Source organism: Lysinibacillus sp. ZYM-1 (assembly GCF_001308875.1).
Lineage (GTDB): Bacteria > Bacillota > Bacilli > Bacillales_A > Planococcaceae > Lysinibacillus.
Map to the genome: position 1 here is coordinate 1 of NZ_KQ465124.1, position 45,182 is coordinate 45,182.

Annotated in this window: 44 protein-coding genes and 2 riboswitches; of the genes, 11 read left to right on the forward strand and 33 right to left on the reverse strand. The window is 37.1% G+C overall.

What is annotated here, in order from left to right; genetic code table 11:
* Nucleotides 1-136: 136 nt before the first annotated feature.
* Together AO843_RS15125 and AO843_RS15130 are read right to left on the reverse strand one after the other, a co-directional pair.
* Nucleotides 137-724, reverse strand: coding sequence for a GNAT family N-acetyltransferase (locus AO843_RS15125; protein WP_054611926.1), 588 nt, complete (start codon nt 722-724; stop codon nt 137-139).
* Nucleotides 725-892: 168 nt separating this feature from the next.
* Nucleotides 893-1,711, reverse strand: a complete 819-nt coding sequence (locus AO843_RS15130; RefSeq protein WP_054611927.1) for a polyphosphate kinase 2 family protein — start codon at nt 1,709-1,711, stop codon at nt 893-895.
* A 200-nt stretch (nt 1,712-1,911) separates the two neighbouring features.
* On the opposite strand from AO843_RS15130, the gene AO843_RS15135 reads away from it, so the two are divergent.
* Nucleotides 1,912-2,625 carry a hypothetical protein gene (locus tag AO843_RS15135; RefSeq protein WP_054611928.1) on the forward strand — a complete coding sequence of 238 codons (714 nt, stop codon included), beginning with the start codon at nt 1,912-1,914 and terminating at the stop codon, nt 2,623-2,625.
* 28 nt (nt 2,626-2,653) lie between these two features.
* Here AO843_RS15135 and map read toward each other — a convergent pair whose 3' ends face one another.
* Together map and thiT are read right to left on the reverse strand one after the other, a co-directional pair.
* Complete coding sequence (gene map, locus AO843_RS15140) at nt 2,654-3,409, reverse strand: type I methionyl aminopeptidase (protein WP_054611993.1); 756 nt, start codon at nt 3,407-3,409, stop codon at nt 2,654-2,656.
* A 172-nt stretch (nt 3,410-3,581) separates the two neighbouring features.
* Nucleotides 3,582-4,142: an energy-coupled thiamine transporter ThiT gene (thiT, locus tag AO843_RS15145; RefSeq protein ID WP_054611929.1), complete on the reverse strand. Its 561-nt coding sequence runs from the start codon at nt 4,140-4,142 to the stop codon at nt 3,582-3,584.
* Nucleotides 4,143-4,277: 135 nt separating this feature from the next.
* Nucleotides 4,278-4,385, reverse strand: a riboswitch (TPP riboswitch).
* A gap of 127 nt (nt 4,386-4,512) precedes the next feature.
* Between thiT and AO843_RS15150 the strand changes: the two genes are divergently transcribed.
* Both AO843_RS15150 and AO843_RS25395 read left to right on the forward strand, forming a co-directional pair.
* On the forward strand, nt 4,513-4,836 hold the full coding sequence (locus tag AO843_RS15150) for a magnetosome magnetite crystal formation protein family (RefSeq protein WP_054611930.1): 324 nt from the start codon (nt 4,513-4,515) through the stop codon (nt 4,834-4,836).
* 52 nt (nt 4,837-4,888) lie between these two features.
* Entirely contained in the window at nt 4,889-5,014 is a 126-nt protein-coding gene (locus AO843_RS25395; RefSeq protein ID WP_255350380.1) for a hypothetical protein, read from the forward strand.
* A 40-nt stretch (nt 5,015-5,054) separates the two neighbouring features.
* Here AO843_RS25395 and AO843_RS15155 read toward each other — a convergent pair whose 3' ends face one another.
* The 9 genes from AO843_RS15155 to AO843_RS15195 form a co-directional block, all read right to left on the reverse strand.
* A complete protein-coding gene (locus AO843_RS15155; RefSeq protein ID WP_054611931.1) occupies nt 5,055-8,135 on the reverse strand; it encodes an SbcC/MukB-like Walker B domain-containing protein in 3,081 nt (1,026 codons plus the stop codon).
* On the reverse strand, nt 8,132-9,289 hold the full coding sequence (locus AO843_RS15160) for an exonuclease SbcCD subunit D (RefSeq protein ID WP_054611932.1): 1,158 nt from the start codon (nt 9,287-9,289) through the stop codon (nt 8,132-8,134). The genes AO843_RS15155 and AO843_RS15160 overlap by 4 nt, the downstream gene beginning before the upstream one ends.
* A gap of 120 nt (nt 9,290-9,409) precedes the next feature.
* Nucleotides 9,410-10,318: an SGNH/GDSL hydrolase family protein gene (locus AO843_RS15165; RefSeq protein ID WP_054611933.1), complete on the reverse strand. Its 909-nt coding sequence runs from the start codon at nt 10,316-10,318 to the stop codon at nt 9,410-9,412.
* Between the two features lie 32 nt (nt 10,319-10,350).
* Nucleotides 10,351-11,580 carry an aminopeptidase gene (locus tag AO843_RS15170; protein WP_054611934.1) on the reverse strand — a complete coding sequence of 410 codons (1,230 nt, stop codon included), beginning with the start codon at nt 11,578-11,580 and terminating at the stop codon, nt 10,351-10,353.
* Between the two features lies 1 nt (nt 11,581).
* Nucleotides 11,582-12,730, reverse strand: a complete 1,149-nt coding sequence (locus tag AO843_RS15175) for a DEAD/DEAH box helicase (RefSeq protein ID WP_054611935.1) — start codon at nt 12,728-12,730, stop codon at nt 11,582-11,584.
* 222 nt (nt 12,731-12,952) lie between these two features.
* Nucleotides 12,953-13,654, reverse strand: coding sequence for a cysteate racemase (locus AO843_RS15180; RefSeq protein WP_054611936.1), 702 nt, complete (start codon nt 13,652-13,654; stop codon nt 12,953-12,955).
* Nucleotides 13,651-14,883 carry a carboxylate--amine ligase gene (locus tag AO843_RS15185; RefSeq protein WP_054611937.1) on the reverse strand — a complete coding sequence of 411 codons (1,233 nt, stop codon included), beginning with the start codon at nt 14,881-14,883 and terminating at the stop codon, nt 13,651-13,653. Before AO843_RS15185 ends, AO843_RS15180 begins: the two co-directional genes overlap by 4 nt.
* Before the next feature lie 68 nt (nt 14,884-14,951).
* Nucleotides 14,952-15,941, reverse strand: a complete 990-nt coding sequence (locus AO843_RS15190) for a C39 family peptidase (RefSeq protein ID WP_054611938.1) — start codon at nt 15,939-15,941, stop codon at nt 14,952-14,954.
* 183 nt (nt 15,942-16,124) lie between these two features.
* The gene (locus AO843_RS15195; protein WP_082389490.1) at nt 16,125-17,621 is read right to left on the reverse strand and encodes a class I adenylate-forming enzyme family protein; all 1,497 of its coding nucleotides are present in this window, start codon (nt 17,619-17,621) and stop codon (nt 16,125-16,127) included.
* Between the two features lie 248 nt (nt 17,622-17,869).
* Between AO843_RS15195 and AO843_RS15200 the strand changes: the two genes are divergently transcribed.
* Nucleotides 17,870-18,475 (forward strand): metallophosphoesterase family protein, encoded by a 606-nt coding sequence (locus AO843_RS15200; protein WP_054611939.1) that lies wholly within the window; start codon nt 17,870-17,872, stop codon nt 18,473-18,475.
* A gap of 46 nt (nt 18,476-18,521) precedes the next feature.
* Here AO843_RS15200 and AO843_RS15205 read toward each other — a convergent pair whose 3' ends face one another.
* The 6 genes from AO843_RS15205 to AO843_RS15230 form a co-directional block, all read right to left on the reverse strand.
* Complete coding sequence (locus AO843_RS15205) at nt 18,522-20,273, reverse strand: methyl-accepting chemotaxis protein (protein WP_054611940.1); 1,752 nt, start codon at nt 20,271-20,273, stop codon at nt 18,522-18,524.
* A 282-nt stretch (nt 20,274-20,555) separates the two neighbouring features.
* A complete protein-coding gene (locus AO843_RS15210; RefSeq protein WP_054611941.1) occupies nt 20,556-21,140 on the reverse strand; it encodes a DUF305 domain-containing protein in 585 nt (194 codons plus the stop codon).
* Nucleotides 21,141-21,242: 102 nt separating this feature from the next.
* Nucleotides 21,243-21,419 (reverse strand): cysteine-rich CWC family protein, encoded by a 177-nt coding sequence (locus AO843_RS15215; protein WP_231630166.1) that lies wholly within the window; start codon nt 21,417-21,419, stop codon nt 21,243-21,245.
* Nucleotides 21,420-21,499: 80 nt separating this feature from the next.
* Nucleotides 21,500-21,700 (reverse strand): gamma-type small acid-soluble spore protein, encoded by a 201-nt coding sequence (locus AO843_RS15220; protein WP_054611942.1) that lies wholly within the window; start codon nt 21,698-21,700, stop codon nt 21,500-21,502.
* A gap of 14 nt (nt 21,701-21,714) precedes the next feature.
* Nucleotides 21,715-21,927 (reverse strand): hypothetical protein, encoded by a 213-nt coding sequence (locus AO843_RS15225; protein WP_197278936.1) that lies wholly within the window; start codon nt 21,925-21,927, stop codon nt 21,715-21,717.
* A 43-nt stretch (nt 21,928-21,970) separates the two neighbouring features.
* Nucleotides 21,971-22,204: a hypothetical protein gene (locus AO843_RS15230; protein ID WP_054611943.1), complete on the reverse strand. Its 234-nt coding sequence runs from the start codon at nt 22,202-22,204 to the stop codon at nt 21,971-21,973.
* Nucleotides 22,205-22,325: 121 nt separating this feature from the next.
* Between AO843_RS15230 and AO843_RS15235 the strand changes: the two genes are divergently transcribed.
* Nucleotides 22,326-22,820, forward strand: coding sequence for a L,D-transpeptidase family protein (locus AO843_RS15235; protein WP_054611944.1), 495 nt, complete (start codon nt 22,326-22,328; stop codon nt 22,818-22,820).
* Between the two features lie 41 nt (nt 22,821-22,861).
* Here the strand turns inward: AO843_RS15235 and AO843_RS15240 are convergent, their stop codons facing one another.
* Nucleotides 22,862-23,626 (reverse strand): DUF2935 domain-containing protein, encoded by a 765-nt coding sequence (locus AO843_RS15240; RefSeq protein ID WP_054611945.1) that lies wholly within the window; start codon nt 23,624-23,626, stop codon nt 22,862-22,864.
* 210 nt (nt 23,627-23,836) lie between these two features.
* Between AO843_RS15240 and AO843_RS15245 the strand changes: the two genes are divergently transcribed.
* Nucleotides 23,837-25,507, forward strand: a complete 1,671-nt coding sequence (locus AO843_RS15245; protein ID WP_054611946.1) for a ribonuclease J — start codon at nt 23,837-23,839, stop codon at nt 25,505-25,507.
* Between the two features lie 49 nt (nt 25,508-25,556).
* Here the strand turns inward: AO843_RS15245 and AO843_RS15250 are convergent, their stop codons facing one another.
* Complete coding sequence (locus tag AO843_RS15250) at nt 25,557-26,225, reverse strand: restriction endonuclease subunit S (protein ID WP_231630167.1); 669 nt, start codon at nt 26,223-26,225, stop codon at nt 25,557-25,559.
* A gap of 217 nt (nt 26,226-26,442) precedes the next feature.
* On the opposite strand from AO843_RS15250, the gene AO843_RS15255 reads away from it, so the two are divergent.
* Nucleotides 26,443-26,832 carry a helix-turn-helix domain-containing protein gene (locus AO843_RS15255; protein WP_054611947.1) on the forward strand — a complete coding sequence of 130 codons (390 nt, stop codon included), beginning with the start codon at nt 26,443-26,445 and terminating at the stop codon, nt 26,830-26,832.
* A gap of 25 nt (nt 26,833-26,857) precedes the next feature.
* Here the strand turns inward: AO843_RS15255 and AO843_RS15260 are convergent, their stop codons facing one another.
* Nucleotides 26,858-27,733 carry a radical SAM/SPASM domain-containing protein gene (locus AO843_RS15260; protein ID WP_054611948.1) on the reverse strand — a complete coding sequence of 292 codons (876 nt, stop codon included), beginning with the start codon at nt 27,731-27,733 and terminating at the stop codon, nt 26,858-26,860.
* Between the two features lie 196 nt (nt 27,734-27,929).
* Between AO843_RS15260 and AO843_RS15265 the strand changes: the two genes are divergently transcribed.
* A complete protein-coding gene (locus AO843_RS15265; RefSeq protein WP_054611949.1) occupies nt 27,930-28,346 on the forward strand; it encodes a hypothetical protein in 417 nt (138 codons plus the stop codon).
* Between the two features lie 56 nt (nt 28,347-28,402).
* Here AO843_RS15265 and AO843_RS15270 read toward each other — a convergent pair whose 3' ends face one another.
* The 3 genes from AO843_RS15270 to AO843_RS15280 form a co-directional block, all read right to left on the reverse strand.
* Nucleotides 28,403-29,803, reverse strand: a complete 1,401-nt coding sequence (locus AO843_RS15270; RefSeq protein ID WP_054611950.1) for a SpoVR family protein — start codon at nt 29,801-29,803, stop codon at nt 28,403-28,405.
* 46 nt (nt 29,804-29,849) lie between these two features.
* Complete coding sequence (gene yhbH / locus AO843_RS15275) at nt 29,850-31,007, reverse strand: sporulation protein YhbH (RefSeq protein WP_054611951.1); 1,158 nt, start codon at nt 31,005-31,007, stop codon at nt 29,850-29,852.
* A gap of 176 nt (nt 31,008-31,183) precedes the next feature.
* Complete coding sequence (locus tag AO843_RS15280; protein WP_054611998.1) at nt 31,184-33,079, reverse strand: PrkA family serine protein kinase; 1,896 nt, start codon at nt 33,077-33,079, stop codon at nt 31,184-31,186.
* 215 nt (nt 33,080-33,294) lie between these two features.
* On the opposite strand from AO843_RS15280, the gene AO843_RS15285 reads away from it, so the two are divergent.
* Both AO843_RS15285 and AO843_RS15290 read left to right on the forward strand, forming a co-directional pair.
* Nucleotides 33,295-34,290, forward strand: a complete 996-nt coding sequence (locus AO843_RS15285) for a M23 family metallopeptidase (protein ID WP_054611952.1) — start codon at nt 33,295-33,297, stop codon at nt 34,288-34,290.
* Nucleotides 34,291-34,554: 264 nt separating this feature from the next.
* On the forward strand, nt 34,555-36,249 hold the full coding sequence (locus AO843_RS15290; protein WP_054611953.1) for a methyl-accepting chemotaxis protein: 1,695 nt from the start codon (nt 34,555-34,557) through the stop codon (nt 36,247-36,249).
* Between the two features lie 62 nt (nt 36,250-36,311).
* Here AO843_RS15290 and AO843_RS15295 read toward each other — a convergent pair whose 3' ends face one another.
* The 6 genes from AO843_RS15295 to AO843_RS15320 all read right to left on the reverse strand — a co-directional run bounded on the left by AO843_RS15295 (nt 36,312) and on the right by AO843_RS15320 (nt 42,347).
* Nucleotides 36,312-36,986 carry a hypothetical protein gene (locus AO843_RS15295; protein WP_054611954.1) on the reverse strand — a complete coding sequence of 225 codons (675 nt, stop codon included), beginning with the start codon at nt 36,984-36,986 and terminating at the stop codon, nt 36,312-36,314.
* Nucleotides 36,987-37,130: 144 nt separating this feature from the next.
* Complete coding sequence (locus tag AO843_RS15300; RefSeq protein ID WP_054611955.1) at nt 37,131-38,621, reverse strand: sodium:solute symporter family protein; 1,491 nt, start codon at nt 38,619-38,621, stop codon at nt 37,131-37,133.
* 22 nt (nt 38,622-38,643) lie between these two features.
* Entirely contained in the window at nt 38,644-39,396 is a 753-nt protein-coding gene (locus tag AO843_RS15305; protein WP_054611956.1) for an SDR family NAD(P)-dependent oxidoreductase, read from the reverse strand.
* On the reverse strand, nt 39,386-41,137 hold the full coding sequence (locus AO843_RS15310; protein WP_054611957.1) for a methyl-accepting chemotaxis protein: 1,752 nt from the start codon (nt 41,135-41,137) through the stop codon (nt 39,386-39,388). Before AO843_RS15310 ends, AO843_RS15305 begins: the two co-directional genes overlap by 11 nt.
* A 104-nt stretch (nt 41,138-41,241) precedes the next feature.
* Nucleotides 41,242-41,327, reverse strand: a riboswitch (cyclic di-GMP riboswitch).
* Between the two features lie 183 nt (nt 41,328-41,510).
* Nucleotides 41,511-41,705, reverse strand: coding sequence for a hypothetical protein (locus AO843_RS15315; RefSeq protein WP_054611958.1), 195 nt, complete (start codon nt 41,703-41,705; stop codon nt 41,511-41,513).
* 147 nt (nt 41,706-41,852) lie between these two features.
* Complete coding sequence (locus tag AO843_RS15320; protein ID WP_054611959.1) at nt 41,853-42,347, reverse strand: YehS family protein; 495 nt, start codon at nt 42,345-42,347, stop codon at nt 41,853-41,855.
* 187 nt (nt 42,348-42,534) lie between these two features.
* On the opposite strand from AO843_RS15320, the gene AO843_RS15325 reads away from it, so the two are divergent.
* Nucleotides 42,535-42,738, forward strand: a complete 204-nt coding sequence (locus AO843_RS15325; RefSeq protein WP_008173624.1) for an alpha/beta-type small acid-soluble spore protein — start codon at nt 42,535-42,537, stop codon at nt 42,736-42,738.
* 75 nt (nt 42,739-42,813) lie between these two features.
* Here AO843_RS15325 and AO843_RS15330 read toward each other — a convergent pair whose 3' ends face one another.
* Both AO843_RS15330 and AO843_RS15335 read right to left on the reverse strand, forming a co-directional pair.
* Nucleotides 42,814-44,010 carry an MFS transporter gene (locus tag AO843_RS15330; RefSeq protein ID WP_054611960.1) on the reverse strand — a complete coding sequence of 399 codons (1,197 nt, stop codon included), beginning with the start codon at nt 44,008-44,010 and terminating at the stop codon, nt 42,814-42,816.
* 313 nt (nt 44,011-44,323) lie between these two features.
* Nucleotides 44,324-45,182, reverse strand: an 859-nt coding sequence (locus AO843_RS15335) for a S1C family serine protease (protein ID WP_231630168.1), incomplete at its 5' end; no start/stop codon positions are given.

The window sequence follows — 45,182 nt, forward strand, 5'->3', positions numbered from 1 at the left end:
CCGCCCGTAGTGGAAATCAACGGCTTTACTTTATTTCATTGTAAAAGAAAAAAGACTGTAGGCAAACTCTCAAATTTTTTGAGTTTGTCTACAGTCTGGAACAAGTGCCTTTCTGTGAAAGAAAGGCACTTGTTTTTTATTCATCTTCTAATCGTGCATACATATAATGATCAACCCATTGACCATTAATATACAAAAGCTTTCTTAAAAGACCTTCTTGTTGAAAGCCTGCTTTCTCTAAGACACGCATTGAGGCATTATTTTGGGTTGATACATATGCCTCTACCCGATGTAGCCCAATTTGATCGAATGCAAACCGGACTACCATATTCACCGCCTCAGTGACGATTCCTTTACCTACATAAATTTCATCCATAGCATATCCCACAAATGCACTTGAGTAGGGTAAACGTTTTATAGCATATAGTGCAATATGTCCTATTAGATTATTAGTACCATGTTCAAAAATGCCAAAAGTAAATTCTCGCTTTGAATCCATTAAATATAGACTCTCTTGAATTTTTTTATATTGCGCGTCAATTGTATAGTATTCAGGTCTTTGTAAAGGCTCATAGGTTGACCAAAAGTATTTATTGCGGCTTACGAGACCTGTTAAACTTCGTGCATCTTTTTCTTGGAATGTGCGGATGTAGCATTTATCCCCCTTTATTGTTACCACATTCCCACCCTTTTTTCTTAATAAATTCCAAATTTTTAGCACCATTTCTCCACACTAGCCTTCCAATCAATGTCTGTACAAATCTTTACTACTTTCTCTGCCACCGAAAATCAAGTGGTTTAGCCCTAGTTTTACCTTATTGTATGTAAAAAAAGATGCTGCTACAACTAAAACAGCTCATGTCTTAATGTCATAGCACCATCACTTTATTTCTTATTTTTTTTGCTTCTTTTTCTCATTTAATATTTCTAGACTGGATGATTCAGCATCTTCTAAATGAGCATTGTCTAATACATTTGTTAGATGAAGTCCACGTTTCAGCGCCTCTCGTTCAATATGTGCAAGCGTTTCTTGTAGCACCTGTACACGCGCGTATTTTTTATCGTCTCCAGCTACTAAAATCCATGGCGCATTTTTCTTATCGGTCTTCTCAAACATTTCATTGGCAGCCTCGATATATAGTGGTGACTTTTCTCGATTGCGCCAATCTTCATCTGTTAACTTCCAAGATTTATAGGGGTTTTGTTCTCGTTCTTTAAAACGCTTTAATTGCTCTTCATCTGAAACATGAAGCCAAAACTTAATAATTATGTAGTCTCCTGCAGTTAAAATCTTCTCAAAATTATTAATTTCTTCATAAGCACGAGACCATTCGTCCTTCGTTGCGAACCCTTCGATTCGTTCTACTAACACACGACCATACCATGAACGATCGAAAACAGCGATTTGTCCATGCTGCGGTAGCTTTCTCCAGAATCGTTGTAAATAGTTATAGCGCAATTCATGTGGTTGAGGAGCCGAAATTGGATGTACCACATAACCCCGTGGATCGACACGTTCAATTAAACGTTTTATAGCTCCCCCTTTACCGGCTGCATCCATACCTTCAAATACTAAGACTAAACCTATTTTGTTTTTTAATAAAAATTGTTGTGCATTTAACATTTCATATTGGAGTACTTTTAATTTCTTTTTATACATCTTTTTATCTAGTTCAATGGATAGGTCTAGATTTTTTAAATTTAGTGTCATAAAGCTTCACTCCTTTAATCTGGATATATTCTTATTGTACTAAAGAATTATATGGATGCCTATTAGGATGGTAAATTGTAGATATTATTAGCAAAACAACACGATACATTGTTGGAAATTTCCGTTATAATAAAATGAGTGACAGTACTATACTTATTTGTCTTTTCCCTATACAATCTAACACGAAGGGAGAGGAAAACATGCCTCGGTTTTTATTGATGACAATTTCTTATATTGTCTCACTCATCCTAACCTTTTCATCCTTTTTCATGAAACTAAACGGTCAGTCTTCTTTAGAAATTTCTAATCGTTTTCCTGTGGTTTTTGCACCTGTTGATGGAAGTCATGTAATTTGGATTGTCATTTATTTATTCATCGGTTATTGGTTAGTGATGAACATCAAAAAGACATCTATGAAACAGTCTGCGCTCTTTAGCTGCATAAATATTTTGCAAGCATTAACGATATACGTATGGCATCATGAATTATTTATTGTTTCTCTCGGCATTACCTTACTCTTAGTCTTGTATTTATTTATGTTGTATAATACGTATCCATTTCATGACAAATCACTGTCGGGTCGTATTCCTTTCGCCATTTATTTTGCATGGATGACATTTATTTTTATCACGAATATTAGCTTTACGTTAACAGCTTATGGTTGGAACGGTTTTGGTCTTAGCACTCCTCTTTGGGCAGTTATTTTACTGACGTTAGGTGGAGCAATCGCGCTACATATCCGCTTTCATCACTTTGATATCATGTATCCAAGTGTTTTTATTTGGGCATATTTAGGAATCACTTTACATAATGGTTTTGATGAGCTACTCGTAACAACAGCTGCCTTATTTTTATGTGGTGTTCTCTTAGTCGGTATATTATTTATTAAAAAAAATCCTGCTAACCAAAAATAAATTGGTTTGCAGGATTTTTTATGTGATCCTAGTCTTCGTCTAATGAAGTTAGGATAATTGGTTTATCTTTTGTAACAATTACTGAATGCTCAATCTGAGCAACAAGGGATTTATCAGGTGTAATGAATGTCCAACCATCACCAGCTTCTACAATATGCTCTGCTTTTGCGGAGATAAACGGCTCAACTGCAAGGACCATACCTTCTTTCATAATTGTAGAATCCCATGCATCATAATAATTTAAAATGTGATTTGGTTCATCATGTAAGGAACGACCTAAACCATGGCCTGTTAAATTCATGATGACTGTTAAGCCATTTGCATTCGCCTCACGCTCAACAGCTTTTCCGATTTGATTTAATTTAGAGCCAGCCTTTACTTTTGTCATTGCTCGATCAAAAGCACTTTTAGCTACACGACATAGTTTTTCTTTGTCTTCATAGCCATCACCAACTACAAATGAAATACCAGTGTCGGCAAAGTAGCCATTTAAAGAGCCTGAAACATCAATATTGACAATATCCCCCGCTTGAATAATACGTTTACCTGGGATACCATGTGCCACTTCTTCGTTGACACTAATACAAGTATATCCTGGGAAGTCATATTCTCCTTTTGGTCCAGAAATAGCACCCGCCTCGGCAAACATGCGACCAGCAATTTCATCAAGCTCAAGTGTTGTGACACCTGGTTTTGTAGCAGTCTTCATCGCTTCACGAATCTCAGCACAAATGCGTCCGATTTTTTTAAAAGCTTCAATCTCTTCTTGCGTTTTTACAATCATGTATAACGTCCCTTTCATCTAATATCTACTCTTTAATATAACATAACTTTTTATGTGTATAACGATAAACGCTTTAAATATTGTATGCCTGCTTACTTGGCAAAGTGCTAAAAGCGCTATTCACTTATTGCTACAATAAAAAACCCCCTTCACAAATATGAAGGGGATCGGTTTATGCTTTATGTTTCATTAATTGTGGAGCCGCTGTGAATAATAGCACGCCAACAATGGCTGTTAAAATTGTTGCTGGTAGCATATAAGTACCATTATAAATAATCGAGTAAATCCACGCATTTTGATCGCCAGCATACTCTGCAAAAAATACAGATCCAGCAATAGTATGGGCCGCATATCGCAAGAAGCCTGCAAACACCGTACCTAGAATAATATAAAGTGCCATTTTTGTTTTGTTTCGTTGATTAGCTGCCTCAAGCAATGGTCCACGGACAATAGCTGCTAATCCCACGACTGTGAAAGCAACACCATAATCTAGTAATCCTTGGAGCCAGTGTACTATATATGCCCCAAACATTGTTTGCATAACACCTACAAGTAAGCCCGTTGTTAGTCCAGCTACTAAACCCCAGCGAAATGCGATTAACATTATTGGTACCATGACGAGACTAACAGAGCCCCCTTGTGCCCATACTTTAAATGAAACTTGATCCAGCACAAGGCCAATCGCTGCAAATATGGCAATCTCCACCAGCATTAATAGTCTTTTTTTGTCCATACATATTCTCTCCTTTGTTCCGATGTAGGATACAAGAGCAGGAATAGAAATGCGCTGATTGATTCTCTCTGACATCTTTTTATTCCTTTAAGAATGAAAAAACGATGTCAGGACAGAGCCTCACATCGTACAAGTGTCGGTTTCTATCCACATCCCTACGCAAGTGTTAACTTACAGGTTCAAAGAGTCAAGGCATTACGTGCCAAGTCTCAGCTGACATCATCAGCTCCCCTTGTGGTCGTTACATCTGAATTTAATTTGAACACTTTCATTGTACGCAAAGGATAGGATGATTACAACCTCTTCCAAACTATATTTTTTGAAACTTTGCCGTTTTCCATGCGTAAATATTAAAAAAGGAGGTACAACTATGGAGAACCAAAAAATTTTATCTGCCTTTAGTTATCTCAGTATTTTCTTTGCCCCTTTCATTGTACCATTAATTGTTTACTTCGTTACGAAAGATTCTGACATCAAAAGACATTCAATACGCGCACTTGTGTCTCATCTAGTCCCTTTTGTTTTTGGAATCTTGTTCTTCATTGTCTTTGTTTTTTCTACATTTAGTTTAGATCCAACTTCAAGTAATAGTACAGTGATGATTGTTTGGTTCATTTCGTTCGCCATTTATGTAATAGTCTCACTCGGCATCGTTATTTGGAATATTATTCAAGCTGTTCGAGTTATCCGTTAATGTTTCATTTTTAGGATAAACAGGTAGAAGAATTATAAAAGGAGCTGTGTTTTTGATGAAAGTATCAAAAGTTGTGAAAACTGCTGTAAAATTAGCGCCTATTGTTATACCTATCGTAAAAAAAGTATTGGCAGCAAAAAAAGGAACAACTTCTACAGTTAGTCCTCGAAAAAAATAAAAGGAAGGCGTATTTCCTTATGTCGGAAATACACCTTCTTTTATTTTATTTCAAAGTGTGTTTGGCTATGCCCATTCAACGTTTTTTCTACATGTAAAACGGCTGGCATCGCAGATTTTAATTCAGGCACATGAGAGATTACGCCAATCATTCGGCCAGAATCCTGTAAATCAATTAATGTGTCTATCGCTTTATTTAAAGATTCCTCATCGAGCGAACCAAAGCCCTCATCAATAAACATTGTTTCAATATGAATATTGCCCTGGAAGCTTTGAATAACATCAGCCATTCCTAGAGCAAGACTTAATGATGCATTAAACTTTTCACCGCCAGATAAAGTTTTGACATCACGTAATTGATCTGTGTAAGCATCATATACATCAAGTCCAAGTCCGCTTTGCTTCGCATGCTTTTCTAGCCGGTCTGAACGTCTAAGCTCAAATTGACCATTTGATAAATGATAAAGGCGAATATTGGCTGCCTCTGTAATTTGATCTAAGTAATTAATTTGAATATAACGCTCAAAGGACAGTTTTTTCGAATTTTGCCCATTTAATAAGCCGTAGAGCTCCTTCACTCTTCCAGCTTCATTCTCAAGTAAACGAAGCTCTCTCGCTGTTTCTTCCACCTTATTGATAAAACTTTGACATGATTTCGCAAAACCATCTATTTGTTGAAGTTGTTTAAAGGCATCCTCATAGGCGATTCGGAGACTTTCCACTGTTGCCTCCATAGAAGCTAAATCTTGTTCCTCTTTCCCTTGGAGATGCTTCTCTCCTTCGGTAATTTGAATTTGTAATGTGTGAACCTGTAACATATAGTCACTGCATGCCTTCCGAAGGCCCTCTAATTGGGCCGCACTTCTTTTGGCAGCTGCGTATTCCTCATAGCTAACAAAGCCTGCTTTCTGCATATTTATTGAAAACTGCTCACGTTTGTCATTCAACTTGCACTTCAATTCTTCAAAATTCTGTTGGGCGATTTCCACAGCCAATTTTGCATTACTTGCAGCTTCCTTTGCGGCATGTAAATTATGTTGACTTTCTTGCCATAATTTTTGTAAATCTATTTTCTGTTTGCTAACATCGGTAAGCGCTTGTTTTAATTGCAGTAAAGTTTGAATAGCTGTTGGCATTTGCTTATATTGTTCCTCTACAATTGCTTGTAGTCTTGTCCAGTTCTTCATCTGCTCAGTAAAATATTGATCAAGTTTTAGTTGTTTATTCTGCAGTTGCTCTATTTTTAAACGCTGCTCTTTTTGGTTTATTCGCGTTTGAGCTAACTGTTGATTGACAACCTTTAAGCTAGTAATCTCTTGTTCCATTTTGTCTAAGGTATCGATTAAATATGCTTGATCCTGTTGTTTAATTGGATGTGCTTCTAGTTGCTTCAGTGCCTCTTGCTGAAGCTGTTGCGTGGATGTTAAAAATGCTTCTTTTTCCAAATATAAGCGCTCGACTGATGAAGCCTTTGCTCTTAACGCTTCTACCTGAGCAAGGTCAACAACTTCCAATTGCTTAGTATGTGTTTGTTGATGAGTTATACTTCCACAAACAGGACAAGGTTCCCCGTCTTTAAGCTGCTGAGCCAAAACACTTGCTTGACTTGTCAGCCAACGTTGCTCTAATTGTTGAAGATCTTGTCTACTTTCTTGATAGTGAATTTTAGTAGTGATGGCATCCTGCTTGGCTATCTCTACGCTTTTTGTATATTTCTCCACCTGCATGAGCAAAGCCACTTGTTCACGAAGCTTTGGTAGTTGCTCTAAGTACCCTTCATATGGTTCTAGTTGGTTTTCATAGTGTTCTATTGTTTGCGAATACTGCTCTAATTGCACTTGTTCTTTTTCTACTAGTGCTAAGTTATCAGCTACCGCTTGCTTGGCCGTCTTAACATATTGCTCAGCAATTTGCAGTTGCTGTACATTGCTGTCATAAGCTTCGAATTTTGGTAGCAACCCTTGTAACTGCATTTCCTGCTGTAAAATTTGTTGCCGTTGAGACTCTTTAGCCTCTTCCACTTCATATTTATCTTGCGCTCGTTGTAGTAGTTCCTTAGTTTGTAGCTGACAGCTATTAGCTTGTTCATATGCCTGTTCTTTTAAATTTTGTTCAGCTCGTAAATCGATACATTGTTGTTCGAGCAATATTAAACGTTCTGCTTGTTCTGCTAAAGCAATCTCCTGTTCCTTTGCACGGTAGGTGTTTTGCTCATTTAACAACATTGTTAGTCGTTCCTGACGTTTGGCTTGTTCCTCAAATTGTTCATTAAGCGTTTTAGCTAAACTGTAATATTCTTGTTCTTTTTGATGATGACTATATGCTTCCTCATATTGTCCCTGTTCTTCTTCTATACATTTCGTATAGTAGGTCAATTCCTCTTCCAGCGCTTGCTTTAGCTGATGCATATTTTCCGTATTATCAGCAATTTGAGTAAAAAGAGGAGATGAACGATGTGGAAGAGCACCAACAATTTGACCTAGTAGATGTTCTTTTAATTGCTTGGCACGTTCAAGATCACTCTCTGCCTCTTTTCGTTTAGCATCAAGCATTTTTGTCATGACACCAAAGCGATCTGTTTTGAAGATTTTCCGTAAGATTACCTCTTTGTTTGTAGAGTCCGAAGTTAATAATTTGCGAAATTCACCTTGTGGCAACATCACAATTTGGCTAAATTGATCCTTTGTGAGTCCTATAATTTCCTGTATTTTTTTATCAACTTCAAGCGTTTGCTGCTTTTCAACAATGTTATAATCGAGCCTTCCCTCTTTTACTACCGCTAACTCCACTTTTTTACCAGTAGCTGTTTTATTTTTTTCCTTTATATGTCCTGGCTGGCGCAAAATCTGATAGACTCTTCCATGCATTTCAAACATAAGTTCTACCGCTGTATAAACATCATCGTCAGCAAAACCACTTCGTAGTAAAGCCGTATCTTGACGATCCTCTCCACTACCCGCCCCATAAAGTGCATAACAAATGGCGTCAAAAATCGTCGTCTTCCCCGCACCTGTTTTGCCAGAAATAGCGAACAAACGGTGTTCCCCTAACTGTTGAAAATCAATTACTTCTGTATTCTTATAAGGACCGAATGCCGTAATCGTTAACTTTAATGGCTTCATTTTACTATCTCTCGCTCCTCATCTAATAATTCTTGCAACATCTCCGTAAACAAACGCTCAGTATCTTCATCTGGCTGAATGCCGATAATATCTGTAAAGAAAGAGCGGAATAGATCGATATCTTCTAATTTTTCTGCTTCTACTACTTGAAGCTCGCTTGGCATCTCTAATCGAATAACCTTACGCTCAACATGCATCGCATGAGGAAAAACAGTACGGATACGTTCCATTGGAGAAGATACGGATGTAGCATCTGTCAATCTCACAAATACATAATCATCACTTGGTGGAAGCATTAGTAACTCCTCCAACTGTCCTTCTACTATTCGTAAATCTCTTCTTGGCACAAACTTTCTTTTGGTTACTGTACTATTTCCATGTTCATCTAGATCAATGATTAAAAAGCCTTTTTCATGTAAATGCTCAGATAATGAATATTTTAACGGTGAACCTGCATAGCGAATCGTTTCATTTAAGACATAATGTGCCTTATGTAAATGTCCGAGAGCTGTATAATGAAATGGTTTAAATAAAGCTGCATTTACACAATCTGATCCCCCTATAGAAAGCGGTCGCTCTGAATCACTAGTATTGGCTTCCTCCTCACCATACTTCGTCACAAAGGCATGTCCAATAAATATATTGCGTTTACTTGTATCCATACCTGCTGTTATGTGCTCAATAATTTTCTGCATAGCATCTTGGTGAGAACGTATCGATTCCTCTTCAAAAATACTACGAATAGAAGCAGGCTCTGCAAACGGCACAAGATGAAAATGCACTTCTCCATATTGATCATTCAAGATGATGGGTGCATGATCTTTCGTAAATTGGCCCTTAATATATAAGCCACTATCACGCATCAATCGACTACCAAAATTTAATCTGCCTGCACTATCATGATTCCCCGCAACAGCTAAAACAGGAATCTTCTTCTCTAATACTATTTTTGCTAAAACATCATTTAGTAAATTCACTGCCTCAATAGGAGGCATGGAACGATCGTATAGATCACCTGCTATAATAATTACATCTGGCTTTTCTTCATCAATTGCTTGCATAAATTGTTGTAGGATATATTGTTGATCTTCTGTCATATAGACACCTTGAACGAGCTTTCCTAAATGCCAATCTGCTGTATGAAATATTTTCATTCCTGTACCTCCTGTCCTCTTACTATTTTATCATGGCCATTAACAGATTGTTTTTCCTTTGTTTGGGGATTTCAGCACGCACAAAAAAAGCATCCTAAAAGATGCCTTCTTAATCATTATTCATCTATTCTCTATCTTTTCTATAAAAGCCGTATAGCCGTGGAATCCTTGAATAGAACGTCCCATTTTAACAGACTTTTGTGGTGCCTTCTGTTGTTTAGATTGTGCAGATGCTCGTTCCTTTAAAATTTCCTCAAATGATAAAGGATTCGGCTTCGGTAATTGTGATGAAGAAATATTCAGTGCATCACTACCACTATAGACTCTTAAAAAAGCATTGGCCATTTGGCGATATCCTTCAAAATTTGGATGAACATCAGCATGATTCGGTAAGTAGTTTGTTGCATTTAAACCAAAGTCATCGTACACATCTACATACACCGCTCCGGCTAGCTCCGCCTGTTGCTGTAAAATCTTATTTAACTTCACAAGCTGTGCATTTGTTCCTTCCTTTTGTGTTAGATGAACAGTTGGATAAGCAAAATAATAGCCTATAACATATACCTTAGCCTTTGGCGCGTGTTCAGCTAATTCATCTAAAATAGCCACCATATTTTTTCTCACCATATTTAAGGCGTAATCTGTTTGAAGCTGGGAAAAAGCTAAAGTTCCAGCCGTCGGATTCAGTTGGACAAGCCGTAATAAATCATTGGCTCCTGCTGAAACCGTAACTAGTGTAGCATGGGCTAGTAAATCCCTTGCTTCCTCAGATTGGATTTTTTCTAACACATTTGCTGTTGTAAAGCCTGGAAAAGCTAGCCTCTTTGTATAGGATTTTAATTGATCGATTGACTTTAATCTCATAGCAATTAAATCACTGTATCCAGCATCAATTTGTTGATAAGGCGTTTGACCAGCAGCTAAGGAATCCCCGATAGCTACAAAGCTTTCAGTTTGAGCAAAAGCAGATGAACCCCAGCATGTCAGTGATAATATGATTACCCCGATCACGTTACAAAAGTGCTTCATCTGCTCTCCCCCATTCTTGATTTTTAATAAGCTTAGAAAGCCCAGCTACCTTTGCGGAATATCGGCTCTACAGTACCGTCTGGTAAAATACCATCAATGTCCATCTCACCGCTGCCAATCATAAAGTCTTCATGCGTTACAGAAATATTTGCGCCTAAGGCTTCTAGTTGACCGTTTTCTAAGTCTCTACCGCCCTCTAAGCAAGTCGGGTACGCTTCACCAATCGCTAAATGGTTTGAAGCATTCTCATCGAATAACGTATTAAAGTATAAAATCTCTGATGCTGAAATTGGTGATTCATGAGGAACAAGTGCCACTTCACCTAAATAACTTGAGCCCTCATCTACTTGAATGAGTTCCTGTAATAAATCTTGACCCACTTCAGCTTCTGCCTTGATAATTTTTCCTTCTCCAAATGTTAATTTAAAGCCATCAATGATATTGCCTTGATACACTAAAGGCTTTGTATTACTAACATAACCGTCTACACCTTGCTTCATTGGAAGTGTATAGACCTCTTCTGTTGGCATATTGGCAATAAAAACATTGCCTTCAGGCGTTTTACTGCCACCAGTTAGCCATTTATGCTGTGGTGCTAAAGCAATTGTTAAATCTGTTCCTGGAGCAGTATAGTGAAGCTTCGCATACTTTTTATTATTTAAAAGTTCTGCACGAGATTCTAAATTAGTTACATGCTGATGCCAATTTTCAACTGCATTACCTTCTCCAATATGAACTGTTTTAAAGATAGCTTCCCATAAGGCAGGTACTTGCTCCTCTTCTGTTAATTGAGGGAATACCTTTGCCGCCCATTTTGATGAAGGAACTGCAATAATTGACCAAGCAATCAAATCCTTCATAACCGCATTACGATAGTTTTTCAATGCCGATCCAGATACCTTTTGATGTGTAGCTAATCGTTCGGCAGGAATTCCTGTTAATTTATCAGGATCTGCAGCATCGATCCATAATAATGCCCCTTTACGTTTAATGAGTTCATCACGCATTTTCACGACCCATTCTGGGAAACGGTTAAATTCTTCATCAGAGGCATGTTCAAAATAGGCACGATCTATTTCATCATCTGAAAAATTAACATGGACACGTCCAGCGCCAGCCTTATACGCCTCTTTAACGACCAAACGAGCAAAATCTAAAGCATCAACTGATGTGTTGACTAACAAATATTGACCTGGTTGAATGTTTACCCCAACTTTTACTGCAAGTTCTGCGTATGCCTGTAATTTTTCTTCAAATGTCATATTATTTCCCTCGCTTTTGTCCAATTGTTTTAGAATTACCTTCCATTAGCTTACCATCATGCCATATTTTCTGCACTGGCTTACCAGGAACTTCTCTTGTCCATTTTTTATAGGTTTTTTCGTCTTGATAAGATAGTAATGTTAATACTTCACCATCTGCACCCGCACGACCTGTACGACCCGAACGGTGTAAATACTGCTCAATTGTTCGTGGAACGTCAACATGAATAACATGTGTTAAACCGGCAATATCTAAACCACGTGCCGCAATATCTGTCGCGATTAAAATACGTGCGTCCCCTTTGCGGAAAGCATCTAAAGCCTTTTTGCGTTCTTCTTTTTTCATGTCAGAATGAAGAGTTACAATTGGTGCAGAGCGATACTGTAGCTTCGTTTCTTTCATTAACAATTGATCAATATTATTGACGAATGCTAGTGCTCTCAGTCCCTCTGTATGTGATAGTCGGCGAAGGAACTCTGTTTTATCGCGTTCTTCCACCTTCACAAATGAGTGGATCACTTTGCCGACCTTTAACATATCCTCTGGCTTAATTTTAAAACGAACTGGTTCAAACATCATACGACTCGCCACTAATTCAATTTCCTCTGTAATGGTTGCTGAAACAACAACAACTTGTCGCCCAAAGGCAGAACCTTCAATAAAGGATTTGATGACAACACGGTATTCACGACTAAGTAATTGATCACATTCATCTAAAATAACTGTTTCAATTTCCTTAAGTTTTAATTTTCCTGCACGTGCTAATTCATTTAAACGGCCAGGTGTTCCAACAACAATCGTTGGTTTTTTCTTTAGTTTTTCAATTTGACGGGCTGAATTGGCACCACCAATAAGCTGTTGAACAGTAATATCTGTACCTACTGTCCACTCACGGATGACTTCTACAATTTGCATAGCTAGCTCTTGTGATGGAGCTACGATGAGACCTTGTGTTTGCTTTTTCGCCCCATTTACTTTATTCAGTAATGGTAATACATACGCTAATGTTTTACCTGAGCCAGTAGGTGATTCAGCTACGATATCTTTACCTTCAAGCATAGCTGGTATCATTTCCTCTTGAATTTTCATGGTTGTTTCAAAGTTCCATTTTGCTTGTAATTCTTCTTTTAATAAACTGATTACTGACATGTTATTTCCCACCTTCTATCTGCTTGACACTAGTTTAACACACTCGGTAGCTTCCTACTTTATATGTACGCAAACCTTTATCAAATCGTTTCATTATACGAACCTTTCATCCATAAAAAATCTGCCTAACTCCACACACGGAAATGTAAGCCAGTCCACAACCCTTTGAAGACTTGTAGCCTACCCGTGTAAAGCAAGCAGATTCTTTTCTATCATTCATTCCTAATCGGCTAGCTCATAACCACAGGCTAAAATAGCACATTCCGCTAAAACGATTAATGAATCGATATATATATTACTTAATTTTAAATCTCGATTGACAATAGATAGCTCAGTACAGCCCAATACGATACGGTCGCAGTTTAGTGCTAGCATTGCCTCTTCTATTGGTTGCCAATCCTCCTGTGTGACATCCTTACCAGCTTTGACATAATCGTAAATGATGGTCATCACATGCGCTCTCATCTCATTATCTGGTACAACTGGTGTAATGCCATATTCTTCTAGCGCTTCTTGGTACATTCGTGATGTCAGTGTACCTGTTGTCGCTAAAATACCAACACGCTCCGCCCCTAATTCGGATGCACGCTTCGCCGTTTCACGAATCATATGCAAAACAGGGATTGGGGAACCTTCCTGGATCTCGTCATAAAAAGTATGGGCTGTATTACATGGGATGGCAATCATATTAGCTCCTACAGAAGCTAATTTTCTTGCATCCTCTACAATAACGGGGACAGGGTTTTCTTTTGTATTATCTAAAATAAAAGCCGTACGATCAGGAATATTTGTATCATTATCAATGATGGTATGTAAATGCTCCTGATCTTTTTGTGCTTGTGTACGTCTTACAATCATTTCGCCAATAAACATTGTTGCTAGTGGACCAACGCCACCAATTATACCTAAAGTTTGTTTTTTCATGAGTTAGACAGACCTTTGTTATTAAAATATTTCTTATATTTGCGATAAAAACTTAAATTATCGAGCGTTACATTTAACCAACGCTTGGCATTCATATCTTTATAATTAAAAATAGAATCCGTCGCCATTCCTTGTCGAATCAGACTTTTCGCTTCAATAATGAGTTGTTCATTTTGTACATATTTGAAAAGGACACCATTTGGCACGATCGTCCAAAGATGTTTGTTTTGCACGTATGTTAGTGGCTGTTTACTCCCTCGAACGTAATCGTCTGCGACATACTGCATTAGATTATAGCCACTAGCTGTCACATAATAATTTGAAAGCTCATTATGTAATTCTATACTTAACAATTTATATTGCCCATCACGATCATCATATTTCATATCGAATGTAGCAAATCCTTGGAATTGAATAGTTTCTAGGAACGATTTCACATTCTCCATTAAAGCTCCATTATAGGTTGTCATAATAGCCACATAACGACCAATACCTTCTGGAGAATGCTCTTCTAGAATAGGATTCCCTACAGCAAGAAGCTTAGCCTTCCCATCTTGTCCTATGTAAGCATTGACAACACACATATTGGCATCTTCTCCAGGAATATATTGCTGAATCATGAGATCATCTCGATAGGCAGATTCCTTATAGATGGCATGGAATATGCTATCCTTTTCGTCCTTATCATGTGCAATATATACTTTTTTCTTTCCAGGAAAAATACATGTGGCATACTTTGTCATATTCATCGGTTTAATGACAATTGGATAGTCAAATGACAGGTCGTAGTCTTCATAATCATTTACTGTGCATATATGCATAGCAGGGTATTGAAAGCCGAATTGTGCACACAGCTCATACATACTTTCGCGAGTTAGTAGCTGATGTGCAAGCTGAGCCTCCACATAAGGAACAATAAAATCCTCTGTTAATTCTTCTTTATGTTCAACAATCTTTTTGACATAAAATTCATCACAGGCTAATAGCAGTAATTTTTTGTCTACGAATTCCTGCGCTATTGCCTGTAGTGCCGTCACAAATCGTTCTTCTACATGAAGTCTTGGTACCTCACGAAAAGTCAATAAATCACTTTGTTGAATTTTTTCCATATTGGTGTGATTTAGTGCAAGTGGCTTCACACCATAGGCTTCGTAAAATGCTCTGGCCATGCCATAAGCATTCATTTCATCGCCTAGTAAAACCGGTAAAAAAGCGTGCTCAATGGCCATTCTACTCAACTCACTTTTGCTTTTTTATTAGTGTAACATACTTCCTAATGAAAGGATTTATAGCTTGTTTATTTATGAACAGCTACTGCCTGTTCACCTAATTCTCGATAGCTTTTAAAGAACTGGTCCACATTGTATGTTACATAACCCTTTAACGGGTCCATTACAACTACTTTATCGCCTAAGTGCCCTGTTAAAACAACAGCATGTAAATTCATAAAGGCATCCTTTGAAGTTGTCTCTCCTTCATAAATCCAGCCTCTATCTGCATTTGGTTTAGGTTTCGATAAATCCAGCGTCACCCATGTCACGACAGGTACTCCCTCACGAACAAGCTGTAAAATCTCATCCTGTGAGGCATTACTCATATCAGTCACACGTAAATGTGCCTGTTTATCTGCAATAACTGCCTCTGCTGCCTTGACAATTGGAGCAGCAAAAACATACATACCATGAGCTTTATCACGAGGATTACCTGCAAAGGCCTCATTTGGATTTGGTCCAAAACGTTGATTGCCTATAGTACGTATTTCTTGCTTTGGTAAATAGTTATCAGCCATTTCAAGCTTCGAAACATCCATTCCAAAGTAATTTAATACCGCTGTGAGTGAAGTTATTTCACAGCCATGTGGAAGTTCGGGATTTTGCATCACAACAGGTACATCTAATTCTTGTTCGTCTCTTGAAAAGTGTGTTTGCAATCTGTAATAAGGTTTTGTTGTATCATACGTAAAATTCTCGATTGTTGTATAGCCATCATTTGTCGTACTATTTTCCAGTGTTGTTGCCGCAATGGCATATTCTCGTCCTGCCTTTAGCTTCGAAAATATCGCTTCTCCCTCTTCAGAACCAATAGCATTCTCTACAACATCACCAGTCTGTACATCTGTGACCGTGATATAAAGATTAGCGATTGGTGCACCACTATTAAATTCTACGGTTAAAACTGTTAACTGATTTTTTTGTTCTGCATCTTGCTGTGAAAATGGCTGACAGCTAGAAAGTAACATAATGATCAAAATGCCAATAAGTAAAAGGCGTTTATACCCCGTCCACAAGACAAATTCCGCTCCTATTCTAAATCGAAGGATAACCCCTTCTCCATTCTTTTAATTTAATTTGTCGTAGACTCTATTATACGATACTTTGAAAGAGGTTCCTATTTTATCTTGTTTCAGTAAGTATTTTTGTATGGAAAACGGAACACTAAGTGCAAAAAACTTTAAGAGCATTGATATTGCTCAAATTGAACTTACTTTAGGTCTTAGCGTATGCTTTAGAACTTTACCAGAAGCATTACGTGGCAGTTCAGCTAAAAATTCAATTTCATACGGTACTTTATATTTGGCAAGTCGTGTCTGACAATAAGATAATATGATTTTTTCATCGAGAGATTTACCTTCCTTGAATACGACAAAAGCTTTGGGCACCTCTCCATAAACTTCATGCGGCAAACCAACCACTGCTGCTTCTAAAATTTCGGGCATTTGATATAACACTTCTTCCACTTCAATAGGGTAAATATTTTCACCACCTCGGATGATCATATCTTTTTTCCGATCTACAATATATAAATAGCCTTCTTCATCAAAACGTCCTAGATCTCCTGAATAAAGCCAACCATCCCTAATCGTTCTAGCTGTTTCTTCAGGATTACGCAAATAGCCCTTCATCACCTGTGGACCCTTTACGCAAATCTCGCCTACCTCACCAGCTGGAACTGACTTTCCTTCACTATCAACCACACAAACCTCTGTCTGCCCTAATGGTTTCCCAACAGAGCCAATCTTCGTCAAGGCATCAGTATCTAATAAAGATGTTGCTGCAGGCGTGTTTTCTGTTTGACCATATAGATTTTGAACTTTCACATTTGGAAACGCCTCTTTCACTTGCTTTACGAGCTCATAGGGCATTGGAGCTGCCCCGTAACATAATAAACGCAAATGATTAAAGCGATGTTCCTTGAATGCTGGTGTATTTAAAATGATCGTATACATAGATGGAACGCCAAAGAAAATTGTTGCCTCTGTTACAGCAATCTGAGCTAATGTTTTTGTTGGAGAAAAGGCTTCTTCTATCACAACTGTCCCGCCTCGATAAAACATTGGCATGGCAAAAACATGAAGTCCTGCACAATGGAATAATGGTGTACAAATAAACATCTTGTCCTTATTAGACATATTCATGGATGATGACCAAATATCTGCCGTAGCCACAATATTTTGATGTGTTAGCATCACACCTTTTGGTTTACCAGTCGTACCAGAAGTGTACATGACAACTGCAGTATCACAGGCTTTCAATTGTACTACAGTTCTTACCCGATCATTATTTTTAATGATATGATTCATATCTTGAAATCCAATAATATGCTGAAACGAATAGGATACATCCTCCAAGGCTTCTACTAATCTTTCATCATAAATTAGCCCCTTTGCTTGTGAGTGATTAAAAATAAATTCAACCTCAGGAGCTGCCAATTTAGTGTTAATAGGCATAGCAACGTAGCCCGCTAATTGCACACCTAAATAAGCAATTAAAAATAAATCCGAATTGAGCGTATATAATGCAATCACATCTTCTTTTTCATAGTCTTGCTCCTGTAAATAGGCTGCAAATCTTTCTACATGTTTGTAAAATTCACTGTAGCTTAGCTTTTTTCCTTCATACAAGGTCGCAATTGAATTTGGTTGTTGTACAGCATAGTTTTCAAGAATATCCGTCATGTACATCGTCATTATAAGCCCTCCAATAATTCATTTTTCACTAATGGGTAGAGTCATCATCAATAGCAAACTTCTAGACTATTAAAATTTCAGAAAATTATGATTATATTTTAACAAGCATTGATTTCCTTGGCAATTTTTCTACACATTCAAAATATGAAGCAGAACTAACGAAATATTCTTAGACGTTTTACTTTTCTAGCAATTTCTATTAGGTGTATGATGTTTGTACGATTATTTTTAGGAAAGGCCGGGTTTACATGCTTTATGCACTTTTAGGAGATTTACATTCTAATATAGAAGATACTAAAGCTGTTCTAACACATATTCAACAGACAGCTAAAGAAGCAAAAATCATTGGGTTAGGTGATCTATATGAATGCACAGTTAGTAAGAAAAAAGCACAAACAATGTCAGGGTTATCTTTGCAAAAAGCAGCTATTGTAGAGAGTAAATTTGAAGAACTTTTAACCTTCCCTTCTATACGGGGCAATCAAGAAGAGCGTATTACACAGGTAACTGGCATTGAACGCTTTAGGGCGTTACCTGAAACAATGGAGATTGATGGTGCCACACTTATGCATGGCCATCAATTTAAATGGAATGTAAGCTGGCAGCCAACATTCCCATCCTTTCAAAAACCACTATTATTCTTTGGTCATAGTCATGAATCAGGTCTCTATCATCAGCAGAAAAAACTACCGATTCGCATTCGCCATGGACAACCAATTGTATTACAAGATAAACAATATGGCGTGAACGTAGGTTCCGTCGTAGATCACCGTGAATGGTGTCTTTATGATAGTAAAAAACGGACCGTAACTTTCATGTGTGTTCCATCCGTTGATAAATTAACAGTGTCATAAACCATAAAAGAGCAAGCTAACCTACCTTAGCTTGCTCCACATTTTTTTAATGAATATATTGTTTTTTCCCGTCCAATAAAATATTCTTTAACACTTTGAGTTTTTCAATCACCACAAATGATTCTTCCGAAATTTCCTTCAGATATTTTTCAGCCTCTGTTTTGTGGCCTAAATTATATTCACGTACTGCTTTTTTAGCAATATCATGAACATGAATAAATGGTCGTTCTAATTCTACATAGGCACGCTCATCACCCAACAGTTTTTTACCTGTGCCATAATACCATTCACCAAGACGTGATTCTTTTGGTGATCCAACATCTTGCTCTGTCATCGTTTCAAAGCCTAACAGTAAATTATAAATTTTCCAGCGCCATAATAAATGGTCCGTAATGGCTAATTCAATGATATCCTCTTGGCTAATAATAAAATTTTTAGAAATCGTTGTAGATCGATATCCATCGATCATTTTACTTAACTTATAAATGGCCGAGCCCATATCAAAAACAATGACCTTACTTTTTTGCATACTTTCTGTAATTATGTGGTTGCGTTCAGAAATAGTTGTAGCGGATTGAGCTTGTACCTTTGTTGTTGTAGCAATTTCCTCAAAGCGAGCCCCTTGCTGCTGTAAATTTTTATTTAACTCTGCAAGAGTTTGAGAAATGTGTAAGGTATCTGTAACACCTTGATGTAAGTCTTGTGAAAATTGAGTCGTTAATGAACTAATATTATTGGTAATAAGAAGTAATTCTTGTATATCTGTATGTATGGATTTGACAGATGTACTTGTATCATCAGCAAGTTTTCGAACTTCCTCTGCGACTACAGCAAATCCTTTTCCTGCATCTCCAGCGCGGGCTGCCTCAATTGATGCATTCAAAGCTAATAAGTTCGTTTGATCCGCGATTCTTTGAATCAACTCCATCAACTTCGCTACACTATTTACACGTTCAACTAGACGATTAATATCCTCCTGCATGGATTTATGTCCTTCATCTGTTGTTTGCAAGATCGTTGAAACTTGATGTAACGATTCTAAGTCCTGATTTAATTTTTTCAAAGTATGCTTTGTTTGCTCTGAGATATCGCCTACTGATGTGGCAATGTCTTCAATGCTTTCATCTAACTCATGCATCAATTTATCTGCTGCAATGATTTCCTGTTGCTGAATATCTTGAAATTCGATGAGTTCCTTAACTGTATCTAACTGTGTATTATAGGTAATAATTTCACCTAAACCATTCACTACGGAACCTGCTTGAATTTCGATATAGGTTTCCAAAATAATTTGTTGATCGATTGTTACCAAGCTATCATAGGACAATAGTACATCCAGCATTTTCTCCTGATCACGTGATAGCTCTTTGACAATTAGCGGAATGATTAACTGGTTAATCAATGTATAAGCAGAAATCATCCAGTTCGGTAATACGCCAATTCTTGCATGTATATATGCTATTTTACGTCGTTTAAATACATACTCTAAATCTAATTCATCGTCAAACAGGCTAATAAAGTGTGAATCAAATAACCCTTTTAAACGTTCTACTGTTGAATGCGTATTAATGACTTGATTAAACTCGGGTATTTCCAGTAAACGATCATAAAAATTATCAAGTATATGCTGTCTATTATTTTCATAAATTTTACGTAAAAACCCAACAGATTCTCTTCGGATTCTAGATAGTGCTAAAAAATCTAATTTTTCTTTAAAGCGCTCATTGGCCTCAATGTCAGAATTTTTAGCGGCTGAGAAATAATCATAATTTTGATTTATCTTCTTCCTTTTGAACACAATACCCACTCCCATTTGTTTAAAGTAAATGTAAAAAACTTATATTTGAAAACGGACTATAAAACTTTCCTCATTACCTTCATCTAATAAAACATATATATTTTACCAACAATAGAAAGACAAAAATAGATTCTCAAAAAATTCTTTATACTTTCTTATTTATTTGTCCACCTTATTGACAATTTCTTATTTTTCTTAGTTAAACACTGTTTTTATGCAGAAAAAGCGCTAAAATCACGATTGATCTTAGCGCGTTCTTCCTATATAAACTTTTCGTTTGTGTTAGCATTCGCAATCGCAATTTTGTAAGCTATCCAGTAACTTTTCCATATCTTCTAGTTGCTCACAAAGCGTTTGAATCATGCACTTTAGAATTGGGATTAATTCTTGGCAAATACAGAATCTCAGCACATTTTGCGCTAGTCGTATTCCCCCCTGATGATGAACTATCATTTCCCTTAAATAGTTGATGTTAATGCTATTGGATACTGGTGGTGCACACATTGCATTAAACATAGCTTCTGTAATTTCTTTATAAGCACACATATACTCGTATAATTCATACTCTGAATTTTGTACAACACAACATCTATTTTGTATCGCTTCAAGGCTTTCAAGCATTTCTGTATGTGTTCGAATGATTTCTAATGCGAGATTTTGTACAGGAATAACTGTTGTGTAGCGTAAAACATTTTCTGACATTTGGATAGCTGCTATTTGATGAGGTATGATTTGCTTAATAAAATTTTCTGAAATGCTACAGGTAATGGTTACATAGGTCATGCCCTGCATCATCTTTTTGAGGATGCGTTGATATTCCTCTAAATATGCCTGTGTGACATTACTAAGTTCAATTGGTCTAGCCATTAGACACACTCCTTTCAGAGTAATGTATGCCTGCTAGGTTGTTGTGCGATAGACAATTGTACCAAATGCTCAACATTTACAGAACGTTATGATAGTTATAAATTATAATGACCCTTCTTTATATGTATCTAAGCATTTTTGACAAATACATGTATTAGTCTGTGCGTTATTTAACAATTGCTCTGGAAAGTTCAATGTCATACACCAGCACTCTTTTTCACCTTTTGCCACTCCACAATGATTTTCTTCTCCACATAGCGGGCAACTCTTTTCTGACATCATCTTGACCTCCCTTCTTTTACCCATCATTGTAAAGGAAAAAAGGAAGAGCACTCAAGACCCTACTCCTCCCCATGTACTCATTGTTCATGCTTGTGTATTTCTTGCTTCACTTCGGCAATATCTGTGTCACTATAAATTGCCGTCCCATATCCGCCCTGCTGAGCCAATAATGCTTTAACCTCATTGTAGGATAATCCTGCTTCTGCATTTTTTTGCTTTACTTCATTGATATTTGTGCCTGAAACCGAAAATTGAGCTGCTTCATTTTCTCTAGTCATTGTATGCTACCCACCTACAATTCATCAGGCTGTAACTCAATCAATTCATCGCCTTCTCTTTCCACTCTCTTATTGAGCTCCTTAACAGGGATGGCATCTACGGTTTGCATATCCTCATGCAAGTCGAAAAGACTTATTGTATCTGATTCAACCATGTCGGGTTTGTCTTTGCTATCTAAATTCATAAATATTTTCTTTTCATGTGGTATTTTTTCTTTGTCCATCATGCTAACACTCCTTTCTCCTTTAATGTGTGTAATGATGAACAGATTATGTGTCTTTCCTTTTTGCACTTTTATCGATGCGGTGATATTCAGATATTTGAATGACACGTACATGCTTGGTGTGTAATTCATGATAGATGCCTCTACTATCTGTAAAGGAGATATATTGATCTCGTTCACTCTTTACCAACTTCTCAGCTTCTTGCTGTGACTCGATAAAGATAAACCTTCTGACATAATGCATCTCATCAAAAAAATACGTAATTTTAAATTCCTTCATGATATACGCTCCTTAACAATACGATGTTACTGTTATTCTATCCAAAGATCTGAATAACCAATAACTTCACTGGCAAGAAGCATATAGTATAATCATAACCTGTATAAAGGAGGTATTGACGTTGATTCATACCGTTAAAGCTGGAGAAACGTTATCTCAAATTTCCCGTGATTATCGTACACCATTGGTATCCATAATCGCTGCCAACCCAGGGATTCAGCAGGATGTTCTTTTCGTTGGTCAACAAATTATAATACCTGGCCTTCCCGATCCGGCAACGAGTCCATACCGTATTGAGATTTCAACAGAAAATCGTTGGTTACGTCTATATAGAGATAATATCCTTCAAAAACAATACCCGATAGCAGTTGGTCGTATGCTACACGAAACACCTGTCGGTAGTTTTATTATTATCAATAAAGCTCCTGATCCAGGCGGTCCATTTGGAACTATGTGGATGAGTCTGTCAAAAGATCACTATGGAATTCATGGTACGAATGATCCTAGCTCTATCGGGCATGCTGTCTCACATGGATGTATTCGAATGCAAAATCCAGATGTTGAAGAGTTGGCCAGTATAGTCCCTATCGGAACTGAAGTAGTGATTCACCCATAATAAATAAGGCTATCTATTTTTTGATAGCCTCTTGCTTTCCTTTATCCTTCTTCTTTTGCCTGTGCAAGCTTCATTAAATAGTATTGCTCTTCACGCCACATATGATCCGCCATAGGTGCTGTAAATGTACCTAAAACCTCTGCACTCAATTCCATTTCTTCTAACTCTTTTAAAAACGTTTTAAATAATGTCATTTCGAGCTCAACATCTTTATTAAAGCGGCTTAAGGCAGGAAAGGAATGCATATTCGTGCGTAAATAACCTGTTAATTCCACTGCTTTTAAATAAAATTGTTCAAAGTGTTTGGCAAATTCATTACTCTTTTGCTTCAATCTTTTTTCGACACCATCTAAGTCATCATGGATGATACCTGCGTGCCCTGAGGCATCTAAAAGCCAAATTAAATGATGGTGAAGCTCATGAAATATTGGGGGCACTTCACTTTTTTTCAAATAACTAAGCACATTTTGGTACTCCTCAAGTTCATTGACCATGTGATTGACAAAAGTTGGCGTTAAATGAATCCCAATATCCCCTGACAATTGATGTCTAAGTAGGTAGAGTTTAAATTGTTTAAACTGCTCGACATTGTCATCAACTGTTATCGAAAAAGAGACCGCATTAGCACCATCAAGAGATGGAACATAGGAAAGTAGCTGGGAGAATTGATGGATAAAACTATTTGCCCTTTGGATGTCATCCTTTTCAGAGGGATATAATGCGTCATGAATAAATTGCGCATGATTTTGCATGATTTCTAGCCAAAATCTATGTTCGAAAATTGCATGTTGCACAAAATCGGACAGGGTTATACCTCCTTTTTATTTTGCCTAACTTTGAAAAAACTTGGCGCCACGGCGCTCAGTTCATGTTCCCTTCATTCTATTCCTCATGAACTACAAATAGTAGCGTTCTGATCATCACAATCCTTTTCGTATAGGATGAAACACTTAAAGCTATACTACATATGGCTAAAATAATTTTTAGATGGAGTTACAACTTTAGGAGGGAGTACTTTGTCCACAAAGAAACAGTTATTATCCATTTTCGCCTTAGGTGGCATTAATGAAATCGGCAAAAATATGTATGTAATTCAATATGCAGACGATATTATCATTATTGATTGCGGAGCTAAATTTCCAGATGAAACCTTGCTCGGTATTGATTTGATAATCCCTGATATTACCTATTTGCTTGAAAATAAAGAAAAAATTAAGGCCTTAATTGTAACGCATGGACATGAAGACCACATTGGTGGTATTCCATATCTCTTAAAAAAATTAAATGTTCCTGTTTATGCTACTCGCTTCACTTTAGGGCTTATCGAATTAAAGCTAAAAGAACATAAGCTTCTCAGAGAAACCGACTTAATTGAAATTCATGCTGATTCAGCACTCCATTTAGGACAAATTGATGTAAGTTTCTTTAGAACGAACCATAGCATACCCGATTGTTTAGGAATCGTCCTTGCCACACCTGAAGGAAATGTTGTGCATACAGGCGATTTTAAATTCGACTTAACGCCTGTGAATAACCAATTTGCGGACATTCATAAAATGGCGGAAATCGGCTCGAAAGGGGTACTCGTTCTAATATCAGAAAGTACTAATGCCGAAAGACCGGGCTTAACACCCTCTGAACAACTTGTTGGGCATCATATTGAGGAGGCCTTTTTCCATGCTGAGCGTAAAATCATTATCTCAACCTTTGCTTCAAACGTTAATCGAATTCAACAAATTGTGCATGCAACCATCGCCACTAATCGCAAACTAGCTTTATTAGGTCGTAGTATGGTAAATGTTGTGGATGTAGCAATTGAACGAGGTTATTTAAATGTTCCCGAGGAGCTGTTAATTGATGCGCGTGAAGTCAAATACCTCCCACCAGAAGAAGTAGTGGTGCTATGTACAGGTAGTCAAGGCGAACCACTAGCAGCACTCGCTCGTTTAGCAAATGGTAACCATCGAGAAGTGAAAATTTTACCTGATGATATGGTTATTCTCGCTGCCTCCCCAATCCCAGGCAACGAAAAAGGGGTTTCTCGTATTGTCGATAATTTATTTCAGCTGGGCGCAAAAGTCATATATGGTTCTTCCAATCATACTGGGATGCATGTTTCAGGTCACGGCCATCAAGAAGACTTAAAACTCATGCTGACTTTCATGAAACCACAATTTTTCATTCCTATTCATGGCGAATTCCGTATGTTGCATCAACACCGTTTATTAGCGGAGTCAGTTGGTGTCCAAAAGGGTCATACGTTTATTATGAAAAACGGAGATGTTGTGGATATTGAAAATGCGATAGCGAGACAAACACGCAAGGTCCCATCTGGCGATACGTATGTGGATGGAATCGGCATAGGTGAAGTAGAAGGTATTGTGCTGCGTGATCGCAAGCAGCTTTCCGAAGACGGCATGCTAGTTATAGTATTGACACTCAGCAAAGAAGACGGTGCCATCATTTCGGAACCTGATACCATTTCTCGTGGCTTTGTTTATGCAAAGGATTCCGAGGAGCTTTTAAATAAAGTAAATGTACTGACCAAAGAAATAGTAATGGAGTTACAGCAGGAAAGTAGACAAATACACGTCTTAAGACGAGAAATAAAAAAAGCTGTAGGTCAGTATTTATTTACGCAAACAAAACGGAAGCCTATGATTTTACCAATCATTATTGAAATTTAATCAGTCGGTGCAAGGATTATTATATCCGTTATGCACCGACTGCTTTTTATTATTCGTTACTTAACCTCTGAAAAGTATGATACTCTTGCACCACATTCAAAAAATCACCATTAAAAATGTTATCTAGCATAGCAATATAGAGATATTGCAACTGCTCAAATCCATGGTGTAAGCTTTTTGAATGCTGTTTTGCCTGTCTGGAAATATGATCAAAATGCTGTGGGAGTTCCTTCACTGCAGTTACTAATGAATCCTTATTAGTTAATAATCGTTGAACAGCATTTAATAATTGAACTACTTTAAGCTGAATAGAGATAGTAGGTAGATCAATCATTAAACGATAGACATTCCGTCTCTCTTTATTGATCTGATACCATTTCATAAAATGAAATAGATAATCACTTATAAGAATCGATTCATTCGGTATAATTGCGATGATATCATGGCCAATACATACATCTGTTTTGCATTGATAGATAGAAGTATCCTTTAAATTAATTTTATTTAGAAGGATGCTTTGAGCAGGCACCCTTGAAAAAGAAAATTGTTCCTTAAAAGTACTATCAATCTTTGGCAAATCACTAGTATCATCTTCAATCAATAATTTCTTTAGCACTTCTTCAGTTATGTAAGGAATACCATCCTTAGCAAAACATTTTTCACTCGGGACCATTTTACCGATTTTAATTTTTGCTACCTCTTCTAATAAATACTTCAACTTACTTTCATCCTCCAATCTTATGTTCTACTTGGAAACTGCAATATAAAGTTCACTTTCGATTTATTCCTAATAGCTTCAATTAGGTCATTTGACTAAGGAAAGTTACTACTCTAAGATTGTACCATTTTAATGTAACATTTTCTCTATTATACCACTATAATAGTATAGTCATTTCCACTGTTTTTCACTAGCTTTTAACATAGAGGTGAATCATATGTCAGATTTTTTAAAGCTAGTAGGTGAACAACTCCGTATTATTAGATTATCGAAGGGGCTAAGTCAGGAAGAAGTGGCCGAAAGAACAGGAAAATTAGGTTTCAGTAAAGGGAGAGTTTCCAATATTGAACACGGCCAATCTAATATAACTTTGAGTACATTAGAAACACTTATGAAGGCACTAGATATCCCCCCTGAGGAGCTTTTTAATTTTCAAAAATTAGCTGGCGTTACTGATATTGAGGAAAAAAACCTCATGCTAGACATTCATCGATCATTATTAAGAGAACGCAATTTAGACGAGGTAAAATATGTGGTTCGTATTACAAAGGATTTTTTAGATACGATTGATTCACAGTCAAAGAAAAACAGCCCCAATGGTCAATGACCCTGGAGCTGTTTTTCTTCATATATTACATACCAAACTTTTGACGATAGCCACATTTTCTGCACAGTTCTTCAACAGCCTCTCTTCTTGAAAAGCCTTCTACTATATTATTAGCACGTTCTCCCTCGACGATTTCAGAGAAGGATTTTTCATGTACATTTCCTAAATTAATGACCCCTTCGCCATCTAAGCAGCAAGGTACAACCGTACCATCTACAAGAATCGCAGCTTGACTACGAAGTGCATGACAAAAGCCTTTGCCCTCATCCTCTTTCTCTAGCAAGCTTGGCCATCTGAATTCATGATCCTGATTTAAATAAATATGAGGGCCAATTTTCACACCCTTACCAGGCTCCACTTTTTCTTCAATGCGATAATCAAGATGATACTCATTTTCTAATATTTCTAATGTTTCACGGTTACGACGTGCTGCAACTTCCGAAACATGATCTTTTTGTAAATTCCATAAACGATAGGAAATAATCGTTTTGTATTCTCTAGACTCCCGCACGAAATCTAAAATATCGCCTAAATATTTTTCACGGTTTTCAGAACCTTCATGCCCATCAAAGCTATGTAGTGAAAAGTTTATTTGACGTAATGCAGGCTTTCCTAATATTTTTTCACGATTTTTCTTTATGAGTGTACCATTCGTTGTAATATTGACCTTAAACCCTTTCGCATGAGCCGCATCCAATAGCTGATCAATCCGAGGATGTAAAAGAGGTTCTCCTTTCACATGCAAATAAATATATTTTGTATGTGGTCGGATCTCGTCCAATATTTTATTAAATTGTTCTACTTTTATAAGTCCTTTTGCTCGCGCAGTAGGTGGACAAAAACTACATGCTAAATTGCAGACACTCGTTATTTCTATATAAACCTTTTTAAATGTTTTCAACTTTCCTTCACCATTCCAGTTCCCTAGATATTCAAATCCCATTCATTTTAACAAATTTATAGGATAGATAGCAAAAATCGAGAGCTTCTAAGATAGATACCCCTCCCTTTTCTCTAGTGCATATGGCTACACGTACAAGAGGGCTCTCAAAACTCTAATATCTTATTAGTATGAAAAAATGAAAGGAGGGAAGACGATGTCTGGCTTCAATTCTAAGAAATTTAATGGCGCTGAGGAACCTACAAATGATTCCGCTGATAACCATGCTAGAAACCATATTACATTTAATTTTACATTCAATATAGGAAATACAGACTTCCATTTTGAACAACGAGCAGAAGGCGGAGGACAAATCAATAAGGATGTGGGGACAAATGCCAATCAAGGTGGTCAAAATGCTAGTCAAGGCAGTCAAACACGCAATGTAAATTCTCAATTCGCAGATGGCAATGGCCGCAGCGGTATAGCTGGTAATAATAACGACGAAGCGGGTGGACAACAAGGTATAAAAGTACGGGATAGCTTAGTCCTTGATAGCGATATTCATTCCTCATCTAATCATAGTGAAAGCCATGAAGAGGACAATGATTTATTAATGGAAGAAACTGATTAGTAGCATTAAAAACTTCTATCTGTTCATTAATACGCTCAACAGATAGAAGTTTTTTGTTAGACATTACGTTTATAGTTTTTAGTACCATCATAGGAGTATAACATCGGTTTACCATCTACATAAGTCTCTAAATGCACCGGGCGTCCCCAGAGCTGATAAATATACGGTAAAACATTTTCTAAATAATGAGGATCAAGCTCCATTCCCTCATAACCGTGCACTAAATAGAGCTCGCCATTCCGTAAATAATCTCCATTTTTCACTAGAATATAAGGGAAACCACCGTTTACGCGCATTGATACAAGCTGATCTCGAACCATCTCATGATCTTTGTCGGTAATCCGGTACTCATTCCCTTTCTTTTGAAATAAATATAAATCTTCACGCTTTGCTAAGTCTTTTGATAAATAATTTCGGATAAAGGAAATATCTGACTCGACCTCTCTTACTTCAAACATTTTTTCCCTTCCAGTGTTCGGCTGTACGCCTAACCGCTTCATCTCCTCTGTCGGGTTGTTATAGCGATTTTCAATATCCTCAAAAATTTTAATGCCAAGGTAATATGGATTAATTGATGTTTTAGATGGCTGCACAACTCCTGCATTTAATTTGGCATATTCAATTGTTTCTGGAGTTGTTAGATTCAACTCCCGCATAATTCGTTGATGCCAAAAAGAAGCCCAGCCCTCATTCATTATTTTCGTTTCTAACTGAGGCCAAAAATATAGCATTTCTTCACGCATCATTGTTAATATATCTCGTTGCCAATCTTCCAGCTCACGGCTATGTTCCTCTAAAAATAATAATAGATCCTTTTCTGGTTTCGGTGGGAATTGCTTTAATCTCCGTCTGATTGGTTTATACACTTTATCTTTTTCTTCTAAGCTCCATAAATCATCGTATGGTGATTTTGGAGTCTTTTCTTCTTCTTGCTCATCTTCCTCACTCCAAGATAACTTCGGTCTCAAAATAGAAGGATCAATATGTTCCTGAATCGCTAAAACGGCATCCAAAAACTGTTCGACTTCGTCCTTCCCATACTCTCTTTCATAGCCGGCTATTCGCTCAGCCGTAGCGGTCATGCTCTCTACCATATCTCTTCTTGTGTTGGAGAAGCGTACATTATTTTTAAAGAAGTCGCAGTGAGCTAAAACGTGAGCGATAATCAATTTATTTTGAGTTAACGTGTTGGTATCGAGTAAAAATGCATAACATGGATTAGAATTAATGACGAGCTCATAAATTTGACTGAGCCCTAAATCATATTGAAGCTTCATTTTATGAAATTGTTTTCCAAAGCTCCAATGGGAGAAACGAGTAGGCATACCATAGGCGCCAAATGTATAAATAATGTCTGCTGGACAAATTTCATAACGCATTGGATAAAAATCTAAGCCAAATCCTGAGGCAATTTCAGTAATTTCATCTATAGCTCGATGAAGCTCTTTTGTTTCCATTTTACGCCCCCTCCCTTGAACGTGCTACTAATCAAACTTCCATATATTATTCTTCACTTTTCTTAAAAAAGCTCTTTAAAGCATCATAGACATCGCCTTTTTTTCTCAAAATATGATATCTAAATTTCGGATCATCGATTTTTTTATAGGTATACATCAGTGTCGAGAAACGATTATGTTGATTGACTTCACCATATCCAAACATGCTAGAGACATCCATTAATTCCGCCACCAATTTCAAGCACTTTTCATTATCCATAGAAATATTTTCGCCATCTGAAAAATGAACGGGATAAATATTGTAGCGTGTTGGTGAGTATTTTTCCTGAATCAATTCCAGCGCTTTTTTGTAAGCCGAAGAACAAATGGTTCCTCCACTTTCCCCCTTTGTGAAAAACTCCTCTTCTGTCACTACTTTTGCCTCTGTATGATGGGCAATGAATTCAATTTCAACGGTTCCATATTTAGAACGTAAAAACTTTGTCATCCAGAAGAAGAAACTACGAGCACAATATTTTTCAAATGCTCCCATCGAGCCACTTGTATCCATCATAGCAAGCACTACAGCTTTCGATTCTGGCTTTACCACTTCATCCCATGTTTTAAATCGTAAGTCGTCATTATGAATAGGTGTAATTTCAGCTTTCCCATGCATCGCATTACGTTTTAACGCATTTAAAATCGTGCGCTTTTTATCAACATTACCCATTAACCCTTTTTTGCGAATATCATTAAACTCTATTTTTTCAGTGATAATTTCTGCTTTTTCTTTCTGCTGTAAATTGGGTAATTCAAGTTCATGGAATAAGACATTTTGAATTTCCTCAATACTGACTTCCGCTTCATAATAATCTTGGCCAGGCTTGTCACCCGCCTCTTTCCCTTTGCCTGGTGCCTGATTGGCTTTACTGCCATCTCGCGCAACTACATCACCAATATTACTATCTCCTTGCCCTTGCCCTACATGCTTAGAGTTATCATAGTTATACCGGATCTTAAATTCATCAAGTGAGCGTATAGGTATTTTAATAACCTCGCGACCATTGGACATCACAATACTTTCTTCACTAACTAAATCAGGTAAATTGCTTTTAATCGCATCTTTCACTTTTTCCATATGTCGTTGTTGGTCCTGGTGCCCTTTACGATGGAGGGACCAATTTTCCTGAGAGATAACAAAGCGTTTATTTTCGTGTTCAGTCATTTTTATCCTCACCCATCTATCAAATTCGCTTTTTCTATACTATGCTTGTGAAGCAATTTCTTGAACTTTTTTTATAAATTCAATGGTGCATTCCATAAAAATCCCTCATTTTGATAATAAAAGGAGTGCCCTAAATTGGGACACTCCTATCTGACTTAGAACAATAAAAATTGTATTTATCGATTCAACAGGCTTCCTACATATTGCAGCAACTCGTTTGCAGAAGTTGTATTATAGCCATGCTCATCAACAAGTCTTGCTACTACCTCATTAATCTTCTTGAGTTGCGATGCATCCGGCATTTTTGAAGAGGTTGTAATTTTCACTACATCTTTCAAATCAGCAAATAATTTCTTTTGAATCGCTTCTCGCAATCTATCATGAGAATTATAGTCAAAACGTTTGCCTTTTCGTGCATAGGCTGAAATACGAATGAGGATTTCCTCACGGAATGCTTTTTTAGCATTTTCCGAAATACCAATTTGCTCCTCAATAGAACGCATTAATTTTTCATCAGGGTTCATTTCCTCCCCAGTCAGCGGATCAAAAATTTTATTTTTATTACAAAATGCCTCTACATTATCAAGGTAATTGTTCATCAATGTTTTCGCTGATTCTTCATACGAGTACACAAAAGCCTTTTGTACTTCATTCTTCGCAATTTCATCGTACTCTCTTCGCGCCACTGCAATGTAGTTCATATATTTTTCACGATCCTCTTGAGAAATGGAAGCATGCTGATCCAATCCATCCTTCAGAGCTCGTAAAACATCCAATGCATTAATGGATGGTACCTCTTTACGAATAATTGCTGAAGAAATACGATTAATAATATAGCGTGGATCAATACCGTTCATGCCTTCATTAGGAAACTCTTTTTTCAGTTCCTCTAAGTCAACGGAATTAAATCCCTCCACATTTTCTCCGTCGTACAAGCGCATTTTTTTAATCAGATCCACACCTTGTTTTTTCGGCACTTCCAATCTTGTAAGAACCGAAAAGATTGCTGCGGCCTTTAAAGCATGCGGCGCAATATGAACATGGGACATATCACTCTCTTTAATCATCTTTTCATAAATGTGCTCTTCCTGACTCATCTTTAAGTTATACGGAATAGGCATAACAATAATACGAGAATGTAATGCCTCATTCTTTTTATTAGAAATAAAGGATCGATATTCTGTTTCGTTTGTATGAGCCACAATTAACTCATCCGCACTAATTAATGCAAATCTTCCTGCTTTGAAATTGCCTTCTTGTGTTAATGATAATAAATTCCACAAGAATTTTTCATCCAGCTTCAGCATCTCCTGGAACTCCATCATTCCTCGATTGGCTTTATTGAGCTCCCCATCAAAGCGATAAGCTCGTGGATCTGACTCAGAACCAAATTCACCGATTGTGGAAAAATCAATACTCCCTGTTAAATCGGCAATATCCTGTGATTTGGGATCTGATGGTGTAAATGTTCCTATACCCACACGTTTATCTTCTGAAAAACTAATTCGTTCAATCATCACGTTTTCAATACGTCCATCGTATTCCTTTTCAAGACGCATCGTATTTAAAGGCGATAAACTTCCTTCAATTCTTATGCCATACTCCTCAAAAAATTCATTACGTAAATGATGTGGAATTAAGTGTAGTGGATCCTCATGCATAGGACATCCCTTAATTGCGTAGACCGCACCCTCTTCTGTTCGCGAATATTGCTCTAATCCGCGTTTCAGTAAGGTAACAATAGTTGATTTACCACCACTAACTGGTCCCATTAATAATAAAATACGCTTTCTAACATCTAACCTGCGTGCGGCTGGATGGAAATATTCCTCCACCAGTCTTTCAATTGCTGTTTCAAGCCCAAAAATTTCTTGTCCGAAAAATTTGTACATTTTTTGCCCATCGCGTTCCTCTACACCAGCACTTTTTATCATATTGTAGACGCGTGAATGGGCTGTTTGAGCAACTTCAGGTCTTTCCTTAATGATGTTTAAATAATCTGCAAATGTCCCTTCCCACTTCAGCCTATTTTCTTCTTCGCGATAGCTTTTCACTTTATCTAAAATGTTAATAGCCTTCCCTCCATTCAGGGCTTGATTTATAACATAGTATGAAGTAAATGACATGATGATACCGATTACTTTTTCTTTAGTGAAGTTTCTTCTTATTATGGCTTTTTTTATTGACAAAAAAAGCGGAAAAATATCTTCTAATACGTGAGGAAAAAGCTTTCTGGAATGAAGATAAAAATTTCGGTTATTCTAAACTTTAGAAAGGAGGTCCATCATTGCATCGCCATTTTAAATTTCTTTTAACATTCATACTTTTAGGGTTTACGCTGTACCCTACTTCCTCCTTTGCAAAGGAAGAAGTAACGGAAGAAGAAATTATACAGCAGCGTATGTCTTATTATGTACAGTTTGATGAATTACTCATTCCTTGGCATTTTTTAGCTGCTATTGATCAGTATGAAAGAAATCTACAATCCGTTCGAAAAGATATCCCTAAACGAGATGGATTTTTGTCCATCCAATTTTCAGATGAATATTGGTCAGGCGCATTAAATCCCGCAAAGGAAGATACCAAACCCGAAACAATTAGCTATTTTGGAGGAATGGGCCTAGACGGTAATAATGATGGAATTGCTAGCCCAAAGGATGATGAAGATGTCATCTTTTCAATGGCTAGTTACTTAGCCAAATACGGAACGACTGATGAGGATTTTAAGTTAGCTTTATGGGAGTACTATGGAAGCGAAGAAGCTGTCAATCAAATTTTCACCATTTCTACTTTATATAGACATTATAAGACCATCGAACTTGATGCACATACCTTCCCACTCAATACCCGCTCTGATTACAGCTATAGAGGTACCTGGGGCGCTAATAGAGGTTGGGGTGGACGTCGTATACATGAGGGAACCGATATTTTCGCAAATTATGGAACATCTGTAGTATCTACCTCATATGGAGTCGTTGAGGTAAAAGGTTGGAATCAATTTGGCGGATGGCGTATTGGAATTCGTGATAATCATAACTCCTATCACTATTATGCCCACCTTGGAAGCTATCATAAGGATATTGAAGTAGGCACAATTGTGGAGCCTGGCACTGTTCTAGGCTATGTTGGAAGCTCTGGTTACGGTAAAGAAGGTACATCTGGAAAATTCCCACCTCATCTTCATTATGGCATATACAAATTTAATGGGAGAACTGAATGGGCATTTGATCCTTATCCTTCCTTACTACAGTGGGAGCGACAGGCAAAGAGTAAAAAACAATAAATATATGATTCAAGACACTTGAGGCATTTTGCTTCAGGTGTTTTTTCTTTGCAATTAGGAAATTTCACATAATTATTTTAATCAACCGTCTGTCAGCTGTACATATTTTACTATTCGTAAAAGAAAAATAATTATACTGTTGAACTAAAAAACTATTTTTAATTATTTTTACCAAATGGCTTATTAATCTATCTAAATAGTTATAAAATAAAAGTTGTTATTGATCAAAATACTCTATACGGAGTTGGGTAAAGGGATGGGGAAATGAAAGGCATTTATCAGTTTAAAACACTTAAAGCAAAAATTTTAAGTGCATTTATACTTTTGTTAGTTTTAGTCGTTAGCTTTACAGCCTACACTTACACTTCCAATACAGCTATGGAAAGACAAGCAAAGGCTTTAGTAAAAGAAGATTTAGTAGTACTCAATGCAAGTAATAATTTAGCACTCTCTATGAGTGTCCGATTGTCAGCAGCTTTAAACTATGTGTTAACCGGAGATGAAAAATATAAGGAAACGTTTAATGAGTATCGTCAAATAGCTGAGGATAATAATGCGATTCTAGACAAATATGATACATCTGAGGAACGCAAGAAAACTGTAGAACTTGCACGTGATTGGAGCCAAATTGTGAAGACAGAAGTATTCGATGTCTATCAAAAGGGCAATAAGGAACTAGCTTTAGAAAATTTAATGGATACCCAAGATCTCGTGTCGAACGTACGTAATGGCTATGAACAGCTTGCTAATGACCGTGAAGAAGCCATTACAGCTGTTGGTAATGATGTTGTAACAACGAGCTCTACCAATCGTACGATCGGTATTATTTTCAGCTCTATCTTAACGATAATTGGTATTTTAATAGCCATTATTACAGCTAGTACGATTTCTAAACCTATTAAGGTTGTGGCAAATCGTATGAAGGAACTAGCAGATGGTAATTTACAGCTTGACCCATTAACTGTAAAAACACGCGATGAAATTGGAACGTTAATGTCTTCAGCAAACGAGATGAATGTTCAATTAAAGCAAACCATTCAATCCATCTATACGGTTTCTGAAACCGTAGCAGCAAGTAGCGAGGAGCTAGCGCAATCTTCCAATGAAGTACAGGCAGGTACTGAACAAATTACCGTGACTATGCAGGAGCTTGCTTCAGGCACAGAAACGCAAGCCTCTACAACGGGTGATTTAGCAGAAACGATGACAGCGTTCAAACGCAGTATTCAAGAAACAACACAAGAAGGTACCGAGCTAAAAGATCATTCTAGCCAGGTTCAAGATTTAACGATTAGTGGCAAAAACTTAATGATTCAATCGACACAACAAATGGCCGCTATTAATGAAATAATGTTAGATTCTGTGAAAAAGGTTGAAAATTTGAATGATCAGTCTGCTGAAATCTCCAAACTGGTTTCTGTGATAGATGATATTTCCAACCAAACCAATTTACTCGCTTTAAATGCAGCTATTGAAGCGGCACGAGCAGGTGAACATGGTAAAGGCTTCGCCGTTGTAGCAGATGAGGTCCGCAAGCTTGCCGAACAAGTGCAATTCTCAGTCACTGATATTTCAACAATCGTCAACCGTATTCAAGGTGAGACAGGTAATGTCACTACTGCCTTACAAACAGGCTATGAGGAAGTCAAAAGAGGAACAGCACAGCTTGATCAAACAAGTGAAACATTTGAACAAATATCTAGTGCTGTCGAGGATATGATTGATAATATTACTACTATCTCCGATAATTTAAATCAACTTGCCAATGGTTCAGAATCGATCAATGCTTCTATTGATGAGATGGCTTCCATTTCACAGGAATCTGCTGCTGGAGTTGAACAAACGACAGCGACTGTGGAGGAAACGGCCGCTACTATGGATGAAATAGCTCGAAGCGCTAATCAGCTCGCTGGGTTAGCCGAGGAATTAAATGGCCAATTAAAACAGTTTAAAATTTAAAAGAACGATGTTAAAAGCTATCTCAATTTTTTCTAGATTTGAGATAGCTTTTTATCTTTTCATTATTGCCAATGTCTAATTGGAACTCTTTCCAGCTCATGGCGCTTAATAATGACACTTATCTTTTGAAACCATTTCTCACATAATTCCATTGCTTCTTCATATTCTTCCTCATCTCTCGCTATAGGATGTTCACCCTGATCCATAAAAATATACTCTAAAATAGGCTCTGATAAATGATCGACTACAAATTTTAATGATAGTTGTGAAACGGTATCATCCTCTTCCTCTTCTTCTGCTAAATCCTCCTCTTCCCCTAACAACGAGCCGCTCATTAAGTAATTTTTAGTTCTGAGGACAAACATTTCATCCTCCATCATAGCTACTTCATAGATTTTACTAAACGGAATTTCTATTATTTTAAGTTCTTCCTCTAACTCTTCCCTTTGAGCGAAGATAAGCATATTTGTATGTTCATTTAACAATAGCCCCTTTAAAGCATCCTCAGATAATAGGCATTGAGTATGAGGGATCGCCTTCATCTCCTCCTCACTAGCTTCCTTCATTTGTGCATAATTTTGTGATTCCACATAACGCTCTTTTATATACCGAATAATTCCTATACTCACTAACGCTAGCCCGATTAAAAAAAATAGCTGCTTAATAACGGCTAGTTCAATCGCATTTGCTAGAAAAAGATAGATAATCCCTAATAAAATGAAGAAAATAATTTTCATTCATATCCCGCCTTTATGAAGATAATCGCTAGAGAAATAGTTTAATGTACTAGCAATCTATTCATGAATCTATCTTTTCATACTTATTTCTCCATCATAAAAAAACATGAGATCGATGAATGTACAAGGATCTCATGTTCTCTATTAGCGACCGATTAATTCTTCTTTACTGCCTACGTCGTCTAATGTTTTATCTTTTTCTATTTTGTGCATCTCAAGGACATGCTGTGATGGTGGCACTAGAAGGCTTACTACTACAATAGTAATCCCTGTTATTACAACACCTGAAAATACTGGTGCTTGCCATAATTCATTTAATAGACCAAGGAATCCTTCTGATTGGATGGTCAAACTAGGCACAAATGTCAATGAAGTAACAATGTAATAGATTAGGCCAACGGATATACTTGCCCATACAGCAGGTGTACTCACACGTTTCCAAAATGGTCCTAACAAAATTGGCCAGAATATCGTCACAAAAATAACATCCCATGCTAAATAAGCTAAATCAATAACTTTTTGGAAGCTAACCGCTAACACTAAACCTAATAATGCACTCGCTAGAATGACAGAGCGTGAAAATCTTAATAGCTTTTTAGGATCAGGATTACGATTAATAAAATCTAAATAGATGTTCTTTGTGACAATCCCTGAAGTCGCTACATAACATGCGGCAACCGTGGACATCCCCATAGCTGCCATCGCTGTTAAAAATATAGCTGCCAATAAAGGTGGAAAATAACCTTGTGCAAAAGTAAGCATCAATGTTTCTGGGTTAGCACTATCAGGATAAATAGATTTAAAAGCTTCACCCAGCATTCCTGGAATCCAGCTAATAGCAATAACAATAGTCCCTGCAATAATCATACTACGCTGTGCTACTCTTGGACTTTTCGCTGCTGCTACCCTTTGACCAAGGTCAACTGCCGGAATGTCCCCAAGTGCTAAGACAAGATACAACGTCCAAAACTCCGCTCCAGCCTTCTCAAACAATGTACTAATATTCCACCAGTCAGGGTTAAAGGTAACATCTGGATAGTAAAATAAAATAAAGATAGTAATTCCTAAAATACCTGCTACCGCAAGCGCACCCTGTACTATCTCTGTATAAGCGACTGCCCATAAACCACCTATAACCGAATAAATAGCTGTTAAGGACACAAATAGAAGTGCTGCAGGAATGAAGTCAATTTGTAATAGTTGCTGAATAATATATGTACCACCAACCGTTAACGCAGCCGCATTAAAAACACCAAAGGCGATAGCCATTACGACACCTGTATAGGCGCCTAACTTTTTACTACCATAGCGTAGACCATAGTAATCTGCTAATGTCCAGCCCTTTAAACGACGTAAAGGCTTTGTCCAAATGAGTGCACCAAGAATCATACAAGTCCCTAAGCCACCCATTGTTGCTGATCCTTCAAAGCCTCCACTAGTATAACCCGAGCCAACAGCTGCAAAAAAGAATGGTGCAGCTAATAAGGCAGCGACTAAACTTCCTGTAACAACTGAAAGAGGCATACTCCATCCAGCAACAATTAAATCCTCTGCTGTGTTGACACGTTTGTACCCTTTATATCCAATATAATAAATAAATATTAAGTATAAGCTAAAGATGATTATATTTAACATGCTCGTACTCCTTAGTTTTCCATTATCCGTTCATTACAACGCCACCATTAGGTGTTAATATTTGACCTGTATAGAAATTAGCATGTTGAGAAGCTAAAAATAACACGCTTTTCGCGATTTCTTCTGGTTGGGCTAAACGTTTTAATGGGTATTTCGCGGATTCTTCCTCTACATAATTGTCTCCAAACTCTTTTAAAATGTCCGTAAATGTACCACTTGGAGCTACTGCATTGACAAGTACTGTTGGTGCTAATTCTCTAGCCAAAGCTTTTGTAAAAGCATTGATAGCACCCTTTGCGGCAGAATAATGTGTAAATTCTTCACATCCTAAGCTACCAATATCGGAAGAAATATTAATGATTTTCCCTGTATTGCGTTCTTTCATTCTTTTAGTAGCCTCACGGCAATTATAGAAGCAACCATATAAATGAACTTTAATCATTCTGTCCCATTGTTCATCCGTTAGATCGGTAATGCTGGATGCCTGTGCAAACCCAGCATTATTCACAAGAATATCAATTTCTCCTAAATGCTTGTCCATAAATTGATACATCTCTTGCACTTCCTGAGAATTAGAAACATCCGCATGGAATGTAAAAGCTTTAACACCAAACTTTTCTGCTTCTACACGAACAGCTTCCGCTTCATGCTCATCCCCAATATAATTGATTAAAATATTTGCCCCGTGTTGGGCAAAGCCAAGTGCAATGGCTTTGCCGATCCCTTTACTAGAGCCTGTAATTAAAACATTTTTTCCTGTAAAATTAATGTCCATTTTGATCATTCTCCAATTTGAATTTTGTAACAAGCTCTTGTAGTTCTTCTGCAGTTTTTCCAAGCGCCGAAGATGCATCTTTCACTTCTAGCATTGTTGTTAACTGCTCCTGTGTAGATTTCGATACATTGGAAGAGAAATCAGCTGATAATTCTGCAGATTGTTTAATGTTATTAACAGATGCAGCCACTTCCTCTGAGGAAGCAGAGATTTGTTGAGAGGCCGCTGATATTTCCCGAATTTGATTAGCCACTTCTTCTGAGGAAGTAAGAATTTCTTTAAAGATTTCTCCCACCTCATTTGTAAATGTCATACCTACTTTTACATCTTCTTTGCCTTTTTCCATGACAGTTAAAGAAGCATTGGAATCTGACTGAATCGAACTAATTAAATTATAAATTTCAGTTGCTGACTGTGAAGATTGCTCAGCCAATCGTCTCACCTCATCGGCTACAACAGCGAAGCCTTTACCGTGCTCGCCCGCTCGTGCTGCTTCAATGGCTGCATTCAACGCTAAAAGATTTGTTTGGTCCGCAATAGCCGTAATTAAGCTAACAATTTCACTAATTTTTTTAGTATTGACATGTAATCCGTTAATAGTTGTTCCAATTTGCTCAACTGAATCATTGATTAATTCCATTTGTGCAATCACTTGATGCACAACTTGATTGCCTCGTTCAGATGCTTGTGATGCCGAAATAGAGGATTCAGCCGCTGTGTTGGCAGAGTCAGCAATTTGCTGAATACCCGTTGCAGTCTCCTCCATAGCAGCCGCCGTTTCCTCTGTCATCGTCATAGAAGATTCTGCATTTTCGGTAATTTGTTTCACATCATTGGCAATATTAGTGGAACTGTTATAACTCTCACCAGCATTCACGGTTAATTGAGTCGCTGCAGAAGAAACATGATTCGATGTATTTCTTATGTTTAAAATAATATGTTGTAAATTCGCAACCATTGTTTGAATAGATGCTGATAAATTGCCGATTTCATCTTTGGAAATATCTAAATCAACATTTGTTAGCTCCCCATTCGCTACTTGGTTTGCCACATTTACCACTTTCTGAAGTGGCTTTAATAAACGATCTATAATTATGTAAACTAAGATTAATAGAATTAAAATTCCGATAATTGCAATGACAATTTGCTTAATAACACTTGCTTTTATAATCGTATTGATATAGTCTGCGGAGTAATCAATTCCTAATAGGGCTATCAATTGTCCATTATCATCTTTAATCGGGCTGAAAACTGTTCTCCATGAGCCAAATGGATCCTCGAAAATATCTGTTACCTCAGTACTATTATTTTGAATGGCTAATTTAGCTGTTTCCACATGTTCATCAGCTAAATCAGTGAAAATTTCACCCGCATCATAAACCTCATTTAAATTAGATGTATAGCCAATTGGATTGACTCCACCTTCATCCTGTACATCCCAAATATAACTCCAGCTCATAATGCCTTGTTGTTCTTGAATCATATCGAGTTGTTTTTGTACCTTCGTAAATTTCGCGTTCGTTTCTCCCTTTTCAGACAATAAATCTTTCACTTCATCACTGTCTAAATTCATGGCTGTTAACAAACCAACGCTTTTTAACTCTTGTTCCAAATCAACTGTCATCCGATTATTTAATTCTTTAATACTTTGAGTAGTAATGACCGCTATAAGTAGTAAAACAACAATCGAAACCGTCAGTAAAAGCTTGTTTTTTAATGAGATGTTTTTCCACAATTTCATGACTTTTCTCCTCCTTAAATGTTTTTCACAAAAAATAGCCTATTCCGAAAGAAATAGGCATAAAAAGTACTTAAACTAGAATTTAATGGATACAACTAGCACTCTTTTGCAACCCAGCCATCTTAGCAATCATTGCCTTAGACCTGCAGCTTTGCGTCTTTACTTTTCAGTAAATTTGCCTATCTTTTCCCTCCCAAAATTAACACAATGGGTAAAAGTAGTCAATGCTACCAGCTTGAAATATACATATTTCATACTATTTTTAACTTTGATGTCATTTGTTCGCGTTTAATGAACAAAATAAAAACAGCTACAACATTTATTCATGTTGTAGCTGCATATTTTCCCACTTACCCCTAAGTGTTTGAATAATTTATACGTTTTGTGTGATAAGTAATACAGATGGTATAAAAGATAGTGCAAACATAGCCATATACCATAACGAAGTACGTCGTAATGAAAAACGTATTTTTTTTCGTTCTGCATAAAAAATATCTAACATAACTGCAACTATAAAAGGCATTGTAACACATGCAATAGCTACTAATAAGATGTCAAAATAAATCATACAAGCACCCCTTTGTTTGTGAACATTTTTCATCTTTTTTGTGAACATTTTGTGATAAATTAATTGTACACAATTTCGTCACAAAATGTCAACTATTTTTAAAGAAAAAAATGGTACTTTATGATTGATTTTGGCAATATTAGTGCGTTATTCTCTATATTTATATGTCAAGCCTCTTAAAAAATTTCGAACAAATGAATCGCCACATTCTTTATAATTACGATGACTTGGATTTCTTAAAATCGCACCTAATTCACCTTTTGAAACTTTAATCCCACCATCATATAACATTTCAAGCATGTCCTCAGTTGTTAAAGCTAAGGCAATTTTCACTTTCTTTAATAGCATATTATTTGGGCTTTCTTTCCCCGACACAGGTAGTGGTCCTTCTGACTGTCCTGCCTTTGGTTTTTGCGGACCACGTTTAAAAGTAATCAATCCATTTAAAAAAGCTTCTAGCATTTTGTTATTACAGTTAATGTATTCTTCTGGTGCATCTTCCTCATCATTAACCTTAAGAAGCATGTTTAATATTTCTTCCTTCGTATAGTCCATGCCACCTAGCTTAAATATTTCCACCATATCTACATTTTTTATATCTAACGCATAGCGTAAACGAATTAGGATATCATTATTCGTCATTGATAAATTCCTCCTTATAATCAACCTTCTTTAGCAAAGAGCCAGGCTTTATTATAACAGACAGTTTGCTCATTTTAGCTTGATTTCCACAAGTTGTTGCTGTTAGCAATTAGCGTGTGCGTTTCCTTCTTTTTAAATGTATGAAAAGTTTATTTGCAACCATTCTAAATGCAAGGAGGTGAGAATAATGGCTAACAATAATCGTAGCTCAAATAAACTTCTAGTGCCTGGTGTACAAGAAGCCGTGAATCAAATGAAATATGAAATTGCACAAGAGTTTGGCGTTCAGCTTGGGCCAGAAGCATCTTCTCGCGCTAATGGTTCCGTTGGAGGAGAAATTACAAAACGCCTCGTAGAAATCGCTGAGAAACGTTCAAAAGGTTTATTATAATTAAAAACTAACAAGAAAAGAACGAATCCCTCTCCTTTTGAAGAAGTGGAATTCGTTCTTTTGTAATGGATAGGATTAAGCTGTTTGCAAGTCCTCAGTTGAGCCTTTTAGCGTTAGCATGACCATAAAGGAAATGCAATATAGTGCTGCTAAGTAAATCATTACGACTGTCATATCATAACTTTGTAAAATATAGCCGACAAAGATTGGTGAAAATCCTCCTATTGCTCGACCAAAGTTAAAAATTGTATTTGTTGCTGTACTACGGATTTGCACGGGATAGAAGCTACTAATTAATGCACCGTAACCTGCAAACATCCCATTAGAGAAGAATCCTACAATTGCACCGCCCATTAATATAGCTACAGCTCCTGTCGCAAAGGAGTACAGAAATACGGCACATGCAGAGGCCAATAAAAAGATACCAAATGCACGTTTCGCACCAAAACGATCCATAAATCTTCCAAAAGTGAGCATGCCAATAATCATGCCGACTGCAGTACTAATTGTCCACAATGCAGAGCTTGAAACAGATAAACCTTGCGATTTTTGAAGCATTGATGGTAGCCAGATCATCAGGCCATTATAGCCTGCAATTTGAACTGTTGCCATTAATATTAAGGAAAGAGTCGTCATAGTGACACGCGGTGATGCAAATAGCTGTGCCAATTTCCCTTTTTTTTGCTTGTTGCTTTGATTATTTTGTGACGCCAGCCATTCTGGTGATTCATTAAGATTTTTTCGTACGATAAAGGCAAAGATCACTGGTAATACACCAACAAAGAATAGCGCTCTCCATCCTAATGTTGGTAAAATAACAGCACTTAATAAAGCTGCTAATATTACCCCATATTGTGCACCTACACTCACATATGAAGATGCTCTTCCTTGTTTATTTTTTGGCCAAGCCTCGGCGACAAGCGCCATTCCAATACCGTACTCCCCACCAGCACCTAGTCCAGCGATAAATCTATATACATAAACTTGTTCAATACTTGTTGCTACTCCTGTCAGGGCTGTACCGATTGCAAACAAAATGATGGTATATGTGAACACTTTTACCCGACCATACTTATCTGCAAGCACACCGAAAATAATCCCACCTAAGAGCATGCCAATATTTGTGATGGATGAAATTAATCCACCCGTTGCCAGATCAATGTTAAATTCTGCAATAATCATTGTCATCGCAAAAGAAATAAACATAATGTCCATTCCTTCTAGCGTTAACCCAGCCACTGAAGCGACCACGGTTTTTTTACGATAATCCATTCTTTCTAACCTCCAGGTTTTGTTATCTTTCTCTTTTAGTGTGTCGAGTGAATGGATTATAGCTGTCTTGTCCATTCTCTTTTGAAGCCTCACGGGACTTCCTTTAAAAGAGGTGTATTTGAACAAAAATAAAAGCCCTTTAGTCCGAGAAGACAAAAGGGCATGCCAAAGCAAAGATATTATAAGCCTAAGAATATCATGTAGCCCTTTTCAGCCTCTCTGGACCGTATTAAAGGTAATTTATTTCGTTCATTTATACCGTTCTACATTCTATAAGATTATGCATAAAAAAGCAATGGTTGAATAGTGGAAACTAACTAGCTAACTCAATAAAGTTTTGAGCAAATTGATAGATGACATGAGCCGGTACAGCCAAATTAAGATTCTGACCATCATCAAAACCAGCTGTAATTAAACCGACCAACCTCCCTTGCATATCCAATAAAGCACCACCGGAACTTCCGTTTGAAATAGCAGCTGTAAATTGAACCATAGACATTTTTCGTATATCTCTAAATCCCGCAACAATTCCATCAGAGACTGAATTAAATAAACCGAGAGGACTGCCAATCGCTACAATCTTTTGTCCTCTGACTAAATGACCATCCATTTTAACAGGTAAAGGTTGGCCTGTTCTGTCCACTTTCAAAATAGCCAAATCATGTATATCATGATATTTCACAAATTGATGAGTAATATATTCGTTTGGATCATTTTCATATAGCACTGAATAATAGTCCCCACCACCTACAACATGCAAGTTCGTCAAAATATAGCCATCGCGATGGAGAACAACTCCAGAGCCAAAACATAACACCTTACCATCTGCGCCAAATGTCTTTATCATGACAACAGACGTCGCTAAAGAAGCCAACTGTTCATAACTACACTCTTCTGTAGTAACCATGCTAGAACTAGGGGTTGGGAGAATCGTCGGTTGTTGCGGTGGTATGCTTTTCATCGAGAGCATTTTAGGGATTATGAATTCTTTTTCATAGCAATCAGGACAACTCTGCAAATTAGATGATGCTGCTATGATAGGATACAAATTAGTGATATCCCCTTTAGGATTCATATAGCATATATCGCAGCCAAGTGTCGATAAGAAATATAAGAATAATGATTCATGCTGCGTAATGTCACCTATAAAAACAATTTTAGAGGATGCTTGA

Excerpts from the sequence above, each read along its gene's own strand:
- AO843_RS15290 (WP_054611953.1), top strand. The coding sequence starts at position 34,555 with ATGAAAGGCATTTATCAGTTTAAAACACTTAAAGCAAAAATTTTAAGT.
- AO843_RS15155 (WP_054611931.1), bottom strand. The coding sequence starts at position 8,135 with ATGAAGCCATTAAAGTTAACGATTACGGCATTCGGTCCTTATAAGAAT.
- AO843_RS15175 (WP_054611935.1), bottom strand. The coding sequence starts at position 12,730 with ATGTCAGTAATCAGTTTATTAAAAGAAGAATTACAAGCAAAATGGAAC.
- AO843_RS15200 (WP_054611939.1), top strand. The coding sequence starts at position 17,870 with ATGCTTTATGCACTTTTAGGAGATTTACATTCTAATATAGAAGATACT.
- AO843_RS15170 (WP_054611934.1), bottom strand. The coding sequence starts at position 11,580 with ATGACATTTGAAGAAAAATTACAGGCATACGCAGAACTTGCAGTAAAA.
- AO843_RS15315 (WP_054611958.1), bottom strand. The coding sequence starts at position 41,705 with ATGATTTATTTTGACATCTTATTAGTAGCTATTGCATGTGTTACAATG.
- map (WP_054611993.1), bottom strand. The coding sequence starts at position 3,409 with ATGATTGTAAAAACGCAAGAAGAGATTGAAGCTTTTAAAAAAATCGGA.
- AO843_RS15135 (WP_054611928.1), top strand. The coding sequence starts at position 1,912 with ATGCCTCGGTTTTTATTGATGACAATTTCTTATATTGTCTCACTCATC.
- AO843_RS15180 (WP_054611936.1), bottom strand. The coding sequence starts at position 13,654 with ATGAAAAAACAAACTTTAGGTATAATTGGTGGCGTTGGTCCACTAGCA.
- AO843_RS15320 (WP_054611959.1), bottom strand. The coding sequence starts at position 42,347 with ATGACGAATAATGATATCCTAATTCGTTTACGCTATGCGTTAGATATA.
- AO843_RS15195 (WP_082389490.1), bottom strand. The coding sequence starts at position 17,621 with ATGACGATGTACATGACGGATATTCTTGAAAACTATGCTGTACAACAA.
- AO843_RS15220 (WP_054611942.1), bottom strand. The coding sequence starts at position 21,700 with ATGACTAGAGAAAATGAAGCAGCTCAATTTTCGGTTTCAGGCACAAAT.
- AO843_RS15165 (WP_054611933.1), bottom strand. The coding sequence starts at position 10,318 with ATGAAGCACTTTTGTAACGTGATCGGGGTAATCATATTATCACTGACA.
- AO843_RS15295 (WP_054611954.1), bottom strand. The coding sequence starts at position 36,986 with ATGAAAATTATTTTCTTCATTTTATTAGGGATTATCTATCTTTTTCTA.
- AO843_RS15300 (WP_054611955.1), bottom strand. The coding sequence starts at position 38,621 with ATGTTAAATATAATCATCTTTAGCTTATACTTAATATTTATTTATTAT.
- AO843_RS15215 (WP_231630166.1), bottom strand. The coding sequence starts at position 21,419 with ATGTCAGAAAAGAGTTGCCCGCTATGTGGAGAAGAAAATCATTGTGGA.
- AO843_RS15130 (WP_054611927.1), bottom strand. The coding sequence starts at position 1,711 with ATGACACTAAATTTAAAAAATCTAGACCTATCCATTGAACTAGATAAA.
- AO843_RS15270 (WP_054611950.1), bottom strand. The coding sequence starts at position 29,803 with ATGGAAACAAAAGAGCTTCATCGAGCTATAGATGAAATTACTGAAATT.
- AO843_RS15230 (WP_054611943.1), bottom strand. The coding sequence starts at position 22,204 with ATGAAGGAATTTAAAATTACGTATTTTTTTGATGAGATGCATTATGTC.
- AO843_RS15125 (WP_054611926.1), bottom strand. The coding sequence starts at position 724 with ATGGTGCTAAAAATTTGGAATTTATTAAGAAAAAAGGGTGGGAATGTG.
- AO843_RS15330 (WP_054611960.1), bottom strand. The coding sequence starts at position 44,010 with ATGGATTATCGTAAAAAAACCGTGGTCGCTTCAGTGGCTGGGTTAACG.
- AO843_RS15310 (WP_054611957.1), bottom strand. The coding sequence starts at position 41,137 with ATGAAATTGTGGAAAAACATCTCATTAAAAAACAAGCTTTTACTGACG.
- AO843_RS15265 (WP_054611949.1), top strand. The coding sequence starts at position 27,930 with ATGTCTGGCTTCAATTCTAAGAAATTTAATGGCGCTGAGGAACCTACA.
- AO843_RS15210 (WP_054611941.1), bottom strand. The coding sequence starts at position 21,140 with ATGGCTAGACCAATTGAACTTAGTAATGTCACACAGGCATATTTAGAG.
- AO843_RS15150 (WP_054611930.1), top strand. The coding sequence starts at position 4,513 with ATGGAGAACCAAAAAATTTTATCTGCCTTTAGTTATCTCAGTATTTTC.
- thiT (WP_054611929.1), bottom strand. The coding sequence starts at position 4,142 with ATGGACAAAAAAAGACTATTAATGCTGGTGGAGATTGCCATATTTGCA.
- AO843_RS15225 (WP_197278936.1), bottom strand. The coding sequence starts at position 21,927 with ATGATGGACAAAGAAAAAATACCACATGAAAAGAAAATATTTATGAAT.
- AO843_RS15185 (WP_054611937.1), bottom strand. The coding sequence starts at position 14,883 with ATGGCCATTGAGCACGCTTTTTTACCGGTTTTACTAGGCGATGAAATG.
- AO843_RS15160 (WP_054611932.1), bottom strand. The coding sequence starts at position 9,289 with ATGAAAATATTTCATACAGCAGATTGGCATTTAGGAAAGCTCGTTCAA.
- AO843_RS15305 (WP_054611956.1), bottom strand. The coding sequence starts at position 39,396 with ATGGACATTAATTTTACAGGAAAAAATGTTTTAATTACAGGCTCTAGT.
- AO843_RS15255 (WP_054611947.1), top strand. The coding sequence starts at position 26,443 with ATGTCAGATTTTTTAAAGCTAGTAGGTGAACAACTCCGTATTATTAGA.
- AO843_RS15325 (WP_008173624.1), top strand. The coding sequence starts at position 42,535 with ATGGCTAACAATAATCGTAGCTCAAATAAACTTCTAGTGCCTGGTGTA.
- yhbH (WP_054611951.1), bottom strand. The coding sequence starts at position 31,007 with ATGACTGAACACGAAAATAAACGCTTTGTTATCTCTCAGGAAAATTGG.